We start from the raw sequence: 40,479 nt of genomic DNA on the forward strand, positions 1-40,479 counted from the left end.
GGCGTTGTCCTGTCCGCCGTACTGGGTGGCCCATGTACCGTTGGGACCGCTGAGCTTCAGGAAGTCGGTGGTGGAGTAATCCGGGGCGTACTGCGTGTCCGGTGCAACCATGAGGACCTTGGGATCCTTGGCCAGGTTAATGGCCTGGTCTGCCGTCAGGTTTGCGCTGAAACCATTGACGGCGGTGGTGAAGTCACGCTCGATGGTGACGTTTTCCTGCGTTGCAATGTCCTGCTGCTGTGCTTGCAGGTGCTGCTGGTATTCCTTCACCTCGGCACTGTCGGCGTCGAGTTTCGTGCCTTCTTCCGGCTTGGTGGGCGCAAGGCCCGCCGTGCCGCCGTCGTAGGTTGCTGCAGGCTTCTCGGCAAGGACCACCATGTAACGGCCGTCTTTATATGCGCTGGGGTCAAGGTTCTTCTTGGCCACGCCTGCAACATTCCCGGGCGTCTCCGGAGCGGGAGCGGCCTGGGCCGGCATCGCCATCGAAGAGAGAAGCAACGGCAAGCCCACGGCCAGTGCCGCAGCCTTTCGAAGCCCCCCGCTTCTGACGAAGCTCTTTCCTTGTGATTTCACGAGTCGTTGCACCTTTCACTGAGGGAGGCCCGGGCTCCATCGCCAAGGCCTGTCAACTGGAGTTGGTTGGTTTTTTGACAGTTCCTGTCAAAGAAGCGCAACCAGCCGAGTCACAGAGTACCTAGTGAGAGCCAAATATGACATACAGCACATTTGGAGAAATTTGTCTTGTCACAGCAACGGCGATTCGTCATGGAACGACCAACAACGGACCACAGGAAAATCCTGCGGTCCGTTGCTGGTTATCGAACCGCAAGGTCAGCCCTTCGGCGTCACCTGCAGCCGGTCAAACGAGACCTGGGCGCCATCCTTGTCCAGGACCACCACGTCGTCCCGCCCGTTCTTGACGTCCGAGGGGAGGATGAATTCCACGGTGTTGTCCGTGGTGGGGAAGATCCACCCCAGACGATAGCTGTTTTTGTTCAGGTACACGTAGTACCAGTCCCCGTATTCCAGGTCTTTCAGCACCACCTTCTGCCCCGTGCGGTACTTGTCCGCGGTTCCCAGGTCAGTAGGCGGCGTGCCCAGGTTCTGGCGGGTCACGGTGGGCTCAGCCACCGGTTTCAACGGCTGCACGGCCAGCACCAGCGAATCACCTTCGGCAGCAGCGGCAACTTCACGGGAACCGTTTCGCGCTTTTGCCTCAAAGGAAACGGCACCGAGCGTTCCGGCAGCGATGTCTGCTGCCGTCAGCACATGCCCGCGCGTAGCGGTCACCGTGGAGCCAGCGGCGAGCGCAGCCGCCGAGATGCCGGCGTCGGGTGCTTCCAAACCGGTCACGGCGACATTGCCGGCGTTGCCCACCGTGTAGGTGTAGGTGACGGGATCACCGGCACTGGCGAACCGGTCGCCGTCGGCGTCTTCCCACGCTGCCGAGACGGTGGCCTCAAGCTTGGGCTCACGAACCTTAAGATCTACTTCGCTGCCATCCACCGTGAAGGTTTTGGTGCTTTGGCCTGCCGAACTGACTTCCCAGGTAGTTATCGGAATGAAGAATCCCTGCCCAGCTTCTTCAGCGGTCACGGTGTGGCGTGGCGTGGCGCATTGGTAGCTCTGCCCGGCCGGCAGCACACCGTAGCGGCAGTTGCCTGGCCCTTCCGGAAGGAACGGGCTGAACTTGCCGGCAGTCGGGACTACCTTCTCAACCAGCGGACTGGTGTTCTTCACCGAGAACGTATAGGGAACCAAGTCACCTGCAGCGTACGGCTGGGTTGCCAGGTCACGCCCGACGTCGGCACGCGTCCCGCTGATGTCAGCCGTCAGCAGTCCGTCGCGCAAAGCGACGGCAGCGCCGGTGAACGGGACGGTCTTGGTGAGGGACGGCGTCGAACTTGCGGTGATGCTGAAGCTGGCCTCCGGCACGAAGTAGCCCCGCTCAATGTCGGCAGCGGTGATGACGTGCTTGGCGGTGGTGCAGTTGTAGCTGGCACCCGCGGCCAGGTTGTTGTAGCGGCAGTTAGGGGCCGACGGCGGCAGGAAACCGGAGTCGAAAGTCCCGGAAACCGGCACTGAGTTGGCCGCGACGTTGGCCGTGCTCTTGACGTTGAGCGAGTAGCTGAGGACCTCTCCTACCTGGTACGGGCTGGCGGGAACATCGCGCGTCGGCGCCGTTCCCGTGATGGTCAGGCCTACCTGCGGGGCCACCGGCACCGTGGCCGTGAACGTGAACTGCGAAACCCGGCCATCCGCCGTCGTAAATGCAGCGTTCAGGTTCTGCGGTCCGCTGGCGTTCGCGGGTGCGGTCAGTGCGACGTTGACGGTTGCCGAGGCTCCGGGGGCGACGTCAGGCACCGGCACCGTGGTGGCTGACCAGCCAGTGGGTGTGTAGACGGTGGCCGCGGCGCCGGACAAGGTGGCGGCTTCCTGGTTGGTGACGGTCACGGGCACCTGCTGGGTTGCCCCCGGCGCGGTGGTGACGGCCGGGACGGAGAGCGGGGCGCAGGCGTAGTTCAGCCAAGCGTCATCGAACTTCGCGAATGGCATGTTGTCCGTGTAATTGCCCTCGTAGAGCACGCCGAACTTGCCGTCCTCGAGGCGGCTCACCGTGGAGTAGGCGGAGAAACCGGACCGGATGGTGCGGACGCCCGGCCAGGTTGCACCGTCGTCGCAACTGACGCGGGCGGAGACGTTTTCGCGGCCGGTCTTGGAGTTGGCGTTGGTGAAAATGAGCTTCCTGGCATCAACCGAACCCTGCGCCGCGTTCGGGAACATGCGTGCAATGGCGCCGTTGTTGGCGGGATCCGGGAGTTCGGTGTCCTGCGTAACGGGACCATAAGTGGCCCCGCCGTCCGTCGATATGGCCACCTTGCGGTAGCCCTGGTTGGCGTTGTCCCGTGAATTCAGGAGCACGCGGCCGTCGGAGAGTTCCACGGTCTTGTTCTCGTCCATACGGTCACCGACGTTGGCGCCCTTATGCCAGGTGGCGCCATGGTCATCGGAGTAGACGCTGTAGGCCTGGATCTTGTTGGTGCCGTCCGCCTGGCGGATGTCCCCGGCGTACTGCTGGATCAGGCGGCCCTTGTACTGGCCGTACTTCAGCTGAATGCCCTCACCGGAGGACGCGAAGTTGGACCGGACATCGCCCGCTGCGGGGCTGGTCTTGCTGGTTCCAGGCTTGGTCACACTGGTGATGAGCCGCGGCTGGCTCCAGGTGACCCCACCATCGGAGGACTCGATGACTGCCGAGGAAATCACGGTCCGGTCGGCGTCATTGTTGCCGAACTGGCTGCCACCGAAGCCCTGGTCCTTGGAGTACACGAAGAAAGCGAAGACCTTGCCCGTTTCAGAGTCGTAAATGTAGGAGGGATCGCTGTAGCCGTACTTGGGACCACTGGCATCGCCCACATGCCCGGCTGCGATGACCGTCACCGGCCCCCACGTACGGCCGCCATCGGTGCTGCGGCGCTGCACGATCGAGTTCGGATTGGGAGCGTCCGCGGCTGAATCCGGACGCCCATCCCAGGCCGCGAGCACCACGTTGTTGCCCAGATACGTCAAGGCGGGGATCCGATAGAAGAAGTTGGCGCCCGTACGGTCGGCACCGATGTTGGCCTCAGTGAAGGTGCCGGGAGCTGCCGTGGGGTTGCTTGGTGGGATCGGGGCGGCGATGGCCGGGAGACCGAGGCCGGCCAGGAGGCCCAGGCTCAGTGCGCCGGCGGCAGCGATACGGGCGAGCGATGGTGCAGGGGGTATGGATTTCAAATCCAGTGTCCTTTCGAATCGTCACGATGGGCGTTCGTGTTACGTGCTACGTCGAACGTCCTACAACCATAGAGTGCTCGGCGTCACATTGCTAGGGATGAAGCTGGGGAAGCCCTCCGATGCGGCAAAGATGTAGCCTCGAGAGCGAACCGCCCACCTCTTTTGAACCCCTGGAGTCGCCGTGAAAATCCTCGTCCCGGACACCATCGAACTGGACCTCGCCGAACTTGCCGCTTCAGGGGACGGCATCGTCACTTACGCGGTGGACCAGCCCATCCCCAGCGAGCACCGCGATGCCGAGGTACTGGTCGCTTGGCGGAACACGTCAGGCAATCTGTCCGACGCCGCCAAGGAGTTGCCGAGGCTCCGACTGGTGCAGACACTCGCAGCCGGACCGGACTCCGTGCTCGCTGCCGGCTTCGCGGGAAACGTGGCCATCACCTCCGGCCGCTCACTCCATGACGGCCCCGTCGCCGAACACGCACTGGCGCTGGTACTGGCGGCCATCCGCCGGCTGGACGTCCTGCTGGAATCCCAAAAAGCAGCCACGTGGAACAAGCCCTACAACGAGGCACAGTCCAGCCCGGCAACCGAACAGCTCTACACGCTCGACGGCGCCAAGGTCACCATTTGGGGCTTTGGTTCCATCGCGGGGCGGCTCGCTCCCCTGCTGGCCGCTTTGGGGGCGAGTGTCACCGGCGTGGCCAACTCAAAGGGTGAGCGCTACGGGTTCCCCGTGGTTTCAACAGACCAACTACCCGAGGTTCTGGGCACCACCGACGTCCTGATTTCGATCCTGCCCGCCACGGACGAAACCGCAGATGCCCTGAACGGGGACATCCTGCGCGAACTCCCGGCCAGCGCAGTCTTTGTCAACGTGGGCCGCGGCGCCACGGTTGACGAAGACGCCCTCCTTGCGGCCTTGCAGGAAGGTCGACTGCGGGCCGCGGCCCTCGACGTCACCAAGGTTGAGCCACTGCCCGCCGATTCGAAGCTGTGGGCGGCCCCGAACCTCATCATCACGCCCCACGTGGCAGGCAACCGCCCCAAAGGGTCAGCGCCCCTGGTCACGGAAAACGTCACCGCGCTCAAGGACGGCAAGCCACTGACAAACCAGGTGGCCGGCTAGCCAACTTGCTCATTGGCATGGTGATTTCCTTGGGGAAAACAGCTTGCACGAAAATAGTAAGCATGCTTATGTTATGGAGTCCGGGGTGGCCAGCAGAGGGTTTCCATCCCACGCGCAGCATGAGACATCGTGAGGAAACGCATGTACCTGCACACCCAGCTTCTCATCAATGAAATCGCCGCCGACGAGCCAGATCCAGCAGCCGCAAATGCCCTCCAGGAAGGCCTGGGCGGCCAATTCGGCGAGATGCGCACCATGATGCAGTACCTGTTCCAGAGCATGAATTTCCGGGGTGACGCTGCCTCGAAACCCTACAAGGACCTCCTGCAGGGCATTGGTACAGAAGAAATCAGCCACGTGGAGCTCATCGGGACAACCATCTCCCAGCTCCTGGACGGTTCACCCCGCTACCAGGGCAAGAAGGCCGATCCGGTGGACCAGCCGGGCGCTGGCGGAGCTACTCCCCTGAAGATCGCGCTGGACACCAGCAACATCCACCACTACCTGGTGGGTGCCCAAGGCGCGTTGCCGGTGGACGCCGCAGGCAATCCGTGGAGCGGCTCCTACGTCTACAACAGCGGCAACCTAGTGCTGGACTTGCTGTACAACCTGATGCTGGAGTCCACAGGCCGGCTCCAGAAGTGCCGTATCTACGAAATGACGGACAACAAGACAGCGCGCTCCACCATTGCCTACCTGATCGTCCGCGACCAAGCCCACGAGAACGCCTATGCCAAGGCCCTGGAGAGCCTGGGCGTCAACTGGGGCAAGGTCCTTCCGATTCCCAAGACCAACGCCGAGCAGTTCCCGGAGGTGAAGAAACTGCTGGACAAGGGCCTGCAAAGCATCCAGTACACCTTCAGTGCCGACAACCTCAGCGAGGCCGGCAAACTCTACCGCGGCGCGTCACCATCCAATGACGGGACGGAGCTCAGCACTGACGTCATGCCGGACGGGTTCCCCATCACCATCTCCCCTGAACGCAAGGAAGAGTTCGCGCCGGGTCTTGATCCTGAACTGATGGCCCTCATCCAGGCCACAGCGGAACAGGAACTCAAGGACGCGGACAGCCCCAAGGAATCAAAGCCCAAGGCGGCCAGGAAGAAGTAGCAACACCCGCGAAAAGCGGGCCTGTCCTCCAGGGAGGGCAGGCCCGCTTTTCGCGGAATATCAGGCGTGCTCGTACGTCAGGCAGTCGGCGGCTTCGCGGCCCGGACCAACCTTGACGTCGTGTGCCTCGCACATGAGGTTGTTGTTGTGGACGCACTCCGAGCGCTGGCAGGCGCCCACGTGGGCGAGGACCTTGGGAAGTCCACCCATGGCATTCGTGTCGATGAACGTAGCGCACGATGCGTGATCCGTGGTTCCGCCAATGGTGATTCCGAAGGCCGTGCAGCCATTGTGGTTGAATCCGCAAGTGCCAACGCTACAGGCGGATACTTCGGCAACGTGTTCGGTCATTGTTCCTCCTGGTTTGGATCCTGAATAGTACTGGGGCTGAACCCCGCGTGTACTCCCAAAACTACGCCGGAATCGCGCCGTTTAACCCCTTTGAATAGCGCATTTGTATGTGCCCTAATCCGCGCCATTCCGCCGAAATACGGCGGTTTGGAAGTTAGGTATTACTTACTTGGCCTGCGCAACGCGTCGCTGATCCGGGCCCGCGTTTCCGCATCCAGCGGAGCGGTCACCCGGTTCTCGCGAGCAGCCCGGTCCGCCATGATCTTCTGGACGACCATACGGCCCAAACCAGCAAAAACTGCCGCGGCCACAACGCCCAGCACCATCGATTTCGGTTTCTCAGCCATGCCGCAATCCTAGTGACGCCCGACACGCGCGGCCAGTGCCGCCGTCGGCCGTTCCCCAGCACCTCACGCCGGGGCTCCATCTGGTCCAATTTCCCCCGCCGCGGCGGGGTGTCCTCGCGCAATCCGGCTGAATAGGGTATGGGCGCCACTCCCGGTAGAATGGGTGTGCAAGCTCGCGGAGCGCCCCCCATGCCGTTCAAACATTGCAGTTCACCACCGTGTTTAACCCTGTGTTCAAGACGCTGTTTGAATGCGGCTGAATGGCGTGAGACGGCACCTCCGCGGCAGCCTTATTTAAGGTTCACCCAACTCACGCACAGGAGTTACCGGATGCCCCGGATCGTCGTTGACGTCATGCCCAAGCCCGAGATTCTGGACCCCCAGGGGAAGGCCATCGTGGGTGCATTGCCCCGCCTCGGCTTCAACAGCTTCAGCGCAGTCCGCCAAGGCAAGCGTTTTGAACTCACCGTCGACGGCGAGGTGACCGACGCTATCCTGGCCCAGGCCCGCGAAGCTGCCGAGACCCTCCTGTCCAACCCGGTGATCGAGGATGTTGTCAACGTCGAGGTCGTCGAGGCCTGATATGACGTCGATCCCCCTGATTGGCGAGGCAGTCGCCGTCGCCGCCGAGCCCCGCTTGGCCGGTGCCAAGATCGGCGTCGTGACCTTCCCCGGCACCCTTGATGACCGCGACGCCGCCCGTGCAGTGCGGCTTGCAGGCGCCACGGCGGTGCCGCTCTGGCACGCCGACAGCGAACTCGGCGATGTTGACGCAGTCATCATCCCCGGCGGCTTCTCCTACGGTGACTACCTCCGCGCAGGCGCCATTTCCCGGTTCGCTCCGTTGATGTCCAAGATCATCGACGCTGCCAACTCCGAAGCAAAGCTCCCCGTGCTGGGTATTTGCAATGGTTTCCAGATCCTGACCGAGTCGCACCTGCTGCCCGGGTCCATGATCAAGAACGACCACCTGAAGTTCATCTGCCGCGACCAGACGCTGCGCGTGGAGAACGCCAACACCGCCTGGACCGTGGACTACACAGACGGCCAGGAAATCATTGTGCCGTTGAAGAACCAGGACGGCCAGTACATCGCCGACGAGAAGACGCTGGATGCCCTTGAGGCTGAGGGCCGCGTGGTGTTCCGCTACGTGGGCTTCAACCCGAACGGCTCCCGCCGCGACATCGCCGGCATCTCCAACGCAGCCGGCAACGTAGTGGGCCTCATGCCGCACCCCGAGCACGCTGTGGAGGCCGGCTTCGGTCCTGAGGCTGGTTTGTCCGGCTCCGCCGGCGAGCCCCGCGACACCGACGGCCTCGGTTTCTTCACCTCCGTTTTGACCAAGATTGTGGGAGGCGACAAGTGACCACGGAAACCACCAAGAAGTTCAACATCGATACCGTTGAGCACGCTGCCAAGACCCCGGACACGGAACTCCCGTGGGCCGAGCTGGGCCTGAAGCAGAACGAGTTCGACGAGATCGTCAAGGTCCTTGGCCGCCGCCCCACCGGCGCCGAGCTGGCCATGTACTCCGTCATGTGGAGCGAGCACTGCTCCTACAAGTCCTCCAAGAACCACCTCCGCCAGTTCGGCGAGAAGGTCACCGAGGAAATGAAGAAGGACATGCTGGTGGGCATCGGCGAGAACGCCGGCGTCACCAACCTGGGCGACGGCTGGGCCGTGACCTTCAAGATCGAGTCCCACAACTCGCCGTCGTTCGTTGAGCCGTACCAGGGTGCCGCTACCGGCATCGGCGGCATTGTCCGCGACATCATTTCCATGGGCGCCCGCCCGGTGGCCGTGATGGACCCGTTGCGCTTCGGTGCGATCGACCACCCGGACACCGCCCGCGTCATGCACGGTGCCGTTGCCGGCATCGGTGGCTACGGCAACTGCCTCGGCCTGCCGAACATCGGCGGCGAAATGGTCTTCGACTCCGTCTACCAGGGCAACCCGCTGGTGAACGCACTGGCCGTGGGCGTCATGCGCCACGAGGACATCCGCCTGGCCAACGCCTCCGGCAAGGGCAACAAGGTTGTCCTGTTCGGTGCCCGCACGGGTGGCGACGGCATCGGCGGCGCTTCGGTGCTGGCCTCGGAGTCCTTCGATGACACCAAGCCCTCCAAGCGTCCGGCCGTCCAGGTGGGTGACCCCTTCGCTGAGAAGGTCCTCATCGAGTGCTGCCTGGAGCTCTTCAAGGGCTCCCTGGTTGAAGGCATCCAGGACCTCGGCGCTGCAGGTATTTCCTGTGCCACGTCCGAGCTCGCTTCCAATGGCGACGGCGGCATGCAGGTGGAGCTGACCTCCGTCCTGCTGCGCGACCCCACGCTGACTCCGGGCGAAATCCTCATGTCCGAGTCGCAGGAACGCATGATGGCTGTCGTGACCCCGGAGAACATCGCCGCGTTCGAAGCCGTGATGGACAAGTGGGCCGTGGAGTACTCCTGGCTGGGTGAGGTTACCGACACCGGTCGCCTCATCATCACCTGGGAAGGCGACGTAATCGTCGACGTCGATCCCCGCACCGTAGCGCACGACGGACCGGTCTACGACCGTCCGTTCGCCCGCCCGGAGTGGCAGGACTCGGTGCAGGCGAACACCTTCACCGGTTCCGTCGAGGACGCCGGCCGTCCTTCGGCTCCTTCCGAACTGGCCGCGGCCGTCACCGAGCTCGTGGCATCGCCGAACATGTGCAGCAAGGCCTGGATCACCAACCAGTACGACCGCTACGTTGGCGGCAACACTGCCATGGCCTTCCCGGACGACTCCGGCGTGGTCCGCGTTGACGAGGAAACCGGCCTGGGCGTTGCCCTGGCCACCGACGCCAACGGCCGCTACACCTACCTCGAGCCGTACCAGGGTGCACAGCTTGCCTTGGCCGAGGCCTACCGCAACGTCGCCACGTCCGGCGCTGTTCCGATGGCCGTCAGCGACTGCCTGAACTTCGGTTCCCCCGAGGACCCGGACGTCATGTGGCAGCTGGCAGAAGCCATCCGTGGCCTCTCCGACGCCTGCATGGAACTCGGCATCCCGGTCACGGGCGGCAACGTGTCCCTGTACAACCAGACCGGCACCACGCCCATCCACCCCTCCCCTGTGGTGGCGGTCCTGGGCAAGCTCGACGACGTCGCCCGCCGCACGCCGTCGGGCTGGCGCGAGGACGGCCAGGCCATCTACCTGCTGGGCACCACCGCAGCAGAGCTGGACGGTTCCGAATGGTCCAACCTCCGCGGACACCTCGGTGGCCTGCCGCCGAAGGTTGACCTCGCAGCAGAACGCGCATTGGGCGAAATCCTGATCAACGCGTCCCGCGACGGCATGGTTGACGGAGCACACGACCTCTCCGAGGGTGGCCTTGCGGCCGCTTTGGTTGAGTCCTCGCTGCGCTACGGCGTCGGCGCCCGCATCGCCCTTGAGGAACTCATGGAGCGCGACGGCGTGGACCTGTTCACGGCACTCTTCTCCGAGTCACAGGCGCGTGCGATCGTGTCCGTTCCCCGCTCCGAGGAAGTCCGCTTCAAGGACATGTGCACCGCCCGCGGCTTCGCCCACCTCCGGATCGGCGTTGTTGACGCTGCCGGTGGAAAGCTGGAGATCAACGGCGTGGACGAGCTCTCACTGGACGCTCTGCGCGAAGCGCACGAAGCAACCCTGCCGAAGTACTTCGGCTGATCCTCCCCGTTTAAAGCAACGCGGGGTCACTTACAGCCCATAAATCCCTTCGGGATGGGCCTTAAGTGACCCCGCGTTGCTTGTTTAAGCCGGCCAAACAGTCTGCCGGGCCAGCTGCGCCGTGAAGTCAGCCTCCGGCAAGGGCCTGCCGAAGTAGTACCCCTGGCCGCTGGCGCAGCCGATGCTCCGCAGTGCCTCTGCCTCCTCGGCGGTCTCGATGCCTTCCCAAACCCCCTCAAGCCCGCACGATCGGATGACCTCCTGGATGGCGGCCAGGAACTTGAGCTGGGAAGGGTCTTTCCCGAGGTCCTTCACGAACTGCCGGTCCACTTTCACCCGGTCCACGGGCAGTTTCCGCAGGTAACCCATGGACGAATATCCGGCACCGAAGTCGTCAATCTCCAGGCCCACGCCAAGCCGGTGCAGGCTTGCCAAGGTATATCGGTCCAGCTCATTGTTCTGGATGATGGCGCTCTCGGTCAGCTCCAGGACCAGCGATTCCGGAGGCAGGCTTTCCTCCGCCAGGGCTTCGCTGACGTCGTCCACGAATTCCAGGCTTTGAAGGTCCGCGGCTGAAACATTGATGCGCATGGAAAAGTCATGGTGTGCGGTGGCTGGATTGTTCCGCCAATGCCGGAGCTGCCCCACGGCGGTGCGCAGGACCCATCTGCCCAGCTCCGCGATGAGCCCTGTAGCCTCCGCAACAGGGATGAACTGGTCCGGCATGATGATGCCGTGCACGGGGTGGTTCCAGCGGACCAGGGCCTCGCAGCCCTCTAGTCTTCCATTCGCCAGTTCCACGATGGGTTGGTAGAAGAGAACCAACTGATCCGAACGGATCGCTTCGCGAAGTTCTCCCACAATCTGCCGCTGAAGCTGACGGGCGTGCAGGGTGGCGGGGTCGAACACCTTGAGCTTGTTACGCCCCTCGCTTTTGGATTCATCGACAGCAAAATCGGCTTCCTGGAGAAAGTCCTCGATGGTGTGGTGCGGCTCCGCGATCCGCAGGCCCATGCTCGCGCCGCAGCGGACACTATTGTTCCCGAGATCGATGTTGGGTTCCAGTGCGGCCAGGATGCGGTTGCCGACGGCGGTGGCCCGCGTTTGGGGCGTGGCGGGCAACAGCACGGCGAATTCGTCGCCACCCAGGCGGGTAACGACGTCGTTCTCCCGGACGGCCGACTGGATGCGCATCGCAACGGTGACCAGAACCTGGTCACCAGCTGCATGGCCGGCCGAGTTCTTCAGTGCTTTGAAACTGTCCAGGTTCAGGAGGAGAAGCGCAGGCGGAGCGGAGCCCTTGGCAGCAGCATCCTGGGCTGCGATGAAGGCGTCAGCCAACGCCACGCGGTTGCCGAGCCCGGTGAGAGCATCGGTAAGCGCCTCCCGTCGCTGCTCATAACGTGCTTGGTGGAGCTCCTGCATCAGGGCTTGGACATGCCGTTCCAGTTTTTCGATGCGGGCACCGTCAGTTGAGACCAGCCTTCGGGGCTTGGTGCTGGTCACGACTCTTCCAGTCGGCGCAGCGTGGTGTCGGCGACAGCCTGCGGTTTGGCCACGGGATTGCGGCGCTCGTCCAGGAAAAGCCTGTAGGAGGCAATGTCCAGCCTGCCGTCAGACTCCACCTTCTTGCCGGCACGGTACACGTGCGTGATCCAGGATCCGCCGAGGATGGCCTCGATCCAAGCGTCGCATTCTGCCAGCGGGAGGTGGACGCGGGTGCCGGTATTCCTGCGGTGGCCCGCGATGGACACCGTGATGCAGCTGCCCAGGAGGCCTTTGTCCGCCGTGAACCAGGCGAGGCCTTCGACGTCGGCCACGATGGTCAGGTTGGCATTTCCGTCCTCCACCGACTGAACTGGCCCCATCCTGACCGAACGGCGGTCCGCGTTCAGCGACGTGGGCGTTCCCGCCATGTAGGGAGCGCTGGTGATGTCCTGCCGGAACGCGGACAGCTCCTGGGTGTGCTGGATCTGGATCCTGGTGGTGAGTTCGTTGAAGGTCATGATCGTGCCTCATCCGCGATAATGGCCGCCTCGAGGCGGTCAGCTCCTACAATCCGGTTTCTTCCTTGCGCTTTGGCGCTGTAAAGGGCTGCGTCCGCTACCTCGATCATGAAATTCAGATCGGCGCCGGCAGGGATGCTGGAGGTGACTCCGTAGCTGATGGTCGGGAATGAGACGCCCTCCGGCGCCGGCGCGGCTGCCATTCGGCGACTGATTTCGGCTGCGATACTTTCGGCACGGTCCTGCGTGGCACCGGGCAGGAACAGGATGAATTCTTCGCCGCCGTAGCGTCCAATAAGGTCCGTGGACCTGACCGAGGCGCCGCAAGCTTCGGCGAAGGCTTGCAGGGCCACGTCTCCGGCACCATGGCCATATTCGTCATTGACGGCTTTGAAGTGGTCCAGGTCGGCCAGAACTACGGCCGCGCCGGATCCCGTGGAGTGCAGGCGGTCCAGTTCAGTACCGGCCAAGTCCAGGAAGGTTCCGCGGTTTAGGAGGCCGGTCAGGTGATCCCGGGCTGCCCGTTCCTTGAGACCCCTGATGAGCTGATCGCTGGTGAGCGCTGTCATGCTGAAAGACACGGTGACCAGAAGCACCATGGATATCAGAGCGGAAGGCCCGGGCCCAAAGTAGGTGCGGAAGGCGTGGCTCGCCGGTCCCTCCAGCGCATAAACCATCCAGCGGCCCATGTAGTAGACGGCCAACAGGCCTGCGGCAATGGACAGCGCCTTGTGGACCTGGGAGTGCGAGGACTTGATGAACCACAAATCATAGGCGGCCAACGAAATACCCACGGTCATCATGGCCAGGTACACGAAACCCCCGGACCACACGTTGTTCGCGGGGCTCTCCAGGACGGAAGCGACAGCTGTTACGGCAGGTCCAATGGCCAGCTGCCACGGCGGCGCTTTCTGGTCCCGGAGGGTCTTCGCACCAGCCCAAACGCTGAATGCTCCCGCCACCACCAGGACGTTGCCCACGGGATTGGCCCACTGTTGGTGAGGGGTGCCGTTCAGGAGGAAAGCAGCATTGCCCACCATGAACTCCAGCAAGGCCAGGCTCCACCAGCCTGCATACGGCGAACGCGTGCGGTGGAATGAGGTACAGAACAGCACCAAGAGGGTCACTGTGACCACGCCCAGGGCAACTCTTACCGAAAACGCATCGAGCACCATGTCCAACCCCCTCAGCTGGTCATCCTTCGGCTTTGAGTTCAGTGTCTCGGGGCTTACTCAATCCCGATGCGGCATTTGCTCAAGATTTGCTCAAGATCAGCTGCACTCCCCCCAAGGCGCGTTTCCCTAGGCAGTCCAGTGGCCGTCGTCGTGATATTCCGCCTCCAGCCCGTGCGGCGTTTTCTCCCACTTGTGCGGGCTGGTGAGCATCTGCCATGCCGCCCGCCAGGCAGCCACTGAGTGCAGCACCCAATAGAACGGGTTGAGCAGGGCGAAGATCGCGATCCGCCATCCGTGGCGACGAAGGGTGGCAACCCCGGAGACAACAATCATCATGGCGTTGCCGAACAGCATGGAAACCACGCCTCCCACCAGGAGCCATTCGGGCAGGACCAAACCGACAATGTCGTACCCGATGTACGTCACTACGGTGAACCCCACAACCAGCGGGTAGGCCAGGAAAGCCAAGGGTGTCCCCAGGATCAGGCCGAGGAATCCGACGGCACCGGCAACCTCGGTGCTCTTGATGTAGCGCAACGTGTTCCGCGTATTGACGGCCGAGGTCACCATGTAGCCCTTGATCCAGCGCGTGCGTTGCTTGATCCATGCCGGCACCTGGGAGCAAGCTTCCTCCCACGTGGTGGAGTTGATGACGCCCACGCGGTATCCGTCCACGGCAGCCCGCAGGCCCAGGTCGGCGTCCTCAGTGACGTTCCACGGGTCCCACGCGCCGACCTCCTTCAGCAGTGCGGTGACAAAGTGGTTGGACGTGCCACCCAGCGGCAGCGGGATTCCGGAGTTGTCCAGGCCAGGGAGCATCGAGTCGAACCAGTGGGTGTACTCGATGGTGAACATCCGGGTGAGGACGTTTTGGTCTGCATTGAAATAGTTGAGCGCGGCCTGGACGCAGATGAGTGGTTTGCGCTGGGGGTTGAGGTGCTCCCGTTCGAATTCGTCCTGCTTGAACGCGGCTATGGATGCGCGGAGCTGGCCGGGGTCCGGGCGGTCCTCGGCGTCGTAAATGACCACATACTCGCCACGGGCGAACGTGAGCCCGTAATTGCAGGCCCTGGGCTTGGTCTGGGGATCACCCTTGGGCACGATGAGGATGCGGACATACTCCGGCGGCCGTGAGGCTTTCGCTGCGGCGATGGTCTCGGCGTCGTCCTCTTCCAGGAGAACCAGGACGTCCAACTTGGACCGTGGATAGTCCAGCTGGCCGAGGTTGGTCAGCAGCTTGTCGATGATGTTGGCTTCCCGGAACACGGGCACCAGGATGGTGTAGACGGGCAGTTCGCCGTCGGGAACCCGTTCCTCCGCCAAGGGAGGCAACCCGCGGCTTGCCCTCTCCCTGTCCCTGGCTTTGGCCACAGCGGCGTCATGCAACCGGTCGAAAGGGCTGCGGAGGCTGGCCAGCGTCTTGAAGCCGATGCTCACCAGGAACACGATGTTCGCAGCGGCCAACAGCACGATGATCGCAGTCAGCGGCGAGAGCACGAATGCCGCCACGATTCCCAGGAGCAGGACCACCGGGAGGTAGCGCTGCCATTGTGTCAGGGCGGTGCGGGCGGACTCTCCCGGCCGCTCCTCGGCAAGGCGCTCGGCGGACTCGTAGAGGAGGTGGCGGCGGAAGGAACGCTGGATCGACTGGTTGATGTCCCAGTCAGTGGTGGTACGGAAAACGACATCCCTGGCCCCGAACGTCAGGGCCGCCTCATGCGCGATGGCGGCCGAGGGAGCCACCGCCGTGGCAACAGTCAGGAGGTCTCCCTCCATCCGCCATGGCAGCCAACGCGGCTCACCCAGTCCGCTGTAGCCGAGCATCTCCATCAGCCGGTCATCAGCCGGTTCGGCAACCAGGTCCACCAGCGGCGCCTCCCAATGCTGAGCCAGGACTTCATAAATCCGACGCCGGTCCAGGCCGGCTTCCAGGATGAGGTGCCGGCCCAGCAATCCACCTTCGCTCACGGCCCGGTCAAGTGCCCGCTGCAACTGTTCCGGGGTTACCAAACCGGCAGCGAGCAGTGTCTGGCCGATCGATTGCCGGTTGAGCGTGGCGTCGGCAAGGTGTGAAGAGGAAGTCATCGGTCGGAGGACCTTTCATAGATCCGGTGAGTGGGGGTGGAAAAGGCAACGGAGTAGCGGACGTTGAAGGCCGGGTTCTTGCCGATCGCCTGGTACACCAGGTCCGTGGGCCCGGAGTCCCGCGCTCCTGTACCCGCTTCAACATTGACGAACACCCACTTTGCGTACGTCGCAGGGTCCTGCAGCGCCGGACCGAAGTAATCCCCGGAAGCGCGGTTGTAGATCTCCTTCAGCGGAATACCCATCACTGGAAGCACCGCATTGCCACGGGCGCTCTCGTCCATCAGGATTCCGCCGGACTCGTAGTGCTCGTTGAGCCAGCGCGCCGCGGCCGTGGAATTCGTGGTGGACTCAGCCGACATCCGGCCCTCCGCCAGCACGGCAAGCCGTCCCGAGGGGTCCTCGCTCCACCACACGTTCTGCACCACGAGTCCTGCCAGCAAGGCGCCGATCAGCCAACGCCTGTGCCGTGCGGGCCGGGTGATTTCTTCGACGAACACGGCCACCAGGATGGCCACCAGCGGCAAGGCCGTCAACGCGAAGCGGTTGTTCCACCACGTGGACGGCAGCGAGTGATCGTTGTTGATGGCGGTCTGGCCCAGGAACAGGCTCAGCAGCGCAAACGCATAAGCGCTGCCGGTCACCGCCACCAGCAAGGTGCTGTTGGCGAAGCCACGCCTGAAGACAAGCACGACGGCGCCGCACGCCGCCAAAGCGAGGACAACGACGCCGGCCGTCTCCAGCAGCGACCAGTGGAAAGTAGTCAGCGTGAGCCCCAGGTTGCCCTTGGTAGGCAACAGTCCGCCGTCGGTAATGTTCTTTTGCTGCGCGTAAGCGGAGTATTGCCCAAACATGAACTCCAGCGGGTTGCCGTAGATGGCCCAGTTGTAGGAGATCCACCAGAGCACCGCCGCGGCAGGGATCATGACATAGCCGCCGGCCATGACGAAGGCCTCCCGCCAGGCGCCGGTGCGGCGTTTGGCCACGATCAGGACGAACAGGGTTCCGGTCATCACCAGCGCCCAGCCCTCGTAACGGGAAAGCACCGCGGCCGCCGATGGAATCCCGGCGAAGACTGCCAGCTCGCCGGCACTCATTCGACGCCGGCTGGTGGCCCAATGCGCCAGGCCCGCCATGCCGCCCACGATGCACATGATGAGCACCGGCTCGGTCAAGGCCGTGGTGTAAACGTAGAGGACCGCCGGGTTGGCCAGGACCACCAGAGTGGCGGCCAGCCGCCCTGCCCTGCCCAATCCGAGGCGGGCGGCGATCAAGTACAAACCGGTGGCGGTGGCAGACAACGCCAGGACACCCAGGATTCCTGCAGCCCAGCCCGTGCTGAACAACCACATGTTCAGCACGAACGGTGCCAGCAGCAGGTGCGGCATGGGCAGCCAGACGGTGCCCAGCTGTTCAAAGCCGGGCGCCTTGCTGTCGAAAATACGCCGGGCGATGGTCAGGTGGCTTTGGGCGTCGGAGTAATCCAGGTTGGTGCCGTGGCCGATCGTGTAAAGGCAGGCGACGTAGCCCACCAGCAGCGAAACCACCGCGACAATCCTGGTGCCCGGGACCTTGCGACCAACCACCGGGGCACCGAGCCGGGCCCAACCCCTCTGGACCAGCAATGTCAGGGACCGCGGCGCCGGCTGCCGGTGGGCAGCCCGGTGCCGGGTAGCGACGCTAGTTGCCATGGGCCTGTTCTGCCGATTCGGCCGGATCTGCCGGTTCTACCGGTTCCTTGGCCGCCTGTTCAGCGTCCACGTACGCCTGTGCTTCCTTGGCACGGCGCCTCACGAGCACGGTCCGGAGGGCGAAGGCCAGTCCCAGCACCAGGACAGCTCCGCCGATCCACCAGGCATACGGCCGGTAGTCGTCGGTAACAGCCTTCTGCGGAACCAATACGTTGCTTTCCAGCAGGACAGGGGTTCCCGAGGGCTGGGTCACCAGGAGATTCCGGGACAGGGAAGCCCAGCCGCCTTCAACGCCACTGACATGGGAGGCCAGGGATGCCTGCAACGTAGACGCCGCAGCTGCGTCGCCCTCGGGCGCCCACGCTCCGAGCAGCAGCAGATCGCGGCCACCCTGCTCGAACGCTTCCAACACACCGAACGGCGCCGTGGTGCCAACGCCATATTCGACGTCGGCAGGTGCGATGGTGCGGAACTCCGCCAACCGCAGGGGTGCCGAGAGCTTGTTGGCCACCTCTGCGCTGGCACCCACTACCAGCCCGGACTCGCTGGAACTGGCCAAGGTATCCAGACCCACAACGCGGGTGTCCAGCAACGTGGCGCTGTCACGCTGTAAGGACGCCACCAGCGTGGCCGCATTGACGGTGTTCGGCTGGGCATGGCCATCGCCGAATGCCACGGGTACGCCCTGTCCAAAGGCCTGGGGGAAGCGTGCGAAGCCTGCCTTTGTGGAACCGCCGCGGACGGCGGTGAGGGTGCTTCCAGCGGTATCCAGGGTCACTTCCATGGGCATGACACCCGCAGGACCGGTGCAGTCGCCGCCGGCCGGGAGCGCAGCCAGGCGGATCCGCAGGCCGTTCTTCGCCTGCAGTTGCCCCGCTGGAACCTCAGCGTCCACCGTGAAGGCGTCACCGCCGTCGAGGTTCTTGGAGCTGAGCAGGTAGTCGTTCCAGAAGACCGAGAGCTGCGCCTGGGCGTTGTCCGGGACGGCCGTGTGCGTGCCTTTGAGCTGGACCTTCACTGAGGACACCGGGCCGCCAAACTGCGACTGGCTGACGCCGACGTAGGATTCCGGGGTGCCGTAGCCGGAAAGTTTGAGCGTGGTGCTGCCGAGGTCCTTGAGGCTCTGGACCAGTCCGGGAGCGGCAGGCAGCGCGGACGTAAGGCCGGTGACGGATGAAGTCACCGCGAGCGCCGTCTTATCGCTGGCAAACGCCCGGGCTGCGGTGCGGAGTTCTTCATCGTGGCCGCTAAGGATGAGTTGGGGAAGGCCGGCTGCAGCGGTCAGCTGCGTGTTGGTGGCCCCGGAATCGGCGACGACGCTGATTATCCGGCTCCCTGCCGGGAGGCCGGCCGTGCGGGCCGCGAGTTCAGCGTCCGGAACCACGCTGACGCTGGCCTCGGGGTAGCGGTGGGCCATGGCGGCCGACGCGGTCATGATGGCCGCGGAAACGTCTGCTCCGGGATCCGCGGGGACGGGAAGTACGACGGCGGGCACGGACGCCGGGAAGAACTCGCCAACGGTTGTGGGAGCCTTGGCGGTTCCGCTGAAGTCGACCGACAGATTGCTGAGCGTTGCCGTTGAGTTGGACAGGGCGCACATGGTTTGCGTGGCCGGTATGAATTGCAGCCCCACGGAGAGTTGCTGGCCAACAACGTCGGCGCTGCTGACTGCTTCGTCGAGGGGAACAGTGGCCGCTGCGGTGCTTTCGAGGATGACCCGGCCGTTGACCGTCGCGCGGACCGTCCCCTCAGGCTTCCCCGACACCGCGATTGTCCCCTTCACCCGGGTGGGTTCCAAGCCGGCCGTCACTGGCACCACCACCATCTGCTCTGCTTGGCCGGCGAGCGCCGAAACGCTCGATGAGGTCTGCCGCGCCGATCCCTGGGCGGGTGCAGGTGCAGCGGTTGCTGCCGGCGCGGTGGCAGCGGCCAGCGCCAGGGTTGCGGCAGAGGCGAGCAGGATCCGGACCGGGTGGGGTCTGGTTTGGAGGCGCGGGCGTGGTCTGGCAGGGGTTTGGGTCACGATGTCAGTCCTGAGTAACTAGCAGCGAATGAGTCCGTCAGCCGATTAAGGCCAACCTCATAGACACTGCCGAACGGAACTCAAGGCCCGTTGCTGAGTTGGCTCAAGATTCGCTCAAGACCACTTCGCCCTCCCGCCGTTGACCTGCGGTGATAATGAACCATGTGGATCGGCTGGGTTGAATTCGATGTCCTTTTGGGCGATGTCCATAGCCTCAAGGAGAAACGCTCCATGGTGCGTCCCCTCGTGGCTGAGCTGAAGCGGCGGTTCGACGTGTCAGCTGCCGAGACCGGGCTGCAGGATCAGCATCGGCGCGCGTTGATTGGAGCCGCGTTGGTGGCCCCGGACCACGCCCACCTTCAGCAGGTGCTCGACGCCGTCGAACGGTTCGTGGCTGCCCGGCCGGAGTTTGAGCTGCTCAGCGCACGGCAACGGGAGCTGCATAGCGAGGACTAGTACCCGATGACTGCCAGTCGGGTGGAATCCAGGTGCGCGTCGATGGCTTTGTGCGCTGCGTCCAGGCTTCGGCTGCGGAGCGCGTCAACAATCAATTGGTGTTCCCGCAGGACGTCTCCGGCACGATCGGTGCCCTGGGTGACGGCTTTGACGCCGATCCTGAGTTGTTTTTGCCGGAGCGATGCGTAGAAGTCGGCGAGTACGGGGTTGCCGCCGGCACGGACCATGAGGGTGTGGAACTCCGTGTCCAGCTCGATGAACCTGGCGGGATCGTCCCGGGCTTCCTGTTGCTGGTCAATGACGTTCTGGAAGGCATCGATCTGGGCGTCAATCATGGTTTCCACTGCCGAGACGGCCCACTTCTCCACGACGGACCGGGCTTGCAGGATGGCGCGGACGTCGGGGTCGGAGATGGGTGGCACGTAAGCGCCTTTGTGCGGGATCCTCTTGACGAATCCTTCGGCTTCAAGGCGCAGCAGTGCCTCACGCACGGGGGTTCGTGAGGTACCTGTGGTTTTGGCAAGGACTCCCTCGTTCAGGAAAGTTTCTTCCTCCCGGGGCAGGGCTGCGATGTAGCTTTTCATCCACTGGTAGGCCACTTCTGGCTGCGACTGTGCAGCGGGGGTCATCTGGATCATGCAGAGCCTTTCTCGCGTAGCCCAGTATACGAGTTGCATTCAGGACTGTTCGGGACGTGCCTGAAAACTTCTTCTTCAAATATAGACAGGTTGTATACAACCCGTCTACAGTGTTGTTCAGTGACTCCGCTCACGCATCGGAAATACCCAAATTTTCCTGGGAACCCGGCCGCCCGATTCAACTGAGGCTCCGCGGCTCCCACTCGCAAAGGATCCCCACAATGACCGATTTGAAGAAAGCAGAACTGAGGCAGCAGAAGCACTCCAGCCTGCCCGTGGTGGCTGCTTCGAGCCTGGCCGGTACGGCTGTCGAATGGTACGACTTCTTCCTCTACGGCACTGCCGCAGCGTTGGTATTCAACAAGCTCTACTTCCCTACCGACGATCCCCTGGTAGGGACCATGCTGGCACTTGGAACGTTCGCGGCCGGCTTCCTGGCACGCCCCATCGGCGCCATAGTCCTGGGTCACCTGGGCGATAAGCATGGCCGGCGTGCCACCCTTGTTGCCAGCCTGATGCTCATGGGTGTCGCCACCACACTCATTGCCTTCATCCCGTCGTACGCAGCGATCGGGCTTGCAGCGCCCCTGCTCCTCCTGCTGCTCCGCTTGATTCAGGGATTTGCCCTCGGCGGCGAATGGGGCGGCGCCGTCCTCCTCGTCTCCGAGCACAGCAACGAAAGCGCCCGGCGCGCGTTCTGGGCTTCCTGGCCCAACATGGGCCCGCCGCTGGGCAACCTGATGGCTGCCGGCGTCCTGGCCATCCTCGCCGCCACCATGCCGGAGAGCGAGTTCCTGGCATGGGGCTGGCGCATCGCGTTCGGATTGTCTGCCCTGCTGGTGGTCATTGGCCTCGTCCTGCGGCTCTACGTCCAGGAAACCCCGCTGTTCAAGGAAGCACAGCGGAAGCGCGAAGCCGAAGGCAACAAGGAACGGAAGATGCCGCTGGCCATTCTGTTCCGCCGCAACTGGCGCGAAATCCTCATCGCCACCGGCAGCCGGATGGGCGAGAACGCAGGCTTCTACATCTATTCGCTGTTCATCATCACCTACGTCACCCAAATCATGGGGCTGCAGAGGCAGACAGGCCTCACCGCCGTCATGATCGGCCAGGGTGTGGCCATCGTAGCAATTCCCATCCTGGCGCTGTACGCGGACAAGGTGGGCCGGAAGCCAATCCTGATTGGCGCTTCGATTGCCACCATGGTGTGGGCCTTCGCCTTCTTCTTCCTGCTGAACACCGGGCAGGTTTGGGGCATCATTGCCGCCGCTGTTGGCGGGCTCCTGATCTTCGCGGCGTACAGCTCAGTGATCGGCGCCTTCTTCTCCGAGCTCTTCCCCACGGATGTCCGGTACAGCGGCACCTCCGTCGCCTACAACCTGGCCTCACTGATCGCAGGATCGTTGTCCCCCATCATTGCCCTGGCCCTCTACAGCGCCTTCGGCACCGGCTACGCCATCGGCATCTACCTGGCAGCCATGGGCTTGATCTCCATGGTCTCGGTGATGTTCGCCAAGGAAACCAAGGGCCTGAAGCTCAGCGACCTGGACGAGCCCACCCCTGCAAGCAAGGAACAAGCATGAAAATCGCACTCGTCCAGGTGGCAAGCCCGGACACCGAAACCCGTGCAGACCGGATTGACCGCGTGGAAGCGATCCTTCGAGGCATCAACGGCGCCGAACTGATCGTCCTGCCGGAACTGTGGAGCGCCGGCTACTTCCACTTCGACGCATATGAGGCGCTGGCAGAAACACTCACCGGCCCAACGGTATCCATGTGTTCCCGGGTAGCCGCCGACCTGGGTGTCCATCTTCACCTCGGCAGCATCATCGAGGCCGGCGAGGATGGTCGACTCAGCAACACCTCCATCCTGCTGGGACCGGACGGGAGCGTGGTCCACACCTACCGGAAGATCCACGTCTTCGGGTACAAGTCCAAGGAGGCAAGCCTCCTCACGGCAGGCTCCTCACTCCCCGTGGCCCGGCTGCCGTTCGGTGCAGTTTCCGGCATCACCTGCTACGACCTCCGCTTCCCCGGATTGTGGATGGAGCTAAGCGACCGGGGTGCGGAGATCGTGATCGTCCCCGCAGCCTGGCCCGCCGCCCGGCGGGAGCACTGGCGCCTGCTCACCACCGCCCGTGCGGTGGAACACCAGATCTTCGTGATTGCCTGCAACGCCGCCGGCAACCAGGAGGGCGTGGAACTCGGCGGGCACAGCAGGGTGGTGGATCCGGCGGGCAACGTCATCGCCGAGGCAGACGCGGGCGAGTCGGTACTCATGGTGGACATCGATCCGCAGCAGGTGAGCACCGTCCGCAAGGAATTCCCTGTCATCGGGGACCGACTCCCCGCCTACGACACACTCACCGTTTAGACCCAAGACCGTTTAGAAGCCATCCAAGGAGACGGAATGGAAACAACAAGGCAAGTCCCACTCACCTTCCGGGTGGTGGGCACAGACAGGACCATCGTGGTCACGGATTTCCACGCAGTGGTGGCCGGCTACACAGGCCGGGATCCGAAAGCAGTCCAGCACCATATCGATGAGCTCGCAGCCATCGGAGTTGCTCCGCCACCGGAGGTTCCCATGTTCTACCGCATGGATTCGGACCTGTTCGAGACCTCCGGCGAGCACGACACCTCGGAGAACCTGACCTCAGGCGAGATCGAACCCCTCTACATCCGCCACGACGGCCACTACTATCTGGGCATCGGCTCGGACCACACAGACCGCGACATCGAGGCCCGGGACATCGGAGACTCCAAGCGTGCCTGCCCCAAGCCCGTCGCCGGTGAGGTCATCGCCGTCGAATCCCTGGCGGATCTCGACCTCGACAGCTGCACCGCCCGCTCATGGGTGGACGGGGAACTGTACCAAGAGGGTTCGCTGAGCGGCCTGCGCAGGCCAGCCGACGTCGTCGAGCGCCTTTTGGCCCGGACCGACATCGGTGACGCCGACTTCATGTGCCTCGGCGGCACCCTGCCGCTGTTGGACGGGAAGTTCGTTGATGGAACTTCCTGGAAGTTGGAGCTCTCCTTCCCGAATGGGACCACAATCGAACATAACTACAAAATCAAGAAAGGCTCACTTCGATGAGAACCGGTAAGCAGTATTTGAAGTCCCTGAACGACGGCCGGACAGTGATCCTCGATGGCGAGGTAGTCGGCAACGTCCTGGAACACCCGGCCTTCGCGAAGGTTGCCCGGACCATGTCCGAACTGTTCGACATCGCGGCCGACCCCGCCAACGGAATGCAGTTCCATTCCGAGGAAATCGACGGCCCGGCCAACCGCACCTTCGCGGCTCCCCGCACGCAGGAGGAACTCGTCCTGCGTCGCCAGGCCATCGAGAAGTGGGCCAAGCACACCCACGGCTGGGTGGGCCGGAGCCCCGACCATGTTGGCACCTTCTTCGCCGCGTTCGGTTCCCACCCGGACGTCTTCAAGAATGATGAGCGGGACTACGCCGGCAACGTGGAGCGCTACTACAAGAAGATCCTGTCCGAGAACCTGTATCTTTCCTACGCGATCATTCCCCCGCAGGTTTCCCGCGCAACCACAGCCTCAGGTTGGGAGGGCGAATACCTGCAGGTCGGCGTCGTGCGTGAAACCGAGGAGGGCATCATTGTCCGCGGTTCGCAGATGCTCGCCACCGGTGCCGCGATCGCCGACGAAGTTTTTGTCACCTGCATCAAGCCACTGGGCCCGGACGACGTGGACTTTGCCGTCAGCTTCGCCATCCCCGTGGCCACTGACGGCCTGAAGCTTTACTGCCGCCGTCCGTTCGCCCCTGCCGCGACCAGCGACTTCGACTACCCGCTCACCAGCCACTACGACGAGCCTGACGCGTTGGTTGTCTTCGATGACGTGCTCATCCCCTGGGACCGCGTGTTCATCAACCGGAACATCGACACCCTGCGCCGCCAGTTCTTCGACACCGGCGCCCATGCCCTGGGTAACTGGCAGGCCCAGATCCGGTTCTCCACCAAGCTGAAGTTCATTGCTTCCGTGGCCCGCAAAGTCACGCAGGTGAACGGCACGGACAAGATCCCGGGCGTCCAGGAGAAGCTCGGCGAGCTCGCCGCCATTGTGCAGTCCGTTGAGTCCGCCGTCCTGGCCGCCGAATACACGGCAACAACGGACGACGCCGGCATGAGGGTTCCGGGCAAGAGCGCACTTTACGGGGCCATGGGCCTGCAGTCCGAAACCTACCCCCGCGTGATCTCCATCCTCCGCGACCTGGTGGGCGGCGGCGTACTGCAGCTTCCGTCCAGCATCGCGGACATGACCAGCAGCGTGACCCGTCCGGACATGGAACGCTACGTCCAGTCCCCCGGCGTTACCAGTGAGGAGCGCGTGAAACTGTTCAAGCTCGCCTGGGACATCATCGGCTCCGAGTTCGCCGGCCGTCACCAGCAGTACGAAATGTTCTACGCCGGTGCCCCGTTCGTGGTCCGCGGCGCCTACACGTACAGGAACTACGGCTACGACGCATTGGTCGCGGAGCTGGACACGTTCCTGGGGTCTTACAGCATCCAGAGCACCAGCGAATCGGAGGGGATCTGATCATGGCAAAGCCCGAATTCGAGTTCACTCCCGTTTCCTCGGTGGATTTCGCCCCCTGCAACCCGCACATCGAGGGCCTGTCCGAGGCCATCCTCGCCCGGGACTCGCACAACGACAGCGTCACCCGGATCCTCAAGTTCGAGCCGGGCACGGATACCTCCCCCAACGGCGTCCTGACGCACGATTTCTGGGAAGAAGTCTTCATTTTCGAGGGCTCGTTCGTGGACCAGCGTCTCGGAAGGACCTTCAAAGCCGGCGACTGGGCTACACGCCCTCCGGGGATGGAACACGGTCCGTGGGTTTCGGAGAACGGCGCCAGGATGTTCGAGGTCCGGTACTACACGGATCCGGTACAAGAGGAGCGGAGTAACTGACATGAGCCTGGCACCAGCCTTCACCATCCCGGATGCCATGGGGATGCGCCGCGCCATGGGCCGCTTCCTCACGGGCGTTGCCGTGGTCACCACCCAGCACGAGGACGAGCAGTACGGGATGACCATCAGCTCACTGACGTCCATCAGCTTGGAACCGCCCATCCTCATGATCTCGCTGAACTTCGGCACCCGAACCGGCGAGGCCCTCATGGAGAGCGGCAAGTTCGCGGTGTCCATCCTCGGCGCGAAGCAGGAGTCCGTAGCCCGGCGGTTCGCCGTCCGCGGCGGGGACCGCTTCGGCGACGGCGACTTCGACGTCACCGACAACGGCCTCCCGGTTATCAAGGGCGCCCTCGCCCAAGCGGACTGCAGCGTGGTGCAGCAGTACGACGTCGGCGATCACCAGGTCTTCTTCGGCCAGGTGACCACGTGCCGGGACCGTGACGGCGAAGTGCTGGCTTTCAAGGCCGGCCGCTTCGGCTCGTTCAGCGACTTCGGCCACGCAGAGATCCCCTGGATGTTCTAGTTCCCATAGAGCAACGCGGGGTCACTTACGGCCCATGAATCCCTCTGGGATGGGCCGTAAGTGACCCCGCGTTGCTTTAGATGGTCAGTTCGCCCATCCGGTCCCAGCCGGTGCCTTCGAACTGGCGGCTGATGATGTGGGGAGTCTCCACGAGGGCCTGGGGCATGTCCGCCATGGCTTTCTTGAAGTGCCCACTGTTGACGTGGGCCTCGGCGGCATCGTCCTGGAAAGCTTCCACCAGGACGAACTCATTCGGGTTGTCCACGCTGCGGGACCAGTCGAACCACAGGTTGCCGGGCTCCGCACGGGTTGCCTCGGTGAAGTCGGCCACCAGGTCCAGCCAGCGCTCGGACCATTCGGGCTTGACGTTGAACTTGACCACAATAAAGATCACGGGCTGCTGCCTTTCGTTGCACTACAGATCCGTTCCATCTTTTCAGAGTCGCGCGTCAGCCGGCAGAACCGGTCCAGTGGCTAGTCATGCAAAATGACGTGGTACAGGTTGTGGTCCTGCCACTTCCCGGCGATGTGCAGGTACTTCGGCGCCATCCCGATCTTCCGGAATCCGGCCTTCAACAGCACGCGTTGGGAGCCAATGTTATGCAGGAGAGTGCTCGCTTCCACGCGATGCAGACCCAGCTCGTCCCGGGCTTTTTCCACGATCACTTTAACGGCGGCGGACGCCAACCCACGGCCCGCGTACTTGCTGTCAATCCAGTAACCCAGTCCCGCACTCTGGAAAGGGCCGCGCACGATTCCAGCAACAGTGAACCTGCCAATAACGGCATCGCCGGCAATCAACGCCAAAGGAAACCCCTCGCCTGCTTCATGCCTGGCAAGGCGCTTGGCGATATCCGCCGCCTGCCACTCCTCGGTGAAGTACTCATCGGAACGCACCGGTTCCCAGGCCGAAAGGTATTCACGGTTGCGTACATAGGCGGCCGCGAGCGCTGACGCGTCGCTCACGCGGAGCAGGCGCATGCTGACGTTGTTACGGAGTTGGTATGGCTCGAACATCAGCCAATGGTAAACGCTCGACGGCGGCCCACACCTTAAGGTGAGGACCGCCGTCGAGCGTTGTTTTTAGCTTGGCTGTACTACTTTGAGGTGCCTTGCGACACGGAACCCTGCAGTTGGCGCTGGAAGATCACGTAGACGATCAGCACCGGAATGACGGTGACGCTGACGGCTGCGAACAGGGCGCCATAGTCCACTGCGTAACCCATCTGGCCGGCGAAGGCTGCGAGCTCCTGTGAGAGGACACGCGGACCGGCGGCGTTGATGGACACTGGAATCAGGAACTGGTTCCACAAGCCCAGGAAGTTGAAGATGGCAACCGAGGCAAGGCCCGGCTTGGCCATCGGCAGCATGACCTGGAAGAACGTCCGCCACTCCCCTGCGCCATCAAGTGCCGCTGCTTCGGTGATTTCGTGAGGCAGCGACTTGAAGAAGGAGAACAGGAAGAACACTGTGAACGGAAGCGCGAAGCCCACGTACACCAGGATGAGTCCCGGCAAGGTGTTCAGGAGGCCCATGTTCTTCAGGACGAAGAACAACGGCACCATGGCGAGGAAGATCGGGAACGTCAGGCCGGCGAGCATCAGGTAGTAGATGGCCCTGCTGCCCGGGAACGTGTAACGCGCCAGGACGTAGGCACACATGGCGCCCAGGACCATGACGATCACCAGTGCCACAGCCACGACAATGATCGAGTTCAGGAAGGCGCTTCCGATGCCGGCTTCGCTCCAGGCCTTGATGTAGTTGTCCAGCTTCCACTGGGCAGGCAAGGCAAACGGCGACGCGAAGATCTCGCTGGACGTCTTGAAGGAGGACATGAACGTCCACAGCAGCGGAAGGATGACGATGAGCGTCCAAATGGTCAACGCTGTGTGCGACACGGCTCCCACCACTTTGTCGCCCTTGGTGGTTGCCGGCGTCCGAGGTTGGAAGTGCAGCGACTTCATTTCCGGAGTTGAGACTTTTGTTGTCATTACAGACTCACATCCTTGTCGCCGCCGGTGAGCCGGTTAACCACGAACACCAAGCCGGAGAAGATCAGTGTTGCAATGGCCAGGACAACACCCATGGCGCTTGCGAGCCCGAACTGCCCCTTGCTGAAGGCAGTGAAGAACAGTTGCTGGGCCATGACCAGCGTTGAGTTGTCCGGACCACCGCCCGAGTTCAGTGCCGCCATGTAAACGAAGGCATCCAGAGCCAGGATGCCCATGTAGATGTAGGCGGTCTGGATGTTGTCGCGAATCAAAGGAATGGTGATGGACACGGCGGTACGGAAGCGACCGGCGCCATCGATCCTGGCGGCCTCGAAAAGCTCGGCGGGAATGCCCTTGATGCCTGCGACGAACAGGACCATGTAGAAACCCACAAAGCCCCAGACGATCACGAACATCGTGGCAATCATGGCGGTGTTCTTGTCACCGAGCCAGGCGAAGTCCTTGAACTGGTCAAGGCCCAGCCCCGTCAGGATGCCATTAAGCAGGCCGCCGGAGGGGTCGTAGATCTGGCCCCACATAATGCCGATGGCCACTGCCGGGATCGTGTACGGGAAGAACGACACAACACGGTAGAAGCTGGAATTCCGAAGGCCCTTGATCTGGCCTTTGCTGCTTCCACCCACGGTCACCAACGAGGCAAGCACCAGGCTCAGGATGATGGTGATGATCGGGAGGAAGATGACCAGGAGGATGTTGTTCCCCATGGCCTTCATGAAAATGTCGTCGGTGAAGATCTTTACGTAGTTCTCGAGGCCGATGAAGTTCTGGTTGGGCGAGAAGCCCGACCAGTCCGTCAATGAGTACCCGAAAGCCTGGATGAAGGGCCAAATCACGAACAACAGGTAGATCGCCAGCGGCAGTCCGAGGAAAACCGCGAAGAAGCTGACCTTGTCCCATGTCAACGGCTTCCGCCTCCGCTTTATCACTTGCGGGGCAGCCGTCGCCGGAACGACGGCGGCCAGGCCGTCGTCGTTCCGGCTCTGCTGAGTTTTCACTGAGGTCACTTCACTTCGATCTTCTTGACCGAGCTGTCGTTGCGGACCTTGTCGGTGATGTTCTGCAGTGCGGAGGTCAGGGTTGCGACGTCCGACTTTCCGTCCAGGAAGCTGTTCCAGACAACCAGCTGGTCCTTGTTGGTGCCGTAGAGGTCAATGAAGTTCCAGGTGAAGATGTCATCGCCCGCGTCGCCCAGCAACTTGGTCTGCGAGACCAGCGCAGTGGAACCGAAGCCATCCGCCGGAACGGTGTCCTTGACGATGGTGGGAGCCAGCTTGGTCTTGGCGAAGTTGGTGGCCGCTTCCTTGGACAGCATGATGCGGAGCAATTCCTTGCCGCCGGCAGCGCTCTTTCCCTGTGACGGGACGATGAACGGCTCGCCGGCAGCGCTGTGGAGTGCCGAGTAAGGCTTCTTGGAGCTTGCACTCGCGGTAGGCACGGGTGCGCCCATCATGTTGAAGCCTGCCTTGGTCTGGTCCTTCATTTCGTTTTCGATCCATGAACCGGACGGGTAGAACACAGCCTCCTGGGCGTTGCTCCACTGTGCCTGCGCGGCGGTGAACTGCGTACCGGAGCCGCCTGGCTTGAAGAAGCCGGCCTTGACGATCTTGTCCAGAGCGGTAAAGACGGACTGGATGGCCGGGTGCGACCAGGAATCCGCTGTGAGGTTTTCCAACCCGAGGCGAACGTCGTCGCCGCCTTCCTTGATAGCGGAGGCGATCGCCATTTCCTGGTAGTACGTAGCGGCTTCCTTGCCCCAAACGAACAGGTACTTGCCCTTGGCCTTCGCCTGCTCGCCCAATGTGTACATTTCGTCCCAGGTCTTGGGAACGGTCCAGCCGTTCTCCTTGAGGAGGGAATCCGAGTACCACATTGCATAGACGGTCAGCACGTAGTTCAGGGCGGCAAGCTTGCCATCGAACGTGCCTGGAGCCAGTACGCCGGTGTACAGGGTGTCCTTGATGACCTTGCCCTCGAGGTTCTTGGCCTCCACGAGCGGCGTGAGGTCCTCGAGCTGGGCGAGGATGGTGCTGAAGCCAATGGCCTTGGCACCGGAGTTGTCGATCAGGTCCGGCGGGTTGCCACCCACGAAGCGCGGCTGGAGCTCCTGGGCGATGTCCGTGGACGGGGAAATCTTGGCAGTGGAACCCTCGTGCGTCTTCTCGAAGATCTTGCCCGCGAACTCGACGTAGTCGATGCCGTAGCCACCCTTGAAGATCACGGCGTCGATGGTGGCCTTGTCCGCCATGCCGAACGGGTTGGTATCGGAGACAGTGCCTGTGGGGCCGGTGGTAGTGGTGCCGCCACCTGCGGCACATGAAGCAATGGTTCCCCCCATGGGCACGAGCACGGCTGCAGCGAGTGCTCCACGCAGGAATCCACGGCGACCGACGGACTGGTGCTGAACGTTCATTTCTAAACCCTCCAGTGACTCGTAGTGTCGACTGTTGCGGCGGGAAAGCCGTTCAGTCAGACAGTCTGGGTTGGCGCTCTGGCAGCACCAACCTTCTGTGACATAATTCACCACGAATGATCGAAAATCAATATTTCGCGGCAGTTTCGATCAACATTTGTCAAAGCGTGATCTTTCTACGGACCTTCGGCGAGGGCCTTTCCGCACTCAGTGATGGATTCCCGGGCCGAGGCCTTTTGCCGCTCAGATCCCTGTCGTTCCGACCATTGTTCGGCTAATTGGAACTCCACCATGGCTTCCGTGAGCCGCTTTTTACCGCCAAGAAACGTGCGGAGGCTAACGTGCAAAGCAATCATCCGGGCCTTGGTTCGATCATCATGGGCGGTAGAGGCATTTTCGAGGGCGATGGAGCGCATGTGGAGTTGCGTTTTCTGATCCAGCATCAAACCGCTCCTGACCAGCGCTGTGACTGAGGTCCTTAGGTATGCAGTATCAATCTAGTCCCATGTCAGCGCCGTGGGGAGTGTGCTCGCGGGCGTGTCAGCTGCCGCGCGGATTGGCGAGCCTGGCCCAGCCCAATTGCTCCTGCTGCTTGCGGCTCAGGGTGGCAACAACAAGGTCGTAGGAGTCCTCCACCATGTCCCTGACCATGTCATCGGAGAGTGCCCCATCCAGCCGGACACCGTTCCAGTGGGTCTTGTTCATGTGCCAGGCACCAGTGATTTCGGGGTTTGCGGCCCTGAGCTGTTCAGCCAACGCGGGCTCACATTTGAGGCTCACGGACCAGTTGTCCGGGTCCATCGAGGACAGGGCGAACATCTTTGCCTCGTGCCGGGTTCCACCCGCGACGGCGGCACGCACCTTGAAGACGGATGTCTCGGGACCGAAGGGGAAGTCTTCGAAAGCGCCGGGAAAGCCCAGGCAGATTTCGCGGAGGCGGGAAACGTCCATGCAGCGAGCTTACGCAACGCCCAGGAAGTCCTCCAGCAGCACTACTTCGAGCCCCGCAGCCAACTGGGCCGCGCGGAACGCAGCGAGGTCCGCCGCGAACTCGGCACGGAAATGCATGAGCACGATGTCACCCGGGCGCAGCGAGTTACCCACCTGGTAGTCCATCTTTCCGGCGTTTGCCTTGGCTTCCCACGTGACGATCGCCTTCATGCCTGCGTCTGCCACAGCCTTGCGCATCACGTTGGAGTAGGCGCCTCCCGGAGGACGGAAAAGCGTGGGTCGGCGGCCGTAGTGCTGAAACGCGTACTCCTGCATTCCCACCATGTCGTTCGCCTGCTGCTGGTATCCCCACTGCCGCACCATGTTGATGTTGTGCGTTACCGTATGGTTTTCGATCAGGCTGCCTTGGGCCTTGAACGCATTAAAGAAGGCCGGGTTGTCGGCGACTGTGTCCTTGGTGAGGAAGAGCGATGCCGGGTAGTCGTACTCGGCCATGAGCTTGATCGATTCCGGCGTCTTGATGTTGCCGTCATCGATGGTCAGGAACACCACGGGATGCTGGGTCTCGATCTTGGTGATGACCGGAGCCAATCCGCCAACGATCGGCGGCAGCTGGTAGTCCGGAATGAACGTTTTCCGAATCCGCTTGGTGGCCGTAGGGGTCGGCGCCTGTGAAGCGGACGACGTCGGAATCTCGCCTCCGACAGCCAGCGCACCGTTCGGCCCCGGCACCTCCGTCGACCCGGCAGCGCCGCTGGGCGTCAGCGCCGGCGTCGAACTTTCCGCTGCTGTGCAAGCCGTTAAGCCGGCAACCACGGAAGCGCCAAGAATACTGAAGGCGGCCCGTCTGCTGGGAGTGGAAAATGGCACCGCAGAATGGCCGCCGAACATGGCTGTCCCCCAAGACTCAAGAAATGATTCAGCTGAAATCTAGCAGAGGAATCACAGGCCGTAGTGCCAGCCTTCGCGCGCCGGGCAAGAATTCACTACGACGTCGAGTCCAGCGTCCTTGGCGCGCTGCGTGGCTTCGTCGTCGAACACACCGAGCTGGAGCCATACTGCTTTGGCGCCGATCGCAATGGCCTGGTCGATCACGGCACCGACTCGCTGGGAGTTAACGAAGCAGTCCACGACGTCAATGGGGTGCCTCGCCTCCGGAATATCGGCCAGGGTCTTGTACCCCTTCTCGCCGTGCACGTCCTCGCCCTTGAGGTTGACCGGGATGATCTCCATGCCCATGGTGTCCCGGACATAGAGCGAGACGTCGTAGGCCGAGCGCCACTGGTTGGTGCTGAGGCCCACGACGGCCCATGTGCCTTTTGTTCGCATCAACCGCTCGACGACGGCCGGATCGTTGACATGCATCATGAGCCAAGCCTACTCCCGCCCTTCCAGGAGCGGCTTTGCCGAATAATCTGCATCTTTCGCTGCTCGACTCTCCTTAGTAGCGAATATTACGCATGGCGTCTGCCCAATTTTGAGCCAAATGAACGATCAGCTTTAGTAAAGAACGACCATCCCAGCGAACCAGAGGGCGACCATCCCTTGTATCGCACTGCGCCAATTCCAGGCATGGAGATTTCGCATGACTTCTGCCGTACCCAAAATTTCACACACCACTTCGGACGCGACGGCCTCTGAAGCAGGGCTGCTTGACGCGCCCGCCTCCCTTCACGGCTCATCGGGATGGTCCTCGACTGAGCCCACGGACGGCGCAGTGCACGGCGCTGATTTCGGCGGACGGGCGCGTCACAGCGGTTTCGATGAGACCGGTTCCGCAGTGGGTTTCTGGGAAGAACAAGCCCGGCGGCTGCACTGGGCGGCGCCGTGGCATACCGCCCACAGTTGGCAAGCCACTGACGTTGAAGCGGGTCGCGGCCCGGACATTAGGTGGTTCGACGGCGGCAAACTGAACGTCGCGTACAACTGCGTGGACCGGCACGTGCTTGCCGGCAAGGGTGACAAAGTGGCCCTGTACTTCGAGGGCGAGCCGGGTGACCGCCGGGCCATCACCTACGCAGAGCTCCAACGCGAGGTGTCCAAGGCCGCGAATGCGCTTCTGGCCCTTGGGATCACCCAGGGCGACCGCGTGGTCATCTACCTTCCGGTGATTCCCGAAACTGTGATCGTGACGCTTGCCGTGGCCCGCATCGGCGCTATCCACTCATTGGTTTTCGGCGGCTTCTCGGCCGAGGCGCTCCGTTTCCGGGTGGAGGACACGCAGGCGAAGCTCCTGGTTACTACGGATGGGCAGTTCCGGCGCGGGGTGGCTGTGCCCGTCAAGGACAACGCCGATGCCGCGGTTGCCGGCCACAACGACATCGAGCGCGTGCTGGTCATCAACAGGACTACTCCTGCCGAGGATTTGGCCAGCGTGAACATGCGGGAAGGCCGTGACGTCTGGTGGCACGATGTCGTGGACGCTGCCTCCGACGTGCACGAGCCTCAAGCTTTCGATGCAGAGACTCCCCTATTCATCATGTACACCTCTGGAACCACGGGTAAGCCGAAGGGCTTGGTCCACACCTCAGGCGGTTACCTCACGCAGGCCTCGTGGAGCTTCGAGTACCTGTTCAGCAACCCGGACCCCTCGTTGCGGGAAAGCGACGTGCATTGGTGCACCGCTGACCTCGCGTGGGTCACGGCCCACACCTACGAGATCTATGGGCCGCTCTCCAACGGCGTCACCCAGGTGATCTTCGAGGGCACGCCCAACACCCCGCATCCGGGCCGGCACTTCGAGATCATCGAACGCTACAAGGTCACCCAGTACTACACCGCGCCCACCCTGGTCCGCTCCCTCATGGGTTGGTTCCCCGACGGCGTGCCGGAGAGCTACGACTTCTCCTCCATCCGGCTCCTCGGCACAGTGGGCGAGGCCGTAAACCCCGAGGCATGGCGCTGGCTGCGCGATAACATCGGCGGCGGCACGGCTCCCATGGTTGACACCTGGTGGCAGTCGGAAACGGGTGCCACCATCATGTCGCCGGCTCCCACGGACACGCAGTTCAAGCCGGGCTGCGCGGCCCGACCGCTGCCCGGCGTGAGCACACGGGTAGTGGACCAGACCGGCGCTCTTTCGGAGCCCGGCGTGCAGGGCTTCATCGTGGTGGACCGTCCCGGCCCGGCCATCGCCCGCACTGTGTGGGGCAACCCGCGGCGGTACTTTGATTCCTATTGGAGCCAGTACGCGGAGCAGGGCTGGTTCCTTGCCGGCGACGGCGCCAAATACGACTCCGACGGCGACATCTGGATCCTTGGGCGCGTGGACGACACCCTCAACGTCTCAGGCCACTTGCTGTCCACCATCGAAATCGAGTCTGCGCTGGTTTCACACCCGGACGTGGTGGAGGCCGGAGTCTGTCCGGTGGCCGATCCCACCACCGGGCACGCAGTGGTCGCGTTCGTCGTCCTTCGCGGCGACGCTCGCAATGACGCCTCCGGCGGGTCAACTGCGGAAGTGACCAACAGCCTTCGCAACCACGTTGCCAAGGAGATCGGCCCCATCGCCAAGCCGCGCGACGTCGTCGTGGTGGCCGACGTACCAAAGACGCGCAGCGGCAAGATCATGCGCCGTCTGTTGACCCAGCTTTTCGAGGGAACCGCCCTGGGCGATACCACCTCACTCCAAAACGAACCGGCGATTGCCGGCATCCAGGACGTCCTGCGCGAGCGGGCCCTAGTAAAGGAAAATTCATGACCGAGATCAGCAATGTCGCCCGACTCTCCGAGCCGCTCAAGTTCGCCTACTGGGTTCCCAACGTGTCCGGCGGCCTGGTGGTGTCCACCATCGAGCAGCGCACCGGCTGGGACTTCGACTACAACAAGAAGCTTGCCCGGATCGCGGAGAACTCAGGCTTCGAATATGCCTTGACCCAGACCCGCTACGCCGCATCCTACGGTGCGGATAAGCAGCACGAAGCGACGTCGTTCAGCCTGGCACTCCTCGCAGCGACCGAGCGCCTCAAGGTCATCGCCGCCGTCCACCCGGGCATGTGGCACCCCGGCGTCCTGGCGAAATTCATCATCACCGCGGACCACATCTCCAACGGCCGCGCAGCCGTCAACATCGTCTCGGGCTGGCTCAAGAGCGAGTTCACCAACTTCGGCCTCGAATGGCTCGAACACGATGAGCGCTACGTCCGCACCGAAGAATTCATCAGGGTCCTCCGCGGCCTGTGGACCGAGCAGGGCTACAGCCAGGATGGCAAGTACTACAACATCACCGACTTCACCCTGAACCCGGCGCCCGTCGACATGCCCGGGCGCGCGCACCCGGAAGTTTTCTTCGGTGGAAACTCGACGGCGGCACAGGCTACCGCGGGCCGCGTCGCCGACTGGTACTTCTCCAACGGCAAGGACCTGGAGGGCTTCAAGGAGAACATCGCCGGCGTCGTGGCCGCTTCCGGCGAGTCGAAGCGCGGGACCGAGGGATCGCTGTCCTTGCCGAAGTTTGGACTCAACGGCTTTGTGATTGCCCGCGACTCGGAGAAGGAAGCACGCGACACCCTCCGCGAGATCGTGGAAAAGGCTCACAAGCCCGCAGTCCAGGGCTTCCGGGACGCCGTGCAGGAAGCCGGTGCCTCCACGAAGGACGGCAAGGGCATGTGGGCGGACTCCACGTTCGAGGACTTGGTCCAGTACAACGACGGTTTCAAGACCCAGCTGATCGGCACTCCGGAACAGATCGCCGAGCGGATCGTGGAGTACAAGAAGATCGGCGTGAACCTGTTCCTCACCGGGTACCTGCACTTCCAGGAAGAGATCGCTGCGTTCGGCCAGGACGTCCTGCCGATCGTCCGCGAACTCGAAGCTGACCTTGCCCGCAAGAACGGCACCGAGCTGGACCTCTCCTCCACACCCGTCGCCGAGTCGGTGGCCGTCTGATGGCTGACCGTACCTTCGGATTCCGCACCCGTGCCCTCCATGCCGGCGGCACTCCCGACGCCGAGCACGGCGCCCGCGCGGTGCCGATCTACCAGACCACGTCCTTCGTGTTCAAGGACACCAACGATGCCGCCAACCTTTTCGCCCTGCAGAAATACGGCAACATCTACTCGCGCATCGGCAACCCGACTGTCGCGGCTTTCGAGGAGCGCATCGCGTCCCTTGAGGGCGGGATCGGAGCGGTAGCAACGTCGTCGGGCATGGCTGCCGAGTTCATCACTTTCGCCGCGCTGACGCAGTCCGGCGACCACATCGTCGCGGCGTCCCAGCTGTACGGCGGCACCGTCACGCAGCTGGACGTCTCGCTGCGACGCTTCGGCGTGGACACCACGTTCGTTCCCGGAACGGATCCGGCAGACTACGCCGCAGCCATTCAGGAGAACACCAAGGCACTGTTCGTCGAGGTGGTGGCCAACCCGTCGTCGGAAGTCCAGGACCTCGCGGGGCTGGCCAAGGTAGCGCACGACGCCGGTATCCCCTTGGTGGTCGACGCCACCTTGAGCACGCCATACCTCGTGCGGCCGTTCGAGCACGGTGCGGACATCGTGATCCACTCGGCCACCAAGTTCATCGGCGGCCACGGCACCACGCTGGGTGGCGTCATCGTGGAAAGCGGGCGCTTCAATTGGGGCAACGGCAAGTTCCCCATGATGACCGACCCTGTGCCGTCCTACGGCAATGTCTCTTGGTGGGGCAACTTTGGCGAATACGGTTTCCTCACCAAACTGCGTTGCGAGCACCTGCGCGACATTGGCCCGGCGCTTTCCCCGCTCTCCGCGTTCCAGCTGTTGCAGGGTGTTGAGACCCTCCCCCAGCGCCTGGATGAGCACCTGAAGAACGCCCAGGCAGTGGCCGAATGGCTCGACGCCGATCCCCGCGTGGCGTACGTGAACTACTCAGGATTGCCGTCCCACCCGCACTTCGAGCGCGCACAGAAGTACCTGCCCAAGGGGCCGGGTTCCGTTTTCTCGTTCGGTGTTGCCGGGGGCCGTGCAGCCGGGCAGAAGTTCATCGAGTCGCTGCAGATCGCGTCCCACCTGGCCAACGTGGGCGACGCCCGCACCTTGGTCATCCACCCCGGTTCCACGACGCACCAGCAGCTCAGCGCCGAACAGCTTGAGTCGGCAGGCGTGCCGGAGGACCTGGTCCGGATTTCCGTTGGATTGGAAGACCTTGAGGACATCCTGTGGGACCTGGACCAGGCACTAACGGCGGCCCAGACGGTTGCGTCTGATGAAGAAGCAGTTGAAGCCTGCGCGGTGGGAATCCCATCGGCAGGCACTCAAGCCTTAGGAGCGAAAGCATGAGCACCGTTGAACGAACCTGGGAGGGACCGTCTGCTCCTGAGCGCCTGGCACTCCTCCGCCAGGCCAAGTCCATCGCGATCGTCGGTGCCTCGGACAAGCCGTCCCGTGCCAGCTACTTCGTGGCCACGTACCTGCAGTCGTCCACCCGTTACAAGGTGTACTTCGTCAACCCTGTGGTCAAGGAAATCCTGGGCCAGCCAACGTACGCGTCACTGGCCGACCTTCCCGAGTCCCCGGACATCGTGGACGTGTTCCGGAAGAACGACGACCTTCCGGGGGTCTTGGAGGAAGCCGTCGCGGTTGGCGCCAAGACGCTGTGGCTGCAGCTCGGTTCGTGGCATGAAGAGGTTGCCCGCGACGCCGAAACTGCGGGCCTCAACGTGGTCATGGACCGCTGCGTGAAGATCGAGCACGCCCGCTTCCACGGGGGCCTCCACTTGGCCGGCTTCGATACCGGGGTTATTTCCTCGAAGCGCCAGGTGCTGGCGTAGCTTGCCCTCAAGTACGGCTAGCGGTGACCGCGTTTCAGCCACTGCTTCCATTTGTCCATCGCAGTCTGGAACTGCTCTTTCGCGCGCTTGTCGGTCAACGAGGGAAGCAGCGGGCCTTGCTTGCTGCCCTGGGCCCCGGGCTTATCGGTCTTCCCTGCACCGGGTTTTGACGTTTCAGGCCTGACTGCTTCCGTGCCCTGCGGCTTGGCCTGGCCCGGCTTCGCCTGCGTGTTCTGGTCCGGGTTTGGCTTGGACTCGTTCGGAACGGCAGGCGTGGGCACGGTGACTTCCGGGACAGCGACCGCTGCCGGCGGCTGTGCCACGTCCGCTGCCGGCGCCTTTGCCGGGGTTTGTGCCTCGGCGGGATTTTCGACAGGCATCGCTGGTGTTGGCACAGTGCCTGCGACGGGAATCGACGGCACTTCTGAGGCAGGTGGAACAGCGGCCGGATCCGTGGCTGGAGCTGGCTCCGTGCTGACCCGGGGTGCGTCGGGAGCAGGCAGTACAGGCGCAGCGACTGCCGGCTGGGGCTGGGGCTGGAAATTCCCGATGAGCTCATCAATGAAAGAGGGGTTCCGTGTGAAGCCTGAACTGGCCGCGGCAACACCGCTCACGCCCAGTCCCATCGCAGCAACCACCGCAATGCTGACCACAGCGGTCCTATGCTTGTGCCGCCAACGGCGCTTGGACAGTTCATCGTGCGGTCCGGCGATCATGGCAGCGAGCTCCGCGCTGGGGCCAGGAGCCGACAGATTGGCAAAGGTACCCAGCGAAAGAAGCGTTTGCCGGACGTCCGAGGCGTCGGCGAGGTCGGCGTCGAGCAACAGCTCGTCCACCATCGCTTCGCGGTCTGTATCCCTGTATGTCATGGCGACACGTATTCCTTTACTGCCGAATGCTCACGGAGCGTAATAAGAGCCCGGCGCTGCAACTGCTTTACTGCGCCAGCGGTTTTCCCCATGATGTCGGCTACCTGTTCAACCGTCAGGCCGGCCACGATGCGGAGGTTCAGGACCTCACGTTGGTCGTCGCCCAGGTAATCCAGGAGTGCTGCCACCTCATTCGGCGCCAGCCTTGTCAACGCTTCGGCCTCGGCAGAGCTCGATTCGCGGGTGTCCCGCTCGGGCTCGAACTCGTGGTGTATCGGCGCCCGGTTTTGCTTCCGGTGCTCATCCACCATGCGTGCGTGGGCCACCGAGAAGATGAAAGTCCGCAGGCCGTTCACACCGCCGCTGAGGTCATCCAGCCGCGGCAAGACCGCGAGGAACACATCCTGCGTACTTGCTTCAGGATCGGGCACGCCTTTAGCCGTCAGGTAGCCGAGAACCTGGCCCGCGTAGGACTGGTAGACGGCGCTGAACAGTTCCGCGTTATTGCCCTTGAGCGCATGAAGCGCTTCGTCGGTCAATGCGTCGGTCACAGTTATGGGACTTTCGATCGGCGGCAGGTCCGTGGCTTTGTAGCCAGGTCACCCGCCTTTGCACGACGGAGGACCTCACCAAGGGTATCTGCTCTGCCGGGCCATCCCTAGGGAGGACCCGCTTGTCCGAGGAAAATCTGATCAGGCAAACTGATCCGGACAAGGAAGAGCCGAGCTGGAACATGATGGGGGACAAATTCCAGCTCGGCCCTTTCACAGACGTAATCGTCCAAGTACGCCAAAGGGTTACGCGGGGTACGAATCTTTTTTGAAAACTTTTCCGGGCACTTCAGGACGCACCGATACGGGCGTCCGGCGGGCACGTTTGAACGGCGGTGACTACGTCCTGGTAGGCCGATGCCCAGGCAAGGGTGGCGCTTGGGATTGGTAGCTGTGTCCGGTGGGCGTGCGGATTTCCAGGGTGTGTCTTTCCCCGGGCATGGTGTTGGCGCTCCAGCCGGCGTTTTCTTTGGTGTGGTTGCAGGCTTCGCAAAGTCCGGCACCGTTGCTCAGCGTGGTGGTGCCGCCGGAGTGCCAGGGCACGATGTGGTCGATGTGGCGGATGGGCGCGTCGCAATACGGCGTGCGGCAGGTGTCATCACGGGTTTCGATGAAGCGTCTGAGCCGCGGCGGGAACAACCTGGCTTTGGAATCCATGGTCAGGAGCTCGCCCGTGGTAGGCGCGGTGTAAAGCCGGCGGACCCAGATCTCGAACTCGCGATCCTGCTCCGGCGGGGCATCCCCAACCCGCGGGACATCCCTGCCCGGCGGGGCATCCCGGTCCGGCGGTGATCCGAAGCCCTGCCGTAGCGAGGGGTCTGGGACCGGCGGTCGCTTTTGGCGTGGTGCGGGTTCGACGCCTGCTGTTCGCCTGTGTCCTCGTGATGCCGCTTCTCCCGCGCCGACCAAGGTCCTGGCCCATTCCGAGGGGACAATTCCGTAGCCCTTCACGCGTGCGGGTTCGGCATCGCCCTGAAAGAGGGTCCGGTCGGTCATCACGAGGTCCAGATTGATCCCT

Annotated in this window: 39 protein-coding genes (1 of these 39 running past the window's edge); 16 read left to right on the plus strand and 23 right to left on the minus strand. The window is 63.1% G+C overall.

Annotated elements, in window-relative coordinates; all coding sequences use genetic code 11:
• Together GVL04_RS14185 and GVL04_RS14190 are read right to left on the minus strand one after the other, a co-directional pair.
• Positions 1–477: the 5' end (the start) of a S8 family serine peptidase gene (locus GVL04_RS14185; protein ID WP_235036297.1), read on the minus strand. The gene continues 2,604 nt to the left of window position 1, outside the view; 477 of the gene's 3,081 nt are visible here — the first part of the coding sequence; the start codon lies at positions 475–477; its stop codon lies off the left edge, out of view.
• Positions 478–831: 354 nt separating this feature from the next.
• Entirely contained in the window at positions 832–3,774 is a 2,943-nt protein-coding gene (locus tag GVL04_RS14190; RefSeq protein ID WP_159705669.1) for an exo-alpha-sialidase, read from the minus strand.
• 181 nt (positions 3,775–3,955) lie between these two features.
• On the opposite strand from GVL04_RS14190, the gene GVL04_RS14195 reads away from it, so the two are divergent.
• The gene (locus tag GVL04_RS14195; protein ID WP_159705671.1) at positions 3,956–4,903 is read left to right on the plus strand and encodes an NAD(P)-dependent oxidoreductase; all 948 of its coding nucleotides are present in this window, start codon (positions 3,956–3,958) and stop codon (positions 4,901–4,903) included.
• 141 nt (positions 4,904–5,044) lie between these two features.
• Positions 5,045–6,013: a manganese catalase family protein gene (locus GVL04_RS14200; RefSeq protein ID WP_159705673.1), complete on the plus strand. Its 969-nt coding sequence runs from the start codon at positions 5,045–5,047 to the stop codon at positions 6,011–6,013.
• Between the two features lie 60 nt (positions 6,014–6,073).
• Here the strand turns inward: GVL04_RS14200 and GVL04_RS14205 are convergent, their stop codons facing one another.
• Together GVL04_RS14205 and GVL04_RS14210 are read right to left on the minus strand one after the other, a co-directional pair.
• Positions 6,074–6,364: a DUF1540 domain-containing protein gene (locus tag GVL04_RS14205; protein WP_159705675.1), complete on the minus strand. Its 291-nt coding sequence runs from the start codon at positions 6,362–6,364 to the stop codon at positions 6,074–6,076.
• 161 nt (positions 6,365–6,525) lie between these two features.
• Positions 6,526–6,711, minus strand: coding sequence for a hypothetical protein (locus GVL04_RS14210; protein ID WP_159705677.1), 186 nt, complete (start codon positions 6,709–6,711; stop codon positions 6,526–6,528).
• A gap of 330 nt (positions 6,712–7,041) precedes the next feature.
• Here GVL04_RS14210 and purS point away from each other — a divergent pair, with 330 nt between their 5' ends.
• The 3 genes from purS to purL are packed head-to-tail and all read left to right on the plus strand — an operon-like array spanning position 7,042 to position 10,383.
• Positions 7,042–7,293: a phosphoribosylformylglycinamidine synthase subunit PurS gene (gene purS, locus GVL04_RS14215; protein WP_011773385.1), complete on the plus strand. Its 252-nt coding sequence runs from the start codon at positions 7,042–7,044 to the stop codon at positions 7,291–7,293.
• Between the two features lies 1 nt (position 7,294).
• Positions 7,295–8,077 (plus strand): phosphoribosylformylglycinamidine synthase subunit PurQ, encoded by a 783-nt coding sequence (gene purQ / locus GVL04_RS14220; RefSeq protein WP_159705679.1) that lies wholly within the window; start codon positions 7,295–7,297, stop codon positions 8,075–8,077.
• Positions 8,074–10,383 carry a phosphoribosylformylglycinamidine synthase subunit PurL gene (gene purL, locus GVL04_RS14225; RefSeq protein ID WP_159705681.1) on the plus strand — a complete coding sequence of 770 codons (2,310 nt, stop codon included), beginning with the start codon at positions 8,074–8,076 and terminating at the stop codon, positions 10,381–10,383. The genes purQ and purL overlap by 4 nt, the downstream gene beginning before the upstream one ends.
• Positions 10,384–10,467: 84 nt before the next feature.
• On the opposite strand, the gene GVL04_RS14230 is transcribed toward purL, so the two are convergent.
• From GVL04_RS14230 to GVL04_RS14255, 6 genes are all read right to left on the minus strand, one after another.
• Complete coding sequence (locus tag GVL04_RS14230) at positions 10,468–11,889, minus strand: bifunctional diguanylate cyclase/phosphodiesterase (protein WP_159705683.1); 1,422 nt, start codon at positions 11,887–11,889, stop codon at positions 10,468–10,470.
• Positions 11,886–12,389: a hypothetical protein gene (locus GVL04_RS14235; RefSeq protein ID WP_159705685.1), complete on the minus strand. Its 504-nt coding sequence runs from the start codon at positions 12,387–12,389 to the stop codon at positions 11,886–11,888. Before GVL04_RS14235 ends, GVL04_RS14230 begins: the two co-directional genes overlap by 4 nt.
• Positions 12,386–13,564 carry a GGDEF domain-containing protein gene (locus GVL04_RS14240; RefSeq protein WP_159705687.1) on the minus strand — a complete coding sequence of 393 codons (1,179 nt, stop codon included), beginning with the start codon at positions 13,562–13,564 and terminating at the stop codon, positions 12,386–12,388. Before GVL04_RS14240 ends, GVL04_RS14235 begins: the two co-directional genes overlap by 4 nt.
• A 126-nt stretch (positions 13,565–13,690) precedes the next feature.
• Positions 13,691–15,649: a glycosyltransferase gene (locus tag GVL04_RS14245; protein WP_159705689.1), complete on the minus strand. Its 1,959-nt coding sequence runs from the start codon at positions 15,647–15,649 to the stop codon at positions 13,691–13,693.
• Positions 15,646–17,340, minus strand: a complete 1,695-nt coding sequence (locus tag GVL04_RS14250) for a glycosyltransferase family 39 protein (protein ID WP_159705691.1) — start codon at positions 17,338–17,340, stop codon at positions 15,646–15,648. The genes GVL04_RS14245 and GVL04_RS14250 overlap by 4 nt, the downstream gene beginning before the upstream one ends.
• Positions 17,330–19,363: a cellulose biosynthesis cyclic di-GMP-binding regulatory protein BcsB gene (locus tag GVL04_RS14255; RefSeq protein ID WP_159705693.1), complete on the minus strand. Its 2,034-nt coding sequence runs from the start codon at positions 19,361–19,363 to the stop codon at positions 17,330–17,332. The genes GVL04_RS14250 and GVL04_RS14255 overlap by 11 nt, the downstream gene beginning before the upstream one ends.
• A gap of 162 nt (positions 19,364–19,525) precedes the next feature.
• Between GVL04_RS14255 and GVL04_RS14260 the strand changes: the two genes are divergently transcribed.
• On the plus strand, positions 19,526–19,819 hold the full coding sequence (locus tag GVL04_RS14260) for a DUF503 domain-containing protein (protein WP_159705695.1): 294 nt from the start codon (positions 19,526–19,528) through the stop codon (positions 19,817–19,819).
• Here GVL04_RS14260 and GVL04_RS14265 read toward each other — a convergent pair.
• Positions 19,816–20,457 carry a GntR family transcriptional regulator gene (locus GVL04_RS14265; RefSeq protein ID WP_159705697.1) on the minus strand — a complete coding sequence of 214 codons (642 nt, stop codon included), beginning with the start codon at positions 20,455–20,457 and terminating at the stop codon, positions 19,816–19,818. The two genes, GVL04_RS14260 and GVL04_RS14265, sit on opposite strands and share 4 nt — an antisense overlap.
• A gap of 221 nt (positions 20,458–20,678) precedes the next feature.
• Between GVL04_RS14265 and GVL04_RS14270 the strand changes: the two genes are divergently transcribed.
• The 6 genes from GVL04_RS14270 to GVL04_RS14295 are packed head-to-tail and all read left to right on the plus strand — an operon-like array spanning position 20,679 to position 25,923.
• Positions 20,679–22,040 carry an MFS transporter gene (locus GVL04_RS14270; protein ID WP_159705699.1) on the plus strand — a complete coding sequence of 454 codons (1,362 nt, stop codon included), beginning with the start codon at positions 20,679–20,681 and terminating at the stop codon, positions 22,038–22,040.
• On the plus strand, positions 22,037–22,831 hold the full coding sequence (locus tag GVL04_RS14275; RefSeq protein WP_159705701.1) for a carbon-nitrogen family hydrolase: 795 nt from the start codon (positions 22,037–22,039) through the stop codon (positions 22,829–22,831). Before GVL04_RS14270 ends, GVL04_RS14275 begins: the two co-directional genes overlap by 4 nt.
• 36 nt (positions 22,832–22,867) lie before the next feature.
• Positions 22,868–23,554, plus strand: coding sequence for a DUF2848 family protein (locus GVL04_RS14280; RefSeq protein ID WP_159705703.1), 687 nt, complete (start codon positions 22,868–22,870; stop codon positions 23,552–23,554).
• Positions 23,551–25,023 (plus strand): 4-hydroxyphenylacetate 3-hydroxylase family protein, encoded by a 1,473-nt coding sequence (locus tag GVL04_RS14285; protein ID WP_159705705.1) that lies wholly within the window; start codon positions 23,551–23,553, stop codon positions 25,021–25,023. Before GVL04_RS14280 ends, GVL04_RS14285 begins: the two co-directional genes overlap by 4 nt.
• Before the next feature lie 2 nt (positions 25,024–25,025).
• Positions 25,026–25,397: a cupin domain-containing protein gene (locus GVL04_RS14290; RefSeq protein WP_159705707.1), complete on the plus strand. Its 372-nt coding sequence runs from the start codon at positions 25,026–25,028 to the stop codon at positions 25,395–25,397.
• Between the two features lies 1 nt (position 25,398).
• Positions 25,399–25,923, plus strand: a complete 525-nt coding sequence (locus GVL04_RS14295; protein WP_089593578.1) for a flavin reductase family protein — start codon at positions 25,399–25,401, stop codon at positions 25,921–25,923.
• A gap of 76 nt (positions 25,924–25,999) precedes the next feature.
• On the opposite strand, the gene GVL04_RS14300 is transcribed toward GVL04_RS14295, so the two are convergent.
• The 9 genes from GVL04_RS14300 to GVL04_RS14340 form a co-directional block, all read right to left on the minus strand.
• Positions 26,000–26,317 (minus strand): putative quinol monooxygenase, encoded by a 318-nt coding sequence (locus tag GVL04_RS14300; RefSeq protein ID WP_159705708.1) that lies wholly within the window; start codon positions 26,315–26,317, stop codon positions 26,000–26,002.
• Positions 26,318–26,397: 80 nt separating this feature from the next.
• Entirely contained in the window at positions 26,398–26,940 is a 543-nt protein-coding gene (locus GVL04_RS14305) for a GNAT family N-acetyltransferase (RefSeq protein WP_235036290.1), read from the minus strand.
• Between the two features lie 80 nt (positions 26,941–27,020).
• Complete coding sequence (locus GVL04_RS14310) at positions 27,021–27,914, minus strand: carbohydrate ABC transporter permease (protein WP_159705710.1); 894 nt, start codon at positions 27,912–27,914, stop codon at positions 27,021–27,023.
• On the minus strand, positions 27,914–28,930 hold the full coding sequence (locus GVL04_RS14315; protein WP_159705712.1) for a carbohydrate ABC transporter permease: 1,017 nt from the start codon (positions 28,928–28,930) through the stop codon (positions 27,914–27,916). Before GVL04_RS14315 ends, GVL04_RS14310 begins: the two co-directional genes overlap by 1 nt.
• Positions 28,931–28,935: 5 nt before the next feature.
• A complete protein-coding gene (gene ngcE / locus GVL04_RS14320) occupies positions 28,936–30,345 on the minus strand; it encodes an N-acetylglucosamine/diacetylchitobiose ABC transporter substrate-binding protein (protein ID WP_159705714.1) in 1,410 nt (469 codons plus the stop codon).
• A 176-nt stretch (positions 30,346–30,521) separates the two neighbouring features.
• Entirely contained in the window at positions 30,522–30,788 is a 267-nt protein-coding gene (locus tag GVL04_RS14325) for a hypothetical protein (RefSeq protein ID WP_235036291.1), read from the minus strand.
• Between the two features lie 97 nt (positions 30,789–30,885).
• Positions 30,886–31,296 (minus strand): MmcQ/YjbR family DNA-binding protein, encoded by a 411-nt coding sequence (locus GVL04_RS14330; protein ID WP_159705716.1) that lies wholly within the window; start codon positions 31,294–31,296, stop codon positions 30,886–30,888.
• A 9-nt stretch (positions 31,297–31,305) separates the two neighbouring features.
• Entirely contained in the window at positions 31,306–32,112 is an 807-nt protein-coding gene (locus GVL04_RS14335) for a polysaccharide deacetylase family protein (RefSeq protein ID WP_235036292.1), read from the minus strand.
• Between the two features lie 126 nt (positions 32,113–32,238).
• Positions 32,239–32,664 carry a CoA-binding protein gene (locus GVL04_RS14340; RefSeq protein WP_159705720.1) on the minus strand — a complete coding sequence of 142 codons (426 nt, stop codon included), beginning with the start codon at positions 32,662–32,664 and terminating at the stop codon, positions 32,239–32,241.
• A 217-nt stretch (positions 32,665–32,881) separates the two neighbouring features.
• On the opposite strand from GVL04_RS14340, the gene acs reads away from it, so the two are divergent.
• From acs to GVL04_RS14360, 4 genes are read left to right on the plus strand one after another with little or no spacing between them, the layout of a single operon-like run.
• Complete coding sequence (acs, locus tag GVL04_RS14345; protein ID WP_235036293.1) at positions 32,882–34,996, plus strand: acetate--CoA ligase; 2,115 nt, start codon at positions 32,882–32,884, stop codon at positions 34,994–34,996.
• On the plus strand, positions 34,993–36,183 hold the full coding sequence (gene sfnG / locus GVL04_RS14350) for a dimethylsulfone monooxygenase SfnG (protein WP_159705722.1): 1,191 nt from the start codon (positions 34,993–34,995) through the stop codon (positions 36,181–36,183). Before acs ends, sfnG begins: the two co-directional genes overlap by 4 nt.
• Positions 36,183–37,550: an O-acetylhomoserine aminocarboxypropyltransferase/cysteine synthase family protein gene (locus tag GVL04_RS14355; RefSeq protein ID WP_159705724.1), complete on the plus strand. Its 1,368-nt coding sequence runs from the start codon at positions 36,183–36,185 to the stop codon at positions 37,548–37,550. The genes sfnG and GVL04_RS14355 overlap by 1 nt, the downstream gene beginning before the upstream one ends.
• Positions 37,547–38,041 (plus strand): CoA-binding protein, encoded by a 495-nt coding sequence (locus GVL04_RS14360; RefSeq protein ID WP_159705726.1) that lies wholly within the window; start codon positions 37,547–37,549, stop codon positions 38,039–38,041. The genes GVL04_RS14355 and GVL04_RS14360 overlap by 4 nt, the downstream gene beginning before the upstream one ends.
• A 17-nt stretch (positions 38,042–38,058) precedes the next feature.
• Here GVL04_RS14360 and GVL04_RS14365 read toward each other — a convergent pair whose 3' ends face one another.
• The 3 genes from GVL04_RS14365 to GVL04_RS24690 form a co-directional block, all read right to left on the minus strand.
• On the minus strand, positions 38,059–38,910 hold the full coding sequence (locus GVL04_RS14365; RefSeq protein WP_159705728.1) for a hypothetical protein: 852 nt from the start codon (positions 38,908–38,910) through the stop codon (positions 38,059–38,061).
• A complete protein-coding gene (locus GVL04_RS14370; protein WP_159705730.1) occupies positions 38,907–39,461 on the minus strand; it encodes an RNA polymerase sigma factor in 555 nt (184 codons plus the stop codon). Before GVL04_RS14370 ends, GVL04_RS14365 begins: the two co-directional genes overlap by 4 nt.
• A 339-nt stretch (positions 39,462–39,800) precedes the next feature.
• On the minus strand, positions 39,801–40,479 hold a 679-nt coding region (locus GVL04_RS24690; protein WP_235036294.1), incomplete at its 5' end, for an HNH endonuclease.

Origin of the sequence: Arthrobacter sp. 18067 (assembly GCF_902706295.1) — a bacterium.
GTDB lineage: Bacteria > Actinomycetota > Actinomycetes > Actinomycetales > Micrococcaceae > Arthrobacter.

Excerpts from the sequence above, each read along its gene's own strand:
- GVL04_RS14275 (WP_159705701.1), top strand. The coding sequence starts at position 22,037 with ATGAAAATCGCACTCGTCCAGGTGGCAAGCCCGGACACCGAAACCCGT.
- ngcE (WP_159705714.1), bottom strand. The coding sequence starts at position 30,345 with ATGAACGTTCAGCACCAGTCCGTCGGTCGCCGTGGATTCCTGCGTGGA.
- GVL04_RS14355 (WP_159705724.1), top strand. The coding sequence starts at position 36,183 with ATGGCTGACCGTACCTTCGGATTCCGCACCCGTGCCCTCCATGCCGGC.
- GVL04_RS14270 (WP_159705699.1), top strand. The coding sequence starts at position 20,679 with ATGACCGATTTGAAGAAAGCAGAACTGAGGCAGCAGAAGCACTCCAGC.
- GVL04_RS14265 (WP_159705697.1), bottom strand. The coding sequence starts at position 20,457 with ATGATCCAGATGACCCCCGCTGCACAGTCGCAGCCAGAAGTGGCCTAC.
- GVL04_RS14200 (WP_159705673.1), top strand. The coding sequence starts at position 5,045 with ATGTACCTGCACACCCAGCTTCTCATCAATGAAATCGCCGCCGACGAG.
- GVL04_RS14290 (WP_159705707.1), top strand. The coding sequence starts at position 25,026 with ATGGCAAAGCCCGAATTCGAGTTCACTCCCGTTTCCTCGGTGGATTTC.
- acs (WP_235036293.1), top strand. The coding sequence starts at position 32,882 with ATGACTTCTGCCGTACCCAAAATTTCACACACCACTTCGGACGCGACG.
- purS (WP_011773385.1), top strand. The coding sequence starts at position 7,042 with ATGCCCCGGATCGTCGTTGACGTCATGCCCAAGCCCGAGATTCTGGAC.
- GVL04_RS14340 (WP_159705720.1), bottom strand. The coding sequence starts at position 32,664 with ATGATGCATGTCAACGATCCGGCCGTCGTCGAGCGGTTGATGCGAACA.
- GVL04_RS14250 (WP_159705691.1), bottom strand. The coding sequence starts at position 17,340 with ATGGCAACTAGCGTCGCTACCCGGCACCGGGCTGCCCACCGGCAGCCG.
- GVL04_RS14305 (WP_235036290.1), bottom strand. The coding sequence starts at position 26,940 with ATGTTCGAGCCATACCAACTCCGTAACAACGTCAGCATGCGCCTGCTC.
- purQ (WP_159705679.1), top strand. The coding sequence starts at position 7,295 with ATGACGTCGATCCCCCTGATTGGCGAGGCAGTCGCCGTCGCCGCCGAG.
- sfnG (WP_159705722.1), top strand. The coding sequence starts at position 34,993 with ATGACCGAGATCAGCAATGTCGCCCGACTCTCCGAGCCGCTCAAGTTC.
- GVL04_RS14295 (WP_089593578.1), top strand. The coding sequence starts at position 25,399 with ATGAGCCTGGCACCAGCCTTCACCATCCCGGATGCCATGGGGATGCGC.
- GVL04_RS14280 (WP_159705703.1), top strand. The coding sequence starts at position 22,868 with ATGGAAACAACAAGGCAAGTCCCACTCACCTTCCGGGTGGTGGGCACA.
- GVL04_RS14205 (WP_159705675.1), bottom strand. The coding sequence starts at position 6,364 with ATGACCGAACACGTTGCCGAAGTATCCGCCTGTAGCGTTGGCACTTGC.
- GVL04_RS14325 (WP_235036291.1), bottom strand. The coding sequence starts at position 30,788 with ATGCTGGATCAGAAAACGCAACTCCACATGCGCTCCATCGCCCTCGAA.
- GVL04_RS14330 (WP_159705716.1), bottom strand. The coding sequence starts at position 31,296 with ATGGACGTTTCCCGCCTCCGCGAAATCTGCCTGGGCTTTCCCGGCGCT.
- GVL04_RS14240 (WP_159705687.1), bottom strand. The coding sequence starts at position 13,564 with ATGGTGCTCGATGCGTTTTCGGTAAGAGTTGCCCTGGGCGTGGTCACA.
- GVL04_RS14260 (WP_159705695.1), top strand. The coding sequence starts at position 19,526 with ATGTGGATCGGCTGGGTTGAATTCGATGTCCTTTTGGGCGATGTCCAT.
- GVL04_RS14235 (WP_159705685.1), bottom strand. The coding sequence starts at position 12,389 with ATGACCTTCAACGAACTCACCACCAGGATCCAGATCCAGCACACCCAG.
- GVL04_RS14285 (WP_159705705.1), top strand. The coding sequence starts at position 23,551 with ATGAGAACCGGTAAGCAGTATTTGAAGTCCCTGAACGACGGCCGGACA.
- GVL04_RS14365 (WP_159705728.1), bottom strand. The coding sequence starts at position 38,910 with ATGACATACAGGGATACAGACCGCGAAGCGATGGTGGACGAGCTGTTG.
- GVL04_RS14360 (WP_159705726.1), top strand. The coding sequence starts at position 37,547 with ATGAGCACCGTTGAACGAACCTGGGAGGGACCGTCTGCTCCTGAGCGC.
- GVL04_RS14245 (WP_159705689.1), bottom strand. The coding sequence starts at position 15,649 with ATGACTTCCTCTTCACACCTTGCCGACGCCACGCTCAACCGGCAATCG.
- GVL04_RS14210 (WP_159705677.1), bottom strand. The coding sequence starts at position 6,711 with ATGGCTGAGAAACCGAAATCGATGGTGCTGGGCGTTGTGGCCGCGGCA.
- GVL04_RS14310 (WP_159705710.1), bottom strand. The coding sequence starts at position 27,914 with ATGACAACAAAAGTCTCAACTCCGGAAATGAAGTCGCTGCACTTCCAA.